Below are 50,948 nucleotides of genomic sequence, written 5' to 3' on the forward strand. Positions count from 1 at the left end.
AAAAATTTATTAATCGTTCAAATTAATTCTGACTTAGTTTGCTAGCTTTTTCTTTGCTTGCTTTTCCTTTATTACCTTGGTTCATTTTTAAACTCATTTAAAAAATTTCAAGGACCATCATATTGTTTAATTTTCAAAGACCGTTCCACTTTTGACGGTGGAGTTTTATTGTATCACAATAAATAAGAAAATGTCAACAAAATTTTTGGTTTTTCTCATAAATTGTTCACACAACTTTTAACATTATAACAACCATATATCATTTTGTCAACACTTTTTTAAATATTTTTTATTTATTTTTTTCTATTAAATTTTTAATTTCTTTTACTATATAATCTGTTATAACCTGAAGGTCTTTTTCCCCTTCAAAAAAACCTGGTTCAATAGGCTTTCCGTATACTAATTTATTTGTTTTAAAGAAATGAGGTTTTCCGACTAATGCACAAGGTACAACTCCGCAGCCTGTCTTTTTAATAAGAAGAGCCATACCATTTTTTGCCTCTCCCATTTCTCCTGTTTTTGAGCGTGTACCCTCAGGAAAAATAATTAATGACTTTTTGTTATTAAGAACTTCAATTCCCTTTTTCATTGCACCGATATCCCCTGAGCCTCTTTTAATAGGAATAACGTTTGCTCTTTTTAGTATCCACCCAATAATTGGAATATTAATTACTTCTTCTTTAGCAATAAAGTGGAATTCTGTTTTTCTGTTACATGCAAGAAAGAATGCATCGGTCATTCCTATATGATTTGCACAGAATATATATCCTGTTTCATCTGGAATATTTTCCTCGCCTACATATTTTACACGAAAGCAAACTTTAACAAATATCGTAAGTATTCCCCTTACAAATTTATACCAACTCACAACCCTATTCTCCTTTTAATTATGTACTTTCTTTAAACATATATTATAAATAAGTTCAACAGTTTCGTCCATGGTTAAATCACTGTTGTCAATTATAACTGCATCATGAGCAGGACAAAGAGGGTCGATTTCTCTTGTTGAATCATTTTTATCCCTGAACTTTATATCCTCTAAAATTTCTTCATACGGAACTTTTTTATCAAGTTCTAAATATCTTCTTTTTGCTCTTTCTTCACAAGATGCAGTTAAAAATATTTTAACATCTGCATCAGGAAAAACTCGGTTTCCTATATCTCTTCCGTCCATTACAACGCTTGTGGTCTCTCCCATTTTCTTTTGCATTAAAACCAGTTTATCCCTTACTTCCTTTATAACTGCAACTTTTGAAGCGTAAATAGAAACCTCTGGTGTTCTTATTTGTTTTGATACATCTTCATTATTAAGGAAAACAATCTGATTGTTATCTTCATATTTTAACTCAATGTTTATCTTATCACGCAAAGAAACAACTTCTTCGGGTTTAAGATTATTTTTTATACAGTAAAGACCAACACAGCGGTACATAGCACCTGTATCTACATATATAAATGAAAGTTTTTTTGCAACTGTTTTAGCAGTTGAACTTTTACCCACACCTGCCGGTCCGTCTATTGCAATTTTATAAGTTTTCATAACACACCTCTTTAACAATTCATTCCTGCAGTATAACCTGTTGAAAACGCTATCTGAAGATTAAACCCTCCGGTATACCCATGAACATCAATTATTTCTCCTGCAAAGAACAAGCCTTGAACTAATTTTGATTCCATTGTTTTAGGGTTGATTTCTTTAACATTTACCCCACCATCAGTAATAATGGCTTCATCTATACTTCCTTTGCATTTTACTTTAAATGTCAGGTTCTTTAAAAGATTTAAAAGATTTTTTCTTTCCTCTTTTGTTATTTGATTGATTTTTGTATCAGGATTTATTCCTGATAATTCTATTATTACCGGAATTATTTTTTTAGGAAGCAGTTCAAATAATCCGTTGGAGAAATTTTTATTGTTGTATTTTGAAAAATCAGCAAGTATTCTTTTTTCTAATTTTTCATAGTCAAGCGCAGGTTTTAGGTCAATAGATAATGTATAATCTTTTGAGTCTTCAACAAAGGATGACATAGACAAAATAACAGGGCCGCTTACACCGTTTGATGTAAATACCATTTCTCCAAAATCTGAATAGACAACTTTTCCGTTTTCGTCAGTAAGATTAACTGATATATTTTTTAAAGAAAGACCTTCCAACATTTTAGGATATCTGCTTTTTAAAACAACAGGAACCAATGCAGGTTTTAATTCGGTTATTGTATGGCCTAACGGTTTAACAAAATTATAACCGTCCCCTGTACTTCCTGTTAAAGGATATGACATTCCGCCTGTTGCAACAACAACGCTATTACAGTTAATAATTCTGTTATCTGAAAGTTTAACTTTTGTTACTTTATTATCTTCTACTATAATCTTTTCTGCTTTTACAAATATTTTTTCTGCCCCTTTGGTATATTGCTTTAAGGCTGATAAAATATCATTTGAACGGTCAGACACAGGGAATATTCTTTTTCCCCTTTCTTCCTTCAAAGGAACATTATACCCTTCAAAGAAATTCATAACATCAAGATTGGTAAAATTATAAAATGCGCTGTATAGAAAACGCGGGTTTCTTACAATAAAATCAAAAAATTCTCTAATATCTGCACCGTTGGTTACATTACATCTGCCTTTGCCTGTTATAAGCAATTTTTTACCTAAGATATTATTTTTTTCTACTATAATAACTTTTTTCCCGGACTTTAACGCTGTTCCTGCTGCCATAAGACCTGCAGGCCCGCCACCGATAACAACTACATCTGTCGTCATTTGTCATAAACCTCGTATTCATCCCATATATTTTCAAGTTTCTTAAATGTATCTGCTATTTCTTCAGGTTTACTCATAGCAATAGCCACAATAATTGCATTGATAAGACTAAGCGGAGCAACTAATGAATCTGCAAAAGATGCCATATCACTTCTTGCAATCAATGAATAATCTGCAACCTGAGTTAAAGGAGACATATGGCTGTCTGTAAGTGCGATAATTTTACTTCCGCATTTATTTGCATATTGAAGCGCATTTAAAGTTCTTCTTGAATACCTTGGAAAACTTATTCCAATTATAACATCGTCTTCAGAAATATTTATAATCTGTTCAAACATTTCACTTACACTGTTTGTATGTATAAGTTTAACATTATCAAACATAAGATTAAAATAAAAGCCTAAAAACCCTGCCAAAGAAGCAGAACTTCTTACACCTACTATATAAATTGTTTTAGCATTAAGAATTGCTTTAATGGCATTATCGAAAGTGCTTTTATCAATATTTGCAAGTGTTTTTTTCAGTTTATCTATATCAGAGTTTATAACGCTCTCGAGTATCCCCTCTTTATTAAAGGAAGAAGATGTTATCTCTATTCTCTGAATTGAAGTTAATTTTCCTGAAATAACTTCTTTTAATCTTTTTAAAAATTCAGGATAACCCTCAAAACCTATTTCGGTTGCGAAACGCACAACGGTAGAATCACTTACGCCGACTGTTTCGCCTAATTTTGCCGCTGTCATATATGCAACTTTATCACTGTTATTTAAAATATAATCGGCGATTTTTTTATGCCCTTTACTGAAAGTAGAATATCTTGCTTCTATTGTTTTTAATAAATCCTGCATAACTTTACCTCGTTATTAAATCAGAATATTTTTAATTTTTCTTCTTTTCTATTTTCTTTTTATTTCCGTCTTTATCTAAAACATAAACATTATCAAGAGTGTTAAGCATTCCTTGACGAAACTGTCTTATATATTCTTTTCTTAATTTATCCTGTTCTTCCTTTTCTAAATCTGTAAGACCCTCAGTTTTAGATTTTTTAGAAAGAAAATTTATTCTTTTAATTAGTTCATCAGTCATTTTAATTCTCCTGTATTTTTTCTAATTTTGCAAATGTTGCCATAAGATTTTTCTCTTCGCCCGAATCAAAAAGAATGGTAACTTTATAATCTGCCCCCAATTTAAGCATTTCTTTAATTGTTCCTTCGCCAAACTTCTTATGAATAACTCTGTCTCCTTTTTTATAATCAATTTCTACAGGTTTTACATAAGAATTTACATCATAACTTGCAACACTTCTTGTAAATGGCGAAACATTGGAAGACTGATAATTATTTTCCGCCATCCTTTTAGTTTCAACATTAAGAAGTTCTTTAGGTATTTCTCCTACAAACCTTGAAGGTCTTGAAAACATAGTGTTACCAAAAAGAGTTCTTCTTCCTGTTACTGTAATATAAAGTTCTTTTTTTGCACGGGTAATGGCAACATACATAAGGCGCCTTTCTTCTTCTAACTCATCCGTTGAGCCAAAAGAACGCGAAGACGGGAATATACCCTCTTCTACCCCTGCTATAAACACCAGATTAAATTCCAAGCCTTTTGCTGCGTGCATACTCATAAGCACTACTGCATCTTCTTGCGAGTCATAATTATCTATATCAGATAAAAGTGCCATATTTTCTAAGAAAGAAGACACCGATGGTTCTTCTTCATTTTCTTTAAACTCTTTTACCATAGATTTAAGTTCGCTTATGTTTTCAACCCTTGTTCTTGCTTCAATCGTACCTTCTTTTTCCAACATATCAAGATACCCTGAACCGTTTATAACAATATTAAGATAAGCCTCGATATCAGAAAGTTCTACCCTAAAGTCATAAATCAGTTTTACAAAGTCTCTTAATGTTTTATGATATCTTGAAAGTTCATCGTAAGTTTCTATTTTTTCGCACACTTCAAAAAGTGATATTCCTTCGTTTAACGCAATATCAGATATTCTTTCTATTGCAGTTTTACCGATACCCCTTTTTGGCTCGTTTATAACTCTTTTAAAACTTATATCGTCTTTAGAGTTAAAACCTATTCGCATATATGCAATAATATCTTTGATTTCTTTTCTATCAAAGAATCTTAAGCCACCGACAACTCTGTGAGGAATGGCATTTCTTAAGAAATATTCTTCAATAGCACGGGACTGTGCATTCATTCTATATAAAATGGCAACATCACTGTATCTATTGCCTTTTTTTACATAGTTTTCAATAACATCCCCAATTTTTGCCGCTTCATCTTTCTCGTCATAAGGATTTAAAAGATTGATTTTTTCGCCTTCCTGATTATCGGTCCACAATTTCTTGTTTTTTCTTTTAATATTATTGGCAATTACAGAATTTGCACTGTTTAATATATTTTTTGTAGAACGATAATTCTGCTCTAACTTTATAACTTCTGCATTATCAAACTGCTTTTCAAAGGATAGTATATTGGAAATATCCGCCCCTCTGAATTTATAAATACTCTGGTCATCATCCCCTACCACGCACACATTCTTGCTTACCTTACCCAAAAGAGAAATAAGCATATACTGAATTTTAGATGTGTCCTGATATTCGTCCACCACAATATATTTAAAACGATTCTGCCATTTTGATAATACTTCTTTTTGAGTTTTAAAAAGTCGCACTGTCTGAAAAATCAAATCATCAAAATCAAGGGCGTTAAACTTTTTAAGTTTTGCCTGATAAAGTTTATACACTCTTTGAACTTCATTTGAGATATTATCTTTTCCCTGATAATCTGATACTTCATCAGGCGAAATATATTTATCTTTAAAAGAAGAAATATAGGACATAAACACTTTATGAGAAATAACCTTTTCATCTATATGAAGTTCGTCCATACAGTCTTTAATAAGGGTTTTTGAGTCCATTGCATCATATATGGCAAAAGATTTATCATAGCCTAATTTATCTATATCCTGCCTTAAAATTTTAACACATGCAGAGTGAAAAGTGCATATCCACATTTTATCTGCAATATCCCCAACAAGATTTTTAATTCTATCTCTCATTTCCTGTGCCGCTTTGTTGGTAAAAGTTATGGCTAAGATGTTATAAGGGTCAACAGGGTTATAAGAAAGAAGATTATCTGTATAAAAATCTAAATTTTTATTTCTTAACCTTTCAAGTAATTCTTCGGTTAAGTTTTTAGGAAGATACTCTGTATTAAAACTGTTACCGTATTTTATCATATAACTTATACGGTTGGTTATGGTAGTTGTTTTACCACTTCCTGCACCTGCAAGTATAAGTATCGGCCCGTCAACCTTAAATGCAACATCTCGTTGAACAGGGTTTAAATGTTTATACTTTTTAGAAAGTATTTCTTTTTTTATGCGGGTAAATTCCTTTATCATTTTTATCCTCTATATATATTTAAAAAGTTTTGTATATTTTTTTGATATAACAGTTTCCACTTCGCAAGAGAGTAGTGATTCAATCTCATAAAGTGCAATATTTTCAGTTTCAAAATGTCCTGCATCAATAATTGCTATCCCACATTCCATACATTCAATGGCTATGTGGTGCTTAACCTCACTGGTAACAACAGCATCAGCGCCACATTCTATTGCTTCTTTATAAAAATCACTTCCACTGCCAGGTATAACAGCAACTTTACTGATTATTTTTTCTTCGTCGCCAATATATTTTAGGTTAGGAATATTAAGTTTAATTTTTACTTTATTTAAGAAATCTTCTAAACTGCAAGGAGCAATTTCTCCAATTCTGCCAAGAGAAAATTCAGCGTCTGATAAATTTTTTACATTAAAAAGGTCGAGAATTTTTGCGAGTGCATATGCAGTGCCGCATTTTGCTTTATCAAAATTTGTGTGATATGATAGTATGTTTATATTATTGTCTGTAATTTTTTTTATCTTTTTACCGAAGTTTAGAGAATAATCAATAGAAAAAAGTGGCGAGAATATAAAAGGATGATGTGTGATAATAAGGTTTGCACCTATACTTATAGCCTCATCTATTACATCCATTGTGCAATCAAGCGCTACTAAAACTTTAGAGATTTCACAGTCTAAATCTCCTACCATAAGGCCCACATTATCCCATTCTTCTTTTAAATTCGATGGAAATTCTCTTTCAAAAATATCATAAATTTTTCTAAGTTTACTCATAATATTTCTCCACATCCAAAAGAAAAGTTTTTAACCTATTCTTTTCTTCCTCTTTATCAGATTTAGCATTATTCAACTTATCTAAAACATTTAGTGCCTGTTTTCTTCTTAATTTTATGTAATAGTTATAAATATCGTCTTTATTATGATTATCTGGATGCCCTAAAATCAAGAAACTTTCATTGTCATAATTTTTTTCTTCTTTTCCAGGCGTTACAACTAAAATATTGTATATCTTCTCATTCTCTTTTGAGAGTATTTCTTTTACTATTTTAAACCCATTGTTTATAAGATATTTTCTTAAATAGTCCTGAGAATACATAGGCTGAAGAATAAATTTATTAACGCATTGCGCTTTTTCGTAACTTTCGTTTAAGATTTCAGAGATTAGTATTCCACCCATCCCTGCAATAATAACAGTATCTGCTTCGTCTTTTTGCATAGGGCATATTCCACTGCCTAATCTAAGTTCTATTTTTTCGCTAAGACCTGCAAGACGGATATTTTTCTTAGCATTGTCAAGCGGCCCTATATTTATATCTGCAGCAATTACCCTGTTTGCTCTTTTTTCCTTTATTAAAGATATGGGAACATAACCATGGTCAGTTCCCACATCAAAAACAGTATCTGATTTTTCTACAAGATTTTTTACAGTTTCCAATCTGTTAGTTAACATATTTACACTCCAAATAATCTTCTGGCATTATCAAAACTTAATTTTGCTATATTTTCTACTGTGTCTTCTCTTAAAGTTGCAATTTCTTCTACAATATATTTTAAATTGGAAGAATTGTTCCTTTCCCCTCTTTTTGGATGAGGAGCAAGATACGGACAATCGGTTTCTATTAAAAACCTGTCATCGGGAACATACTTTGCAACTTCCTTTACATATTTTGCGTTCTTAAATGTTACGGGCCCTGCAAATGAAATATAATAACCTTTATTTAATAATATCCTTGCAGTTTCCACACTACCTGAGAAACAATGAAAAACACCAACATTATCTTTTGAAAGCACAATATCAAGCGCGTCTTTAACTGCTTCTCTTTCGTGAATTATAACAGGCAGTTTAAGTTCTTTTGCCAAATCAAGATGATTTGCAAATTCTATCTTCTGCTTTTCTCTTTCTGAATTATCATAGTGATAATCAAGGCCTGTTTCGCCTATTGCCAGAATCTTTTTATGTTCGCAAAGTTTTCTTAATAAGTCATAGTCGCTGTTGGTTACAGAATCTGCATCATGCGGATGAACACCGACTGCACCAAGACAAAAATTATATTTATCACATAGTTGAGCGGTTTTATAAGACGAAGGTATATCATAAGAAACATTCATAATATATTCCACATTTTCTTCTTTATTAAGTGAAATAAGAAGTTCGTTTCTGTCTTCATCAAATCTTTCATCCATATAATGAGCATGTGAATCAAAAAAACTTAGCATATAGTCGCTCCTGAATTAACCAAGCCGTCAATTTCAACTATTTTTATACTGCCATTATCATCAGAAGATAAAATCATTCCTTCTGACATAATTCCTCTTAATTTAACAGGTTTTAGGTTTGCAATTATAACAACATTTTTACCTATTAAATCTTCGGGCTTATAATATTTTGCAATGCCTGAAACTATTGTTCTGGTAGTACCAGAAACATCGAGAGTAAATTTAAGAAGTTTATCTGCTTTTTCAACCTTTTCGCAGTTTATAACTTTTGCTACTCTTAAATCTAATTTTTCAAAATCTGAAAACTCAATTTCTTCCTTAAATTCAGGTGCTTTAACTGTGGATGCTTCAATTTCTGCTTCAATTTCTTTCAACTTTTCGCCCTCGTCAATTCTTGCGAATAAAGGTGAGCCTTCCCCTACTTTATGAGAGTTTTCTATATTACCGAATGTTTTAATACTTTCGTATGACACATCTTTAATATTTATCTGTGAAAGTATATTTAAAGATGTTTCAGGAAGAAATGAAGATAAAAGCACAGCAGAAATTCTTATTGTTTCTATAAGATTATAAAGACAGGCGTTAAGTTTATCCTTATCTTCTTCATTCTTTGCAAGAACCCATGGAGTTGTTTCATCTATATATTTATTACTTCTTCTTAAAAGATTGAATATTTCAGACAAAGCATCGCTTACTTTAAATTCGTTCATTTTATCAGTAACAATTTTAACTGTATTTAAAGCACATTCTTTTAAGTCTTTAGAATATTCATCTTCATATGATGATTTTTCGATAACTCCGCCAAAATATTTGTTAACCATTGCAACCGAACGGTTAACAAGGTTACCCAATGTGTTTGCAAGTTCAGAATTATATCTTGCTATAATATTATCATAACTTATTGTACCGTCCTGAGCGTATGGCATTTCAGATAGAAGATAAAATCTAACCCCGTCAACGCCAAAGTGACGAACAAGGTCATCAGCATACATAACATTTCCCTTAGATTTACTCATTTTATCATCGCCTGATAATAACCAAGGATGGCCGAAAATCTGCTTAGGAAGAGGAATATCAAGAGCCATAAGCATAATAGGCCAGTAAATAGTATGGAATCTTAAAATATCTTTTCCGATAACATGAACATCACATGGCCAGTTTTTATTAAATAATTCTGACGGATTTTCAGGGTCATAACCTAATGCTGTGATATAGTTTGACAATGCATCTATCCACACATATATAACATGCCCTTCGTCAAATGTAACAGGAACACCCCATGTAAAAGATGTACGGGATACACATAAATCCTGAAGACCTGCTTTTAAGAAATTATTTACCATTTCTTTTTTTCTTGATTCAGGCACAATAAAATCAGGATTATTTTCAATATATTCAATCAATCTGTCTGCATATTTGCTCATTTTAAAGAAATATGCTTCCTCTTTAGTAAGAGTTACTTCTCTTCCACAGTCAGGACATTTACCATCTACAAGTTGGGTTTTAGTAAAGAAAGATTCACAAGGTGTGCAATAATGCCCTTCGTATTCTCCCTTATAAATATCCCCTTTGTCATACAGTTTCTTAAAAATTTTCTGAACTGTTTTCTTATGCATAGGGTCAGTTGTTCTTATAAACTGGTTATAGGTAGTATTCATTAAATCCCAGATAACTTTTATATCCCCTGCAACTTTATCAACATATTCCTGAGGGTTTATACCCTGTTTTTCTGCCTCTAACTGAATTTTCTGACCGTGTTCATCTGTACCTGTCAGAAAATATACATCGTATCCTAAAAGTCTTTTAAATCTTGCAATAGCATCAGATAATACGATTTCATAAGTGTTTCCAATATGAGGTTTTCTTGATGCATATGCAATGGCAGTTGTTATATAGAATTTTTCTTTCATATTCTTCATTCCTTTATATATAATTTCACAAAAAACTTTTAATTTTTAGTGATGTTCTTATTTCCCTTTTATTTTTTCCCAATATTCTTTAGTTGCTCTTTCAACTTTATTATTACCATATTCATAATATTTTGCATTTTTGATATTATCCGGAAGATACTGTTGCAAAACATATGAATCAGTATAAGAATGAGGGTATTTATATTCTTTTCCTCTTCCTAATTTTGATGCTCCGCTGTAATGCGCATCTTTTAAATGGAGAGGAATATCTCCGCAGTCTTTATTCTTTAAATCAAATATAGCACTGTCTATTGCAGATATTGAAGAATTTGATTTAGGAGAAGTAGCAAGAAGAATTGTAGCCTGTGCAAGAGGTATTCTTGCTTCAGGTAAACCAAGCATAAGTGCAGAATTACATAGAGAATTAACAATACTTGCTGCCTGAGGATAAGCAAGGCCGATATCTTCACTCGCAATTACCAAAAGTCTTCTTATGGCAGATTTTATATCTCCGCCCTCTATAAGCCTTGCAAGATAATGTATTGCAGCGTCAGGGGCGCTTCCCCTTACAGACTTCTGAAATGCACTTAAGACATCATAATGATTATCATCCGATTTATCAGACCTTAACGATTTTTTAAATATGGCGTTTTCTACTTCTTCCAAAGTAATTTCACTTTCATCCATTTTAGAAAAATATAAAAGTTCAACCATATTGACAGCACTTCTTACATCTCCGCCACTTACTTCGCATATATGGTTTATGGCATCAGATGAAAAAGATACTTTTCTTTCTTCGTTAAGTATTTTTATTGCTCTTAATACTGCTTTTTTAACATCAGAAGTTGTTAACGGTTTAAATTCAAAAACTGATGAACGCGATAAAATAGCATTATAAACATAAAAATACGGATTTTCAGTTGTGGATGCTATCAGTGTTATACTTCCGTCTTCTATAAATGATAATAAAGATTGCTGTTGCTTTTTATTAAAATTCTGAATTTCGTCTAAATATAATAAAACGCCTCCCATAGAGTCAAAGCCTCCAAGGTCGTCAATTATATCTTTTATATCCGAAACGGATGCATTAGTTGCATTTAATTTATATAGTTTTTTATTTGAAATATTCGCAAGAATATTGGCAATAGTAGTTTTGCCTGTTCCGGGTGGCCCGTAGAAAATCATATTGGGAATATTTTTTGTTTCAATAATATTCCTTAATATTTTGCCTTCTCCAATCAAATGTTCCTGACCAAAAACTTCATTTATATCAAGCGGTCTTATTCTGTCTGCTAAAGGCTTAATTTTCTCCACCCCCTATTTTTTATTCTTCATCTTTAGTGTAGTCTTTTTCTGATAAAATTTCGTCAATAACTACTCCTTTATAGTCATTATCTTCAAGATGAAGGCATTTTTCACAGTTATCACAAATCTTGTTAGAATCCAAATCACAAATATTACATTCGTTGCAATCTATACAATCTCTGTCATATAAAACACATTTTTTCATACATTCACCTCATCCGATGTAAGAAGCCATTCAAGAGTAGGGTTTACACCAAACTGTTTTTTAAGTTCATAGTATTTGTTAAGTGCCTTTTCATTCTTGGAAGACACTTTTATTGCTTTTAACATTATATTTTTAGGAGTATCAAGCGGAGAAGTATATTCAATAACTGAAACCTTATATCCGTTTGCCTCCAAAAGAAGTGTTCTTAATGCATCGGTTAATATATCACAAAATCTGCGATTAAATATACCATGTTTTAAAATATCTGAAAATGGCTCATATTTAATCTGATTAGATAACTCTTTATGGCAACAAGGAACACATATTATTGCTTTTGATTTATGCTTTATACCCGAATAAATAGCATAATCGGTTGCAATATCGCATGCATGAAGAGAAATTACAAGGTCTATTTTTTTATTTAAATAAAATTCCCTTAAGTCTTCCTTTAAAAACTGCATATTGTTGTAATTAAGTTGCTCTTTTATTTTATTTGACGCTTTAATAACATCTTCGTTATAGTCAATACCATAAACAAAACATTTCTTTTTAAGAATTTCTGTTACATAGTAGTTTACAGCAAAAGAAAGATAACTTTTCCCACACGCACAGTCTAAAATATTAGAGTCTTTGGAAAAATCAATATCAGAAATAAGTTCAATAAAACGGTCAATCTGGTTATATTTTCTTACCATATCATTTTTGATTTTACCGTTATCCGCCATTATTCCTATAGCCTTAAGAAGAGGCTCAGAGCTTTCCCCTTTTATTATATATTCTCTTCCGCCAACAGTAGAATTTTTAACAACTATATCTTCACTTGATGTTTTCTTGTTGGTTGAATATACATTTTTATTATCTGCTACAATTTCCAATGTGGAAATTCTGTCAATATAATCTATAACTACACTGTCATACTTATCAAGTTCTTTTGATATAACATAAGGAATATCTTTTATTTTAATTTCTCTTTTTTCGCCAAGGTAATCAACAACAAGGCTATCTTCATAATAAATTTTTAAAAAGTATTCCTTAACACCTGATTTATATGTAACAAGTATGCTTTTAAATATATCATTATTTTCTTCAAGTTTTACACATAAACTTTGAAGAAATAAATTTACTTTGGCAATACTCTGACTTATCATTTTATGCCGATATCCTTTCTGTAATGAACATCAGTAAAAGTTATATTATCAACAGCATTATATGCATCGGCTATTGCAGTATCAAGGTCTTTTGATTTTGCTGTTATACCAAGCACTCTGCCACCCTGAGTATAGTATTTTCCGTCTTCTTTTTTAGTTCCTGCATGATAAACAAAAACATTATCTGACACAGTATCAAGACCGTAAATTTCATAGCCTGTCTGATATTTTTTAGGGTAACCGCCTGATGCTTCAACAACGCATACACAAGCATTATCTTCCCACTCAACATTTATCTTATCTAATGTGCCATCGCATACTGCACAGAATATATCCACAATATCTGTTTTAAGGCGAGGAAGAACAACCTGAGTTTCAGGGTCGCCAAATCTTGCGTTATATTCTATAACCTTTACTCCGTTTTTTGTTGACATAAGCCCGAAGAAAATTACTCCTTTATAGATAATTCCTTCGCTTCTTAATGCCTTTACAGTTGGAATAAAGATATTATTCATACATTCATCTTCAAGTTCTTTTGTATAAATTCTGCTTGGAGAGAATGTACCCATTCCACCTGTGTTAGGGCCTTTATCGTTATCATATGCTCTCTTGTGGTCCTGAGCAGAAACCATAGGAACAATAGTTTCTCCGTCGCAGAATGATAAAACGGATATTTCAGGGCCTGTTAAAAATTCTTCTATAACAACACGGTTGCCTGAATCGCCAAATATTTTATCAACCATAATTTCTTTTAAAGCATCTTGTGCCTCATCAAAATCATTGGCAATTATAACGCCTTTTCCAAGCGCTAAACCTTCTGCTTTAATAACTGCAGGATATGTATTTTCGCTTTTGATATAATTTAATGCTTTATCATAGTCTTCAAAGACTTCGTATTTTGCAGTAGGAATGTTATATTTTTTCATAAGTTCTTTTGAAAAAACTTTACTTCCTTCTATCTGCGCTCCCTCTTTAACAGGACCGAAAACTTTAAGACCTGCATTTATAAATGCATCAGATATTCCGTATACCAACGGATCGTCAGGGCCGATAACTGTAAGGTCAATATTATTTGATTTTGCGAATTCGATAAGTTTATCAAATTCCATTACCTTTATCGGTACACATTCTGCTATATCTGAAATGCCACCGTTACCTGGTGCGCAATATATTTTAGATACTTTTTTACTTTCACTTATTTTTTTAACAATGGCATGTTCTCTTCCGCCACTTCCCACAACTAATATATTCATAAAAGTTTTCCTCTCAAATTTAATTTTAATGGTGGAACAGTCTTATACCGTTAAACGCCATTGCTATACCATATTTATTACAGGTTTCTATAACATTATCATCACGGATAGAACCACCCGGTTGAGCAATATATTTAACTCCGCTCTTATGTGCTCTTTCAATATTATCGCCAAACGGGAAGAAAGCGTCAGAACCTAATGCAACATTATCAAGAGTTTTTAACCATTCTTTCTTTTCTTCTCTTGTTAAAGGCTCAGGTTTTTTAGTAAAGAAGTTTTCCCATATTCCGTCTTCCAAAACATCCATATAATCGTCAGAAACATATACATCTATTGTATTATCTCTGTCAGCTCGTCTTATATCTTCTTTAAAAGGAAGATTAAGAACTTTTTCGTGCTGTCTTAGATACCATACATCTGCCTTATTACCTGCAAGACGTGTACAGTGAATTCTTGATTGCTGACCTGCTCCGATACCGATAGCCTGTCCGTCTTTAACATAACATACAGAGTTTGACTGAGTATATTTAAGTGTTATAAGCGCTATAAGCAAATCAATCTTTGCATTTTCAGGAATTTCCTTGTTATCAGTTACAATTTGTGAGAGAGCATCCATATTGATTTCAATATTGTTTCTTCCCTGTTCAAAGGTTATTCCAAAACAGTCTTTATGTTCTATTACTTCTGGAACATAGTTAATATCCATTTCGATTATATTATATGTTCCTTTTCTTTTTGATTTTAAAATTTCTAATGCTTCAGGCTCATAACCAGGAGCAATAACACCGTCTGAAACTTCTCTGTGGATAAGTTTTGCAGTCGGCACATCACAAATTTCAGAAAGCGCGATAAAATCACCGTATGATGACATTCTGTCAGCACCTCTTGCTGCAGCATATGCAGTAGCAAGTGGAGAAAGTTCCAAATCATCAACAAAATATATTTTCTTTAAAGTATCAGACATTTCTCTGTAAACTGCAGCACCTGCAGGGCTTACATGTTTAAAAGATGCAGCAGCAGGAAGATTAGTTGCTTTCTTTAATTCTTTTACAAGCTGAAAACTGTTAAAAGCATCAAGAAAATTTATATATCCTGGTTTTCCGTTTAATACTTTAAGTGGTAATTCACCGTTTTTTGCAAATATTTTTGCAGGTTTCTGGTTTGGATTACAACCATATTTTAATTCTATTTCTTTCATCTTAATCACCTTTATACATTTTTATTGATAATTCTTGTGTCAGATTTTCCTGTTTCTAAGTTGATGTATCTTACAAATAAAGAAACTTTATTATCAGGGTTTAATGCTTCCCATACATTTTTTGTAAATGTATCAATATCGCCTTTTAATTCTACTTTTTCAGGCTCTCCCTCAAAAGATGGAATAGGATTACCGTCGCATTTATATGTATGAATAAAATGACCGATTCCTGGTTTAGTGTTATAATATTCGTAAAAATATCTGTGGTCGCCGTCGCCATCGCCGTCAGCACTTTTTAGAATTGACAATTTATAAAAATCGCCTTCAACGATACCTGAAATTCTTGGTGTGAAGTTTGGAGCATCAGGCTCATATCTTCTTGTTCTTAACGCTTCTTCAAAAGTTTTACCGTCTTTTATAAAATCATAAACTGTATCAGTCTGGTCTCCGTTTGTAACTATTGTTTTAGAATCTATTACTCTTACAGGAGAATAAATGATAAGGCTTGGGTCAACCAATTTCTTTTCGTCAAATGCCTTGGTTTTAATGCCCTCTCCGTCTTCTAAAAATATTCTGTTACGACTGTTTTCGCTTCTTCCCATTATAAAATACGCTATAACCATAGAGCAACCGCAATCACATTTTCCGATTACTATACCTCTTCCAGGATAGGTATTATTTTTTAATTCATCATATAAATTAAGTAGTTTCATTATAACCCTCCGTTACAAATTAATTTTACAGCCTGAGGAAGTATTTTCCACTCTGCTTCTTCCATAACTCTTCTCTGAAGAATTTCAGGAGTGTCCCCCTCTTTTATATCTACTGCCTTTTGCAGAATAATTTTTCCTCCGTCTGTTATCTCGTTAACATAATGAACTGTTGCACCTGTTACTTTAACACCGTAATTAAGTGCTTCTTCATGAACTTTAAGCCCATAAAAACCATCGCCGCAAAAAGACGGAATTAAAGACGGATGAACATTTATTATTCTGTCTGAATATTCTTTTAAAATATCGCCCTTTAAAATATACAAAAATCCTGCAAGAACGATAAGGTCTACTTTGTTTTCTCTAAGATGTAAAAGCAGTTCATCACAGAAGTTATCATTGCCTTTACTTATTATAACTTTATTAGGAATATTGTGATTTTTCGCACGTTCTATTGCGTATACTCCCTCTTTATTTGAAACAACAGTAACTATTTTACCGTTAATTTCGCCCTTTTCCATTTCATCGATAATAGCCTGAAGATTACTTCCGGAGCCGGAAACTAAAACTGCAATATTTAGCATATTTCCACTTCCCTTGTGCCACTTATAACTTCACCGATTATGTATGCATTTTCGCCCATCTTGTTAAGAATGTCAACTGCTTTTTCGGCATCATTTTTATCAACTGCCATAACAAGACCTATTCCCATATTAAATGTGTTAAACATATCTTTTTGGGAAACTTCTCCAAGTTTTGCCATAAGTTTAAATATAGGAAGCACTTCAAAAGAGTCTTTTATAACCTTTGCAGACTGACCTTCATTTAACATTCTTGGAATATTTTCGTAAAAACCTCCACCTGTAATATGAGAGATACCTTTAATTTTAACTTGTTCGTTAAGACCTAAGATAGTCTTAACATAAATCTTTGTAGGTGTGATAAGTTCTTCTCCAAGAGTTTTACCAAGTTCGTCATAATATTTATTAAGTTTATCTTTTGCTAAAGAATCTTCACAGTTTAGGTCAAATATTTTTCTTACAAGAGAATAACCGTTTGAGTGAACACCACTTGATGCAACACCAATCAAAGTATCCCCAACACTGATGCTTTTACCGTCTATAATATTTTCTTTGTCAACTATACCAACGCAGAAACCTGCAAGGTCATATTCATCAACAGAATAAAAACCTGGCATTTCTGCAGTTTCGCCACCGATAAGCGCACAGCCTGACATAACACATCCGTCAGCAACACCTGAAACGATATCTGCAACCTTTTCAGGAACATTTTTACCAACTGCAAGATAATCAAGGAAAAACAATGGTTTAGCGCCTGAACATGCAATATCATTTGCACACATTGCAACACAATCCTGACCAATTGTGTTATGCTTGTCTGTTAAAAAAGCAATTTTAAGTTTAGTACCAACACCGTCTGTGCCTGATACCAAAACAGGATTTTTATAATTTGTGCCAATCTCAAAAAGACCGCCAAATCCGCCAATATCTGTCATAACACCATCAATAAATGTTTTCTTAACGTGTTTTTTCATTAAATTAACTGCTTCATATCCGGCTGTAACGTCAACACCGGCTGCTTTATATGCATTACTCATAATCTGTATCTCCTTTTAAATCTTATTTGTTTATATAGAGTTTTTTAATGTAGTGAGGACTAAAATCACTTTTGCTTGAAACTTCGCTTATATCTATTGGATATTCTCCGGTAAAACATGCTGTACAGAATCCGCATTTTGAACCTATTGGTGTTTTAAGAAGATTTTCCAGTGTTAAATAATCAAGTGAATCTGAGCCTATAAGTTCATTTATTTCATCAACTGTTCTGTCAACTGCAACAAGGTCGCTCTGTGAACCAACATCAGTTCCGAAATAACAAGGATATAAAAATGCAGGTGAACTTATTCTCATATGAACTTCTTTTGCCCCTGCTTCCCTTAACAGAGAAACAACTCTTTTTGAAGTTGTGCCCCTAACGATAGAGTCATCAATTAAAATAACTCTTTTACCATTCACAACACTCTTTAGGGCATTAAGTTTAATTCTAACTGCATTTTCTCTCATTTCCTGAGTAGGCTGAATGAATGTTCTTGCAATATATCTGTTTTTCATAAGCCCTACTTCATAAGGAATGCCTGATTCCTGCGAATAGCCTATTGCCGCAGATATTCCTGAATCGGGTGCAGCAATAACAACATCTGCTTCAACAGGTTTCTGACGGGCTAAATATCTACCTGCTTCTTTTCTTGCATCATATACACTCGCACCGTCAATTATACTGTCAGGTCTTGCAAAGTATACATGCTCAAATATACAAAGTTTTGAATCGCATTTTTGTTTAGGTAAAATTGATTTTATACCGTCTTTTGTGATAACAACAATTTCGCCTGGTTCAACATCTCTTACAAATTCTGCATTTATCGCATCAAAAGCAACAGATTCAGATGCTAAAACATATGAATTTTTATATTTACCGATACATAAAGGTTTCATACCTTTAGGGTCTCTTACGCCGATAAGTTTTGACGGAGACATAACTATAAATGCATATGCACCTATAATTTTTTTAAGCATATTTTCAATCGCATCTTCTACTGAATGGGTAAACAACCTTTCTTTTGCAATAAGATATGCAAGAATTTCAGTATCACTTGTTCCCTGGAAAAGTGCACCTGATTGTTCTAATTCTTCTCTTAAACTTTTTGCATTGGTAAGTGTTCCGTTGTGGGCAAGAGTTAATGTTCCTTTTACATATTTGGTAACAAGAGGCTGAGCGTTTTCTCTTGAATTACTCTCAGCAGTTGCCGCACGGACATGGCCAACTGCAATCTGCCCTGTTAAGTGGTTAAGCACCACATCGTCAAAAACTTCAGGAACAGTACCTAAATTTTTATGATATACAATCGTTCCGTTATCATTAACTGCTATACCACAAGCATCCTGACCTCTGTGCTGAATAGCAAACAGACCAAAATTTGTAAGACGGGCTACATCAAGATTTTCCTCATTGGAAAATATACCGAATACACCACATTCTTCTTTTATTTTTTCAAAATCTTTAATATCCAAAGTGTTCATTTAATTACTCCTCTAAAAACTAACATTCTGCTTTGATTTTTTGTTGAAGTCTTTCATCTTTTTTTATAACTTCATTTTTCATATCTTCTTTAAATTTTTTCATATTATCTTTAAGATAAGGATATTTTAAAGAAAGAATCTGAACAGCAAGTATTGCAGCATTTTTGGAATTATCTATACCAACAGTTGCAACCGGGATACCTGCAGGCATCTGAACAATAGAATAAAGAGCATCCATACCGTCTAATGCTTTCCCTTTAACAGGAATTCCTATAACAGGAACCGTTGTAAACGCAGCAAGAACGCCCGGAAGATGAGCCGCCATACCGGCTGCCGCTATAATTACTTCTATTCCGTTATCTTCTGCATTCTTTGCAAAGTCTTTGGCAAGGTCAGGAGTTCTGTGTGCACTCATAACATTACACATAACTTCAACACCGTTTTCCTTTAAAAAACTTATTGCAGGTTTTAATACTTCATAATCTGAATCACTGCCCATAATAAGAGCAACTTTTGGATTTTTGTTCATAATTCTTCCCTCGCTTGTTTATTATAAAAAATATTAACGCATTATAATTCATTTAATGATAACATATTATATAATAAAATTCAATAGAAACGGATAATAAAATTATAGAAAAACAGTGGAAAATATAATTAAAATGTAACATTTTTAACAAAAAAATAAAATAATGAAATATACCGCTAAAAAAGCGTACTGAATTTTCAGTACGCTTTTTTCTTGCTTTTTATATACATAATGAATATGAGTTGTTTTAGTCGATATGCAAACTTCGTTTGCTCGATATTTTTACTTCGTAAAATCGATATGTTTTCTCTATGCTCAAACTCGATATAATATAAATCTCGTTGCGTCAGCAACATATCGAGTGCGATAGCATATATCGAGTCATTTATGACACATCGAAAATCTCGCAAGAGATTTATATCGATGAAAAAAAAACAGTTTTCAAACGAAAACTGTCTTTTTTTCTGGTGCCGGAAACCGGAATCGAACCGGTACGGGAGTCGCCTCCCACAGGATTTTAAGTCCTGGGCGTCTGCCAGTTCCGCCACTCCGGCAAATGCAATCAGAATTGATTACTAAAAGATAATAACATAATAAAAAGAATTTGTCAATATATTTTTTAAAGTTTTTTTTAATTCATATCAGGGTTGATAAAAACTGTTTCATTAGATTTTAAAAGACCCAAGTCATCTCTTGCGATAGTTTCATACGAATCAGCAGTGTCAAGATTTGCATCTTCTTTTTTAAGCTCTTCGTTTTTCTTTGTTTCTTCATCTATAAGGCCAATATACTTTTCTTTTTCACTCTTGATATTCATCCCGTCAACTGCTGCCTGATAATGCATAATGCCAACATAAATGGTAGCAAGAATCATAAGAAAAACCGAAAATCTTTTAACATTAATTTTCATTCTATATCTTCCCTTTTCTTTTAATAACATTCTTTATGCCAAAGACTGTTTTAGCATAAGTGTTTTTAATACATCCCAAGGGCTTTTCAACCACTTTTTTTACAAGCCGAAAAAAACCTGATAATATTATAACAAATAATTTTACAGGATACAATAGAATTTTTAAAATTTCTCTTAAAATTATTAAAATTTTTTCAAGGATTTTATAAACTATTCTGTTTACTGAACAAAAGTATATAACTATACCCAATATAAAACCGCAAATATGGTAAAATCTAAAATTAAGTGCGCAAATCTGATAGAAGGAAAAGAATACAAAAATTGCAGAAGTCATAACAAAAATAACATCTATAAAATCTCTTGTAATCTTATTTTTAAAAACTATATTCTTTAAGCATTTAAAAAAATCAAAAAACATTCCAAGAATAAATCCAGAAAAAGCGGAATACAAAAAAGAAATAGTCTGGTCTAAAACTGTTATTTCCATATTTTTTTACCTGAACATTCTTGAAAAAACTGAGTGTTTTGTTCTTTCATCAGTAAGATATTCCAAAGAATAAAAGTCTCCTGTTGCAGATATTTCCTCCATATCAAGATTAAGTTTTTCAATTTTTATGTTATTCCCTTTTATTGATAATGTTCCAAGATCAGTTATAAGAACTACTGAATTATCATCAAAACTTTCCACTTCTTTGACACCTGTTATCTCAAGCCTTTTTCTTCCTTCCAATAATATATTTTGATTTCTTGATTCTTCAGCCATAAAAAAAGCACCTCCCGAAACTAATATATTCCGGTTGGTGCCTATTTATTACAGTATTACCTCAAACATTGAGGAAGCCTCTTCCTTTTTTACATGTTCGCTAAGATTAGTTACTCTTATTTTAACTTCACGGTCGCCGAAACGAATAGAAAGTTCATCGCCTATTTTAACATCATATGACGGTTTAACTACTTTTGTGTTAACACTGATTCTGCCTTGTTCACAAGCCTCATTGGCAACGCTTCTTCTCTTTATAAGTCTTGAAATTTTTAAATATTTATCTATTCTCATATAAGCCCCGCCTTTAATTTTGCCGCAGTAAGTGTATTTTGCATAAGCATTGCTATTGTCATAGGCCCTACTCCGCCTGGAACAGGGGTTATAAATGATGCAACTTCTGACACACCGTCAAAATCTACATCACCGCATAATTTACCGTCAGGAAGTCTGTTCATACCAACATCTATTACAACAGCGCCTTCTTTTACCATATCTTTTGTAACCATTTTAGCAACACCGACTGCTGCTACAACTATATCGGCTCTTTTAACAACTTCAGCTAAATCTTTTGTTTTAGAGTGGCAGATTGTAACAGTTGCGTTTTTATGAAGCATAAGCATTGCCTGTGGTTTACCTACTATATTGCTTCTTCCGATTATAACACATTCTTTACCAGAAATATCAATGCCTGTTTCTTTAATAAGTTCCATAACACCTGCAGGTGTACAAGGAAGAAAATTAAAATCTCCTATCATAATTTTACCCACATTTACAGGATGAAATGCATCAACATCTTTTTCAGGGATAATTGTATTTATAATAAGTTTTTCGTCAAGATGTTTTGGTAAAGGAAGCTGAACCAATATACCGTTTATTTTATCATCGTAATTAAGTTTACTGATAAGTTCTAAAAGTTCTTCCTCTGTTGTTTCTTCTTTTAGCGCATATTCAACTGAGTACATACCAAGTTCTTCACACGCCTTCTTTTTAGAGTTGACATAAACTCTTGATGCAGGGTTATTACCAACAATAACAACTGCAAGACCTGGAACTATACCTTTATTTTTTAGTTCTTCCACTTCTTTTTTTATTTTTTCCTTTATGTTTTGTGAGACTTGTTTTCCGTTTATTATTTGTGCGTTCATTTTCCGTTTTTCCTTTCGTTTCCTTAGTTTTATTCTTAGTTATCCTTGGTTTTATAAGACATTTTTTATCAAAGCCTATAAGGTCTTTTCTTCCTGCAATAATGAGCGCTTCTTTAACTGTTTCGTAGTTTTCTTTTTTTCTATATTGTAAAAGGGCTCTTTGCATATTTTTTTCTTTATATGTTTTAGGAACAAACACCTTTTCCATATTAATAGGGTTTAACCCTGTGTAATACATACAGGTAGAGATTGTTCCAGGTGTAGGATAAAAGTCCTGAACCTGTTCAGGCTGATAATTTATATCCCTTAAATATTCTGAAAGTTCAATAGCATCAGAAAGTGTACTTCCGGGATGAGATGACATAAGATAAGGAACAATATACTGCTCTTTCCCTGCCTGTTTTGAATATTTAAAAAACTTTTCTCTGAAATTATTAAAAACCTTTATTTCAGGTTTACCCATTAAAGACAATACCCTTTTTGAGCAATGTTCAGGGGCAACTTTTAACTGACCTGAAACATGGTCTTTTACTAATTCTTTAAAAAACTCATTGTTTTTATCATAAACAAGATAGTCAAAGCGGATACCCGAACGGATAAACACTTTCTTTACCCCGTCAATTTCTTTTATTTTACGAAGAAGATTTAAGTATTCTGTGTGTGAAACCTTTAAATTTTTACAAGGTGTAGGGGCAAGACATTGTCTTTCTTTACATGCTCCCCATTTATCCTGCTTATCACACGAAGGATATCTGAAGTTGGCAGTAGGCCCTCCCACATCGTGAATATATCCTTTAAAGTCTTCGTCATATACCATTTTCTTAACTTCGCTTAATATTGATTTTTCACTTCTTGACGAAACTACTCTTCCCTGATGAAAGGCAAGAGAACAGAAATTACATCCGCCAAAACATCCACGCTCGGATATAATTGAAAACTTAACTTCGTCAATAGCAGGAACTCCCCCATATTTATCATATAAAGGATGCCATTTTCTCTGATAGTTATACGAATATACTTTATCAAGTTCCTGCCTTGTTAAAACTTTTTGAGGAGGGTTCTGAACAAGATAAATATTATCATTTTGTTTTTCTATTAGAATTTTACCAATACATGGGTTATGCTCTTCGTACTGAATTTTAACAGACTTAGCATATTTTGTTTTACTCTCGCTAACTTCCTCATATGACGGAAGCATTATATAATCTTTAATATTTTCAATATCTTTTGTAAGATAACATGTTCCTTTTATATCGGTAAGTGTTTTTATATCCTCGCCGTTACCAAGCCTTGTAACAATTTCCTTAATGGCTCTCTCGCCCATACCGTAGCATAAAAGGTCTGCCTGGGAATCGCATAAGACAGATCTTTTAACCTTATCCTGCCAGTAGTCATAGTGGGCAAATCTTCTTAATGAGGCTTCTATTCCGCCTATTATAACAGGCACATTTTTATATATACTTCTTATTTTGTTTGCATAAACAATAGTAGGCCTGTCAGGTCGAAGTCCTGCTTTCCCACCTGGAGAATAAGAATCTGTACTTCTTTTTTTCTTATTTACAGTATAGTGATTAACCATCGAGTCAATATTACCACCTGAAATAAGAAAGGCAAATTTAGGTTTGCCGAATATCTTAAAAGCGTTATCATCTTTCCAGTCAGGCTGAGAAATAATTCCTATCTTAAACCCACAGTCTTCTACTACTCTTCCTATTATAGCATTAGCAAAAGAAGGGTGGTCAACATAAGCATCGGCTGAAATTAAACCAAAATCAACCTCTTCCCATCCTCTTTGGTGCATTTCTTCAGTTGTAATTGGTAGAAATAAATTTTTATTACTCATAACAGAATTATTCTACTATTTTTTTATTAAAAAATCAATAGCATATAAAAATATCAATATTTTTTTAAAATTATAGAAAATAATTCTTTAAAAATTAAAATGAATATGATATAATAATTAAAATTAAGTAATTACATAATGAAAGGGATGATTTTATGGGCTATTGTAAATACAAAAGAGTTCTTTTAAAATTAAGCGGAGAGGCGCTTTCTAACAAAGAAGGGTTTGGTCTTAATTTTACAAAGATTAAAGAAGTGTGCGAACAGGTTAAAATTTTAACACAAATGGGCATCGAAACTGCTATCGTTGTAGGTGGCGGAAACTTCTGGAGAGGCAGAAGCGGAGATAATATGGACAGAACCCGTGCAGACCATATGGGAATGTTAGCCACAACTATCAATGCTCTTGCTATTTTAGATACTTTAGAATCAGTTGGTGTTCCTGCAAGAGTTCAGACAGGTATTGAAATGAAACAGATTGCAGAACCGTATATAAGAAATAAAGCAATAAGACATCTTGAAAAAGGAAGAGTTGTCGTGTTCGGTTGCGGAACAGGAAATCCTTTCTTCTCTACTGATACTGCAGCATCTTTAAGAGCAGCAGAAATTGAAGCAGAAGTTATTCTTCTTGCAAAAAATGTTGACGGTGTTTATTCTGCAGACCCTAACATTGATAAAAATGCAGTAAAATATGATTCTATTAAGTACATAGATGTTCTTAATAAAGGATTAAAGGTTATGGACTCTACAGCCATTTCATTATGTATGGATAATAAAATTCCTATCGAAGTTTTTGGTCTTGATATTCCTGAAAATATAATCAAGGTTGTTAAAGGCGAAAAAATCGGAACTTATGTTGGCGAATAATATTAAGAAAGGACTTAACAAGATATGAAAGAAACAATTAATAATACAGAATTAAGAATGCAAAAATCAATCGATGCACTTAATCACGAATATGCATCAATTCGTGCAGGAAGAGCAAACGCTTCAATTTTAGATAAAATCAAAGTTGAATACTACGGTACTCCTACACCAATTAACCAACTTGGAAATATATCAGTTCCTGAAGCAAAAACTCTTCTTATTCAACCATGGGATGCTTCAGTTTTAAAAGAAATAGAAAAAGAAATTCAGAAATCCGATATTGGCATTAACCCTACAAATGACGGAAAAGTTATAAGACTTAACTTCCCTCCTCTTACAGAAGAAAGAAGAAAAGCACTTGTTAAAGATGTCAGCAAAATTGCTGAAAACGCAAAAGTTTCAATAAGAAATATCAGAAGAGACGGTATAGATAAAATCAAAGCTCTTAAAAAAGATAATCAGATTACTGAAGATGATGTTAAAGAAGCAGAAGAAAAAATTCAGAAAATTACTGATAAATATATAAAGAATGTTGATGAAATCGCAAAAGAAAAAGAAAAAGAAATATTAACAGTATAATACTTAAAACCCATAATACCAACGGTATTATGGGTTTTAAATTTAACATATTCTGTTTTTATTATCTCCTGATAAATATGACTTTGCATTTTTAATCATAATGTCAAAGCATCTTTCTCTTGCTTCTTTTGCTCCCCATGCCATATGAGGTGTAAGGCATACATTATCCAAATCTTTTATTTTCATATACGGGCTTTCTTCATCAAAAGGCTCTTTTGAATATACATCTGTACCAAAACCTGAAATCTCATTGTTTTTAACAGCATCACAAATAGCCGCTTCATCAATAACTGCACCTCTTGCAGTATTAACAAGAATGGCAGTTTTCTTCATTTTTTTGATTCTTTCTTTATTTATAAGATTTCGTGTTTCTTCTGATAAAGGCGTATGAACTGTGATTATATCGCTTCTTTCAATAAGAGTATCAATGTCAACACATTCTGCTTCATCACAAGGCGTTCTTTTATTAACTATTAATTTACAGCCTAATGCTTTTGCAACTTCTCCTACTCTTTTTCCTATTGCACCATAGCCTATAATTCCCCATGTTTTATTATAAAGTTCATTATATACAGGGGTTAAAATATTGGCAGAATTATTTTTTATATATGTTCCGTCTTTTGTATAACGATTGTAAATACTTAAGTGATTTACCAAGCTTAAAACCATAGACACGGTTACCTGTGAGACACTGTAAACAGAATAACCAGGAACGTTACATACTGCTATTCCTCTTTCCTTACAGTATTTAATATCTATATTGTCATACCCTGTTGCCGCTTCGCATATAAGTTTTAAGTTCTTTGCGTCTTCTAAATTTGATTTGTCAAGTTTAGCCTTGTTAACAAATAATATATCGCAGTCTTTTATTCTTTCTTTAACTAATTCCTGAGGTGTAGAATCATAACAAATAACCTCACCCAATTCTTTTGCACAGGATATATCAAGGTCATCGCCTAATGTCAATCTGTCAATTATAACTACTTTCATTTCTTTCTCCTTTAATCAAGAACAATAAGTGCAATAAACTGAAGTGTTTTATCACCTGTATTTTTAAGAGCGTGTCCTTCGCCTGACGGTGTTAGCGTTACTGCACCTGACGAAACTTCAATCTCTTTGCCATTATCACTATAAATACCCTTACCTGAAATTATGTAATATGTTTCACTCTCTCCCTCGTGAATATGAAAACCTATCTCTTCTCCGGGGTTTAACTCAACTAATGAAAACATTTTAACTTTCTCATTTTTAATATCAAAATCAGTAAAGTGGGTTAAATACATTCTTTCTTTGCCATCATAGTTTAGCCTTGTTTCTTTTTTTAGCTGCTCTTTAAACTTATACATAAAATTTACCTCCTTATAATTATTTAAAACTTTTAATCCATGTTACTAAAGAATTATGATATACATTATCTAAAACATCCTGTCTCATTCTTTCTGTAACAGGTCCGTTTTGTTCCATTCTTTTAATTATTGCATTTTGCAGTTCGCTAACCGTCATTTCTTCATATGATTTATTACTTTTAATTTCTGTTTCTTTTACAGTTTTTATTTCTTCTTTCTTTTGTTTAAATGTTTTATCATTCTGTGATGTACTTTTCATATTAATTTTAATAGGTTTAACCTTTTTATCAAAAGAAACCTCAGGAAGCCATATTTCGCCCGAATTTGCCTTTACATTTACAGTAATATATCCGTCTTCTTCATATGTCTTTTCGCCAAAAAGAGCGCCTGTATATTCTTTATAATCTTTAGCAGGAAGTTTCATCATAAAATCATTATCACTGTTATTAACAGTTATTATCGCATATTCATTATTATACTCTCTTATAAATGCATACTGATTAGTTGTTAAAAACAGTTCTTTATATTCCCCGTAAGACAATGCTTTTGTATTTTTCCTTATATTGCCCAATCGTGTAATAAGGTCAACAAAATTATTTTTTAAAGTTAAATTAACATATTCTTCATATGGAAGATACGGTCTTAAAGAATCATCAGACCCATACTGTTTTTTCCCTTCAATACCGAATTCCGAACCGTAATATACAGACGGAATACCAGGAAGTGTATAAAGAAGAATGTGAACAGGTATAAAATGGCTTTTATTATTTAGTTTGGTATAAATACGCTCAACATCATGGTTATCAGTAAAATTATACAACTTAAGCCCGTCGGACTTGTTTCCTCCCATCTCATACAAACGCTTAACCGTATGAGCAATTTCAAAATAGTTATGGTCATTATGAGCAGAATAAAGTGCTTTATGCAAATGATAATTGGTTACAGAATGAAGTGTATCTGAGTTTACCCAACGGATATAATCTCCGTGTATAACTTCTCCCATAAGCCAGAAATCAGGTTTTACTTCATTTGCTGCCTGACGAATCATAGTCATATAACTAAAATCAAGCACATCTGCCGCATCAAGGCGAATTCCGTCAATGTCAAATTCTTCTACCCAGAAACGAATTATATTATATATATAGTCTTTTACTTCAGCGTTTTTCTGATTTAATTTTACAAGCAAATCATAACCGCCCCAGTTATCATAAGAAAACCCGTCATTGTATTCATTATTTCCATAAAAATTAACATTGCAATACCAATCTTTATATTTTGATAATTCTCTGTTTTCCCTGATGTCTTTAAAAGCAAAAAAATCTCGCCCTGTATGATTGAATACTCCGTCTAAAACCACTCGTATCCCCTGTTTATGACATTCCTTAACAAAGTTAGTCAAGTCTTCATTTGTGCCAAGCCTTGTATCTAACTTCTTATAATCAGTAGTTTCATATCCATGACCCACTGATTCAAATAATGGGCCGATATATAGTGCATTAAAACCCATTTCTTTTATTTTTTTAACAAAAGGAATAAGGGTGTTTAATCTATGCTCAGGTTGCCCATAATGATTTTGTTTTGGCGCTCCTGTCATCCCAAGCGGATATATGTGATAAAATACTGCTTCATCATACCATGCCATACGCTGCCTCCCTATTTTATGATTTTAATTTATCAGATTTATTCTATCATAAAAAAAGAAAAATGACAAATAAATTGTCATTTTTCTTTATAAGTATTTAATATAAATTAGTCGTCTATTTCGTTATTTGTGGCTCTTTCATAGATTGCCAATACTTCCTGAGAAGGAACTTTATCAAATAATGTTACAATAATTGCAACAAAAGCACCAATTATAAACCCAGGAATGATTTCATATACGCCTGTAACAGCAGTTAATGATTTACCTGCACAAACAGGAAGCCATAGCCATAACATATCTACTATAGCACCTGCAATAATACCTGAAACTGCGCCTTTATATGTAAATCTCTTCCAGAATAAAGATAGTAAAACTGCAGGGCCGAATGCCGCACCGAAGATACCCCATGCATTAGATACAAGGTTCATAATAGCCTGAGCAGCTTCACCTTCGCTACTTGCAATAAAATATGCAACAAATGCGATAAGTAAAACTATAAGACGGCTTACCCATAACATTTCCTTATTTGAAGCATTCTTTCTTATAATAGGTTTATATAAATCACTTGAGAATGAAGATGCAGCAACAAGCAGCTGAGAATCTGCAGTAGACATTGAAGCCGCAATGATAGCCGCAAGAAGAAGACCTGCTATAAATGCAGGGAAAACATCTCGTGCAAGTTCTACAAATATAAGCGACTGATTACCGTTTTTAAGCAGTACTTCTGATAAGTCAGTACCGTTAGAATATACAAACATTCTTCCAAGATATGCAATTATAATTGTTGCAGCAAGAGATAAAACAACCCATATAATTGCAACTGTTGCGCTTTTCTTTACCATAGATGGTTTTTCAATAGCCATAAATCTTACGATAATATGAGGCATACCAAAATATCCAAGACCCCATCCTAAGCCTGATAAAATATCCTGCCAACTTGCGTTAAAGAAATTAGCAACAAATACAAACTCTTCCCCATTTGGGCCTTGGTAAACAGTTGATAATGCTGTTGGGTCAAGGTCTTTAACAATAGAAACAACTGTTGGAACAATTAAAAGCGCGGCTAACATAAGTAAGCCCTGGAAAAAGTCTGTCCAGCATACTGCATTAAACCCACCAAGGAATGTGTATACCAAAACTATTACTGCAAAAATAATCATTGCAATACTTTTATCAAGAGATGGAACCAATGTTGTAAAAACATCTGCCCCTGCAACAAATGCAGATGCAACGTAAATTGTAAAACATACAAGGAAAACCACAGCACAAATAACACTTAACAAGTGGCTTTTTGATACAAAACGGTTAGATAAATACTGAGGGAATGTGATAGCATCTCCTGCAGCTTTTGAAAATTTACGAAGTCTTTTTGCAACTAATATCCAGTTAGCAGCAGTACCGATAGCAAGACCAATTCCTATCCATGCCTGACCGAAACCAAATGCAAGAATGCTGCCAGGTAACCCCATAAGAAGCCATGCACTCATATCTGATGCCTGAGCACTCATAGCAGTAACCCAAGGACCCATCTGACGACCACCAAGGAAATAATCTTTTTCTGTAGTATTCTTTGATTTAATAAAAAAGAATAGCCCAATACCAATCATTGCAATAAAATACAGTAGAAATGCTACTATATCCATATTGTTAAAAATTTGTGTAAACATTATAAATACCCCTTCCCTAAAATAATCTTATGATTATTCAGTAGTTTACCAATATTTATTTTAAACCTTTAATTTCTTTCTTGAAATAATCTGAACAACAAGAACGAATGCCACCAAGCATAAACCAACTGTATCAGTTACTCCTCCCGGATAAATTAGAAGAAGACCTCCAATAAGGCTTAAAATTCTTTCTGCCCAACTCATATTGTGAATAAAGTATCCCTGAAGGGCCGCAGCCACTGCGTACATACCAATTAAAGATGTAATACTTATTAAAACAACTTCAAACACTGTTGTATCAACAAATAACATTGCAGGATTTAGTGCAAACACATACGGTACTATAAATGCACCTATTGCAAGTTTTGTTGCAGTTAAAGCAGTTTTCATAGGGTTTGCCTGTGCAATAGCCGCCCCAGCATATGCTGCAAGAGCAACAGGAGGTGTTAAATCGGCAACTATTCCAAAATAGAATACAAAGAAATGTGCCGCAATCTGAGGAACTCCCATTCTTACAAGAATTGGCGCACAAGTTGCAGCCATAATACAATAGTTAGCAGTAGTAGGAACTCCCATACCAAGAACTATACAACAAAGCATTGTAAGGAACAGTGCAATAATAACCTGATTTCCTGCAAGAGCAACGATACCGTTTATCATAATATTTGCAAGACCTGTCATAGTAATTGTACCTGCTATAATGCCTGCAACACTACAAGCAGCAGCAACTGCAATCATTCCCTGACCACCGGCTGCAAGTGCTTCCCATATTTTTTTTAAGGTTATTCTGTCATCTTTGTTCAACGCCCCTACAATAATGGCAACAACAATCGCTATTGCTGCAGCATACTGAATAGAACGCGTGCTTGTGGTTACAAGATATACTAAAACTATAAGCGGAAGCAACAAATATGTTTTCTTAAGAAGCGGAAGAAATCTTGGTCGTTCGTCTTTAGTTAAGCCTCTTAAGCCCTCTTTCTTTGCTTCAAGATGAACTGCTATAAATACTCCGGCAAAATATAAAATAGCCGGTAAAATTGCGCATACAACTATTGTACTGTATGGTACACCAATATAGTCTGCCATAAGGAACGCTGCAGCACCCATAATAGGTGGCATTATTTGTCCACCTGTTGAAGCAGACGCTTCTGCTGCTGCTGCAAATTCAGGTTTATATCCTGTTCTTTTCATAAGTGGAATTGTAACTGACCCTGAGCCTACTGTGTTTGCAACTGATGAGCCTGAAACCATACCCTCCATTGCACTAACAACAACAGCAACCTTTGCAGGACCACCTGAAAATCCACCTACAACAGCATTACTTATCTTAATAAAGAAATCTGCTATTCCTGTTCTTTCCAAAAACGCACCAAAAATTATAAACACAACGATAAATTTAGAACAAACATTAACCGGTGTGGATATAATACCTTCTTTTCCATAGAAAAGACTGCGTACAACATAATTTATTTTACCCCATACAGAAGGGTTACGAACACCCCAGATGAGTGCATATACAATAAAGCATCCTGCAACGATAATAATAGGAATACCAACACTTCTTCTGCAAAGTTCACCCACAGAAATAATTGCTATTATACCTATAACTATCTGATACCATTCAAATTTTGCACCCTGCTGAATTATATCTCTGGCATTGAACATATAATATAAAAATGCTCCTACGCCAAGAACCATAAGCAAAATGTCATACCAAGGCATATGATTAACTTTTTGTGTTCCCTTTCTCATAGGATAAACAAGGTAGCCTATAAAAAGAATGAAAGCAACAAAAGAAGTTAAACGAACTTCCTCAAGCAAGTTTGCAAACAAAGTTACATACATACAAAAAAGAGAAAAGGCAGCAAGTAAACAATTAACAACAATTTTTGGTTTGCCTTCCCATATTCTTGTATTAGATTCACGGTCATATTTTTTCATTACCGCATCTATATCCATATGCTCGCTTACGGTATTATCATGTTTTTTGTTAAAAAACAATTTATTCACCTCGCATAAAAAATAGCTGCGATGAATTCAACATCGCAGCTATAATCTTATTTCAAATTATTCAACTGCTACTGTAACACCTTTTTCTGCAAAGTATCTGGCAGCACCTGGATGGAATGGAACTGTCATACCACTTGTTGCATTTTCGATACTTAATTCAGCACCTTTTGCATTTTCATTAGTAATCGCTTCGATGTTATCAAATACAGATTTTGTAAGGTTATATACATCGTCTTCAGACGCATCTTTAGAAACTATTAAAGTTGCTTTAACTGTAACTGTTGTAACATCCTGTTCCTGACCTTTATATGTACCAGCAGGAATTTTATGTTCTGTATAGAACGGACAATCTGCGATAAGTTTTTTAGCGATATCTCCATCGATAGGAACTAAGTATGCTTCACTTGATGTGCAAAGTTCTGTAATAGCCGGTGTTGGAGGACCTGCAACGATAAATGCAGCATCAATTTTACCGTCTTTTAAAGCATCTGCACTGTCAGCAAATGACTGATACTGAGCTTTGATATCATTTTCAGTGATACCTGCTGCAGTTAACACGTCAATAGCGTTAAAGTAAACACCGGAACCTGGAGCACCGATTGATACGCTCTTACCTTTAAGGTCTGCAACGCTTTTTATTGATTTATCCATTGTAATAAGCTGAACTGCTTCTGCATATAAACCTGCAACAGTTCTGAAAGATTCAATTTTACCTTCATTTTCAAAAGAACGTGTACCTGCCCATGCATAACTCATAACGTCAGACTGAACAGTACCAAGTTGATAATCTCCAGCATCTATACCCTGAATATTGGCTTTTGAACCGTCGGTAGAAACAACATTAACTGTAACTCCGCCTTTGTTAGCCATATACTGAGAAAGAACTCCGCCGTAACCATAATATGTACCGGCAGTTCCACCTGTACCCATTGTAAATATTGTTGATGACTGACTACCACATGCGATTAGAGAAACAACCATAGCAGCCATTAGCATTACTAAAAGAATCTTTTTCATAAAATATTCCTCCATTTTCTTAATTTTAGAATAATTATACAATATTTATCGCGTTTTGTAAAGACTTTTCTTTTTTAGTTGGGAAATTATAATAGCAGCAAAGATCAGAATACAGCCTATATATCCGTTAGCACTCATTCTTTCCCCTAAAATCAATGCTCCCCCTATAACGCTGAAACACGATTCCATACTCATTATAATCGCAGCATGAGACGGTTTAGCATCTTTTTGTGCTACTGTCTGAAGAGTATATGCCACTCCAACCGATAAAATACCACCGTATAAGATAGGAATTAAAGCATTTATAACAACTTCAGTTGATACAGTTTCTTTGCATATAAACGAGGATATTATGCATAAAATACCACAAACGCTAAACTGCATAACTGAAAGTAACAACGAGTTTATCCTTTTAACAAAGTGGTCTATCAAAAGCACATGCCCTGCCCAGAAAAAAGCACAGATAAAAATTAAAAAGTCGCCGTATTCTAATGTGAATGAACCTGACATACATAAAAGATAAAGACCGATAAGTGCAATAAAAACTCCAAGCCATGTGTTAAAAGATGTCTTATGTTTTAAAAATATGCCTATAACAGGAATAATAACCATATAAAGACTTGTTATAAACCCTGCTTTTCCTGCATCTGTATAAATAATGCCTATCTGCTGAAGACTTGCTGCCAGAAAGAGAAATATTCCAACTGTAATTCCACCTTTTAGCATATATTTAAAATCTTTAGTAACCTTTGGTTTAATTATAAGAATAAGAGGAATTAGAGATACTGCTCCAAGTAAAAATCTTACTCCGTTATATAAGTATGGTCCTATGTACTTAACGCTTTCTTTTTGTGCAACAAATGCAACTCCCCATATAGCCGCAGTTAAAAGAAGCAATAAATTTGCTTTCATTCTTTTACTGTTCATCTTTTTTAAGTTCCTTTCCGAAATCTGCAAGAGGATTTCTGTCCACTGCTTCTTTTATTTTATCGTCTGATACATGTGTGTATATCTGTGTAGTGCTTAACTGTTCATGCCCCAAAATTTCCTGCAAGGCTCTTACATCTACTTTTCCGTATTTATACATTAAAGTTGCCGCAGTATGTCTTAATTTATGAGTGGAATATTTCATAGGGTCAAGCCCTGCCTGTGCAATATATTTTTTAACTAAAAACTGCACAGTCTTAAAATATATCCTGTTATTCTGCCCACTTATAAAAAGTGCTTTTTCATCCTTTAAATTAAGTTTTGGTCTTACTGCAATATAGTCTTCAATGGCAGATTTACAAGCATCGTTTAAATAAATCGTTCTTTCCTTATTCCCCTTACCTTTAACTACAAGACTGTCTTTTTTAATGTCGGTTATATTTATTCCTACAAGTTCGGATAAACGAAGTCCGCAATTTAAGAACAAGGTAAGAATTGCAAAGTCTCTTTCTTTATGTCTTCCGTCAATAGTGCTTAAAAGCCTTTTGCTTTCATCAAGTTCAAGATAACGAGGAAGAGATTTTACAGTTTTTGGTGCATCAAGTGCATCAGTAGGGTTAACATCTATAAGTTTTACTTTTACCTGAAGATATTTAAAGAATGACTTTATTGAAGATACTCTTCTGGAACGGGTACGCGCTCCGTTCTTTTTTTCACTGCTTATATACATAAGATAATTATATATATCGTTTAGTTCTATTGTCTTTATAAAGTCAATATCTATTTCCTTTTCATAACCCTTTATTTCTTTTATGTAATTAAAAAAACCCTTTAAATCATAATAATATTCCTTAACTGTATTAGGACTTCTTCCCTCGATAGTTAACTTCTGGGTTAAAAAATTCTTTAAAATCAAAGGTGCGTCATCATACATATAATATTTCACATACCTTTCCTTTAATTTTTTAAACACTTAAAACCCTTTAAAAATCTCTTTTTAAAGGGTTTAAGAAATTTTTATCTATTTTACTATTTCGTCAATTAAGTCAAGTTCTTCTTTTGAGAAAGTTGTATTCTCTTTCATCTTTATATTTTCTAAAATCTGAGTATCCTTTGATGCTCCAATTAGAACACTTGTGATTCCTTCTTTGGAATAAACCCATGAAAGAGCCATTTGAGCAAGTGTCTGCCCTCTTTCATTTGCCAGATTATTTAGTTTCTTGATTTTTTCAATAATACTTTCTGAAATTGAGTTTTCATTTAAAAATCTTCCGTCAGTTCTTACTCTGCTGTCATCTGGTATTCCTTTTAAATATCTTTCGGTAAGCAAACCTTGAGCAAGTGGACTAAAAATTATCATTCCCTTTTTCTCTTTTATTGCCATATCATAAAGTCCGTTTTCTTCTATTTTTCTGTCAAGAATAGAATATCTGTTCTGGTTTATTATAAACGGACAGTGAAGTTCCTTTAATATATCTGCTGCCTCTTTCATTGTTTCGCCATCGTAATTTGAAAGACCAACATAAAGAGCCTTACCGCTTTTTACAATCTGAGCCAATGCCCACATTGTTTCATAAAGAGGAGTTTCTTTATCCATTCTGTGATGATAGAATATATCAACATATTCAAGATTCATTCTTTTTAAACTCTGGTCTAAACTTGCACATAGATATTTCTTACTTCCAAATTCTCCGTATGGGCCGGGCCACATATAATACCCTGCCTTTGTACTAATAATCATTTCATCACGGTAACTTTTCATATGTTCGTTTAAAATTTTACCAAAGTTTCTTTCTGCACTTCCTGCTTCAGGACCGTAATTATTAGCAAGGTCAAAATGGGTTATACCATTATCAAAAGCAGTAAAACACATTTTGCACATATTCTCATAATTGCCTGTATCCCCAAAGTTATGCCATAAGCCTAAAGACACTGCAGGAAGTTTTAGTCCGCTTTCACCACATCTATTGTAGTCCATTATATCGTATCTTTTCTCATTTGCAACATAATTCATAAAATCAACTCCTTGTTTTTTTATAATCTAATCTGTAAAGTGCAATTATTATAGAAATCATTACAAGCACACTGCCTAAAGCAGAGCCATATGCCGAATTTGCAAAATTATATACCAGCCAGAAAGGTGCTGAAATCAAAGAAAGAATTCTTATATTCCTTTCTCTTATAAGAAATAATGCTGTTATTTCAAAGAAAATGCCAAAAAGTGCAAACAGGCTATATATATTTTCATAAAGTAAAATTCCTGCAATAATTAAGATAGTATAAATAGCAAATACAAAACACTTAAAATATTTTATAAAATTTTCTTTTTCTTTATTCTTTGCAACAAAGGATGAGATTAAACCTATAAAATCTAAAACTGCACCCTCAAAAGCACCTAAAAAAATATATTGCAGTATGTATAAAACTCTTGAACTTAAATTTATAAGAATTATATTTCTTCTCGTTTTGAACTGAAAACTAAGAAGAAAGGCTATAACTGCCATTATTCCTAAAACTTGTGCTGTTATCATATATTTACTCCTAATGTTTTAATAAATGAATATTATTTTATCATCTTTTATTATAACAGAATTTAGTGCAATTGTCGACTAAAATTAACATATAATATTTAATTTTTAGATATAATCTCAAACTAAAGATTTAAAAAGTTTATAACAAAAGGTCTCTTGCGTTATTAAAACGCAAGAGACCTTTATAAATATAGTTTGTAGTAATTATATTATTTTACAAAATAGCGATAAATAAATGTTACAATCTGTGCACGTGTACAAGCATCATTAGGTCCAAAACTTGTAACTGACAATCCGTTAGTTACACTTTCGTTTACTGCCCATGCAACAGCACTATTGTAATATGAATCTGTATCAACATCTTCAAATGGAATATCTGACTCTGTCATAGGATTACTTGCAAATCTCCATAAGAATGTTACAGACTGAGCACGGTTTACAATTCCTTCAGGATCAAAAGATGTTGCAGATATACCTGATGTAATTCCGTTTTCTATTGCCCAGATTACTGCATCATAATAGTAAGAATTTGCATCTATGTCAGCAAATAAAACTTCAGTGGCAGTTGCCTTTGGACTTCCTGCTGCACGCCATAGGAATGTTACCATCTGCGCACGTGTACATTCATCATTTGGGGTGAATGAACTTTCACTTGTGCCACTTGTAATATTCTTTTCTGTTGCCCATTTTACTGCATCATAGAAGTAATCTGACTTCTTAACATCACCAAAATTACCTAGTGTATCTTCATCATTATTATCTTCGCCTTCTTCATCAATTTTGACAAATTCAGCATCAATTGTAATTTCTGATTTTGGCATTATAAATGTATATTCATCACCTTTTAAAGTAAGAGATATCTCATTACCATTTTTATCAAGAACAACTAACTTGGATAGTTTATATCCCTCGTCAGGAGTTACATTGATAACTACTGTTGAATTAGGTTTTGCATTTTTTACATTAGTGTTAATTTTACCACTATCAGTTTTTGCTAATGAAACTTTATGAGTAGAAACTATACTTCCGCCTCCGCTTGAACGACGGACAGGTGTAGCTGTAACTTCATTTGATTCAGTTTGTCCGATGCTATTTATAGCAACAACTTTAATTGCATACTGAACACCATTTTCAAGTTCAGTTATTTTATAACTTGTCTGTTCTGGAGTGATAACAGCAACTTCAACTTCGTCTACTTTGATTACGTAATTAATAATTTCCGAACCATTTGCGCTTACATCAAATGAAACTGTTAAGCTTTTATCTCCGGCAGAAACTATTGGATCTTTTATAAACGAAGGTGCTTCAGCAGGAATTGAAATAGTGTTTGAAACAACTAATCCTGTATAAGTATCGCCAATCGCAACTAACTGAACTGATATATCGCAACCTTTGTCAGCATTTGTAACAGTGTATGTTGTACCTGTTGCACCAAAAATTTCAGTACCATTGCGTAACCATACGATATTATAATGTTCGGATTCAGGTGCGTTTTCAATTTCCAAAGTAATTTCTGTTGTTCCTGAAAGTGTAACAGTACCGGTCAATATACTTTTTCCAACAGTAAACACATTACTTTCTACTGAACCAGAATAGTTTCCTCCGTATGTTACTACAACTGTGATATTTGCGCCTATATCGTAAGATGTAACAGTATATGAAGAAGTAGTTGCTCCCTCTATATCATTGCCATTTCTCTTCCACTGATATGTGAACACTTCGCCAATTGGCTGTTGAGTAACTGTCAACACAGTATTTTCCAATATTTCAGGTTCACTTGTTGTAACTATAACACTACCTGTGCAAGGAGCAGGATTTATCACATATGTCTTTACAAAAGAATCTGAATAGTTACCCTTACCTGAAATGGTAACTGATGAAGTTCCTGCATTAATATTATTATCATATGTAATATCATAATCTGTATCTGTAGCAAGAACTATGTTACCCCAAGCAACACTAACCACAGGTTTGATTTCTTCTCCTGAGTATGTGTATTCATCAAGAATACCTGAAACAATAAATTCATTTTCTACTAAAGGTTTTGGTGTAATTGCAAATGTTTTTTCGACTACACCTGCATAGTTTCCTTTAGCTGTAACTGTTATTGCAGCTGTTCCTACATTAACATTATTGCTGTATGCTACATCATAATCTGTTGTTGAAGAAAGTGTTTGTGATGTAACTACAGGTTTTATTTCACTACCTGTAAACACTTTATCTTCACTGTCAAATTCAAAGTAGCTTTCAACTATATTCTTAGGAGAAATTACAAATGAAATTGCAAGTTCTTGAGAAGGTTCATAATTAGCATCTCCCATTTTAGATGCAGTAAGTGTAACTTCACCTATTTTAAGGATTTCTGCTTTCCAGATGTTGTTGTCAACAACATTAAGCTTAACAACACTGTTATCTGAGCTTACAAGTTTGTATAAACCTGTACCATTACCTCCACCAACTACAATATTAATATCATCGCCATATACTGCTGAGATATTTTCGTTTGAACCATTAATTGTAATTGCACTCTGAAGTTGTTTTGTAATTTTTGCATTATTAAAGTTATATGTTTCAGGAATTGAGTAATTATCCTTATCTTCACCGCTAAGTATAAATCCGTTGATTGATACTGTATAGTCATCATCTACATCTTTTGCACTATACTCTGAAGCTGTTGCAGAAGTCATGTCAATATAAACACTGTCATCACCCACAACTCCATCAACACCTAATGCACCACTAATTACACCCGGATCAGTTGTACCATCATATACTTTTGCAACTGAAACATCACCATCAGATAGATTTAAAACTTTTTTAGCTATAGTAAGAATTGCAGTAGTTTCTCCGATATGTCCAGGAATTTGTGGATTTAGGCTATCAGGTGTATTATCTTCATAATGTGCCTTTATACCATACTTACCAGCATTAACTGGTTTTACATCAGAAGTAGGATACTCTGTTCCTTCAATACCTGTATATGTATAAGTCCATGTATATCCACTTGATGGCTGATTTGAATAACTGCCTGCAACTGTATATGCATCTCCATATACAGTATTCACATCATTAAGAGTAATTTCTACTGTAGATTTGTTTTTAAATTCAAAGTTTATTACAACATCTGTATCGTTAAAGTTATTTGTTGAAACTGCAACAACTACTGAATCAGTAACATCTGCTGCCTGTGGGGTTGGAACGACAACTTTAAGAATATCTCCATCAATACCAACTCCATTTTTCTTAACATAAGTGCCTTCTTCCTTAACTGAATATGTAACGGCACCGGCGTCGGAAGGAATATCATTGATAATTGTGCTAAGATTGAAAGAATATTCTTTCTGACCTTGAACTACATTTAATGAAAGTAATGTCTGCGCATCAGATGGCATAAGCACTGGAGAATCAGCTTTGGTTATTTTTCCGTTTGCCACAACAGTTTGTGATTTCAAAGTGTAGTTCTTTACTGAATCTTTAAGTGCAACTGTAACATTAACATTTGCGTTTTCTGATGCATTTTTATCTTCATATACTGCACTTACAATATCATAGTCAACGCCTTTTTGTAGTGTATCGCTACCCTTTAAGCCATCGAAAGAAACACTAACAACTGAAGCATCGTTTGTTTGTGCATTATATTTCTTATCTGCAACTACTGCTGATTTTAATTCAATTTCTGCAGGTGTAATATTCCAGTATCCGTATGCAACTCCTGTGTAGTTTCCTGTTCCTTCCACTGCAATTATATACGCATCATCGCTTACATCTTTTGCAGAAACAGTTGAATTCTGAATATCTTCCAATATAATATATCCATCTTCTGATACTCCATAAACATTTGTTACTTCAGGTGTAACAAGACTGCCTGTATATGGTACGGTTATTGGATTAGATGAATCTGTCTCTACTGCATCCCCTGCCCCAAATTTTAGAGAAACTTTTGCTCCTTCAATAGATTTAGGGTTTATAATAACAATAAAATCATTTTGAGCTTTATTATCCTTATCTTCGTATGCAACAGATACAGTATAAGTTCCCGCATCTAAAATTATATTATTTTGTTCTCCGTTTATTTTAATGGTTTGTGCTTCGCCAAGAGGAGAACCTGCCATAGTTGACGCAGCAAACATATTAGCAGAAAGAGTATAGCCTTCCTCGTTATATGTGCCAACAAATGTTTCTCCATCTTTACTCAAACCGTTTGGTAGGTTTTTCCAAGAAATTATACCGGCATCTTTCCCTGTAACATTAACCACAACTGAGCCTTTATAATCTTTGTAATTATCCATATCAGTTGCTTTATAATAAAGGGTTACTCTTTGTCCTTCACCAGTATATTCTGCGGTAATCTGACTAGTTAATGATGCAGGTTGTTCGCATAAAGCATCTGTATACCAGGAAATTTTCGCAGATACATTTTCGTTGTTTATCCCTGTAACATTTTCCTGAGAAGGAAGTTCGGCATATGTTGTTGTGTATTTTTTTGTCATTTCATTAATTCCGTTTACAATCTCAGCTTTATTGATTATCCACGAAATCTGTATATCATTTGTACTGCCATTTTCCCAGACAGTATTATCCTTATCTTTTAACGATGCAGTTGCAGTATATGTTTTTGCATCCTTACCGCTTGTTTCACCTGTTATTAAAACATAATCATCATCAGGAACTTCAGAATATTCAAAGGTCTGAACTTCTCCTGTATATGTGATAACATCACTTGAAGCAACTGGCTTTGTAATTTCTAATGGTTCAACTGTAATCTCCTGAGTTGTTGTTTTATTACCGTATGCAACTGTCCAGCTTGTATCTACAACTGTAAGATATGTATCTGTATCAATAACACATTGAGCTGTTACATCTTCCGTTGCTCCGCTTTCGTATGTCGCAGTTACCACCATACCTGTTTTATCAAACTTCTCAAACGCTATGTAGTTAACTTTTGTCGGTGGAGTTGTAACAGTAATATAGTCTATACTGTCAAGAACTGTTACATTGAAAACGCAAGTACAGTCATTATATTTTGCAGTTAATATGTTTTTGCCAACTTGAAGTCCCATTTCAGGAATGAAAATTTCAAAATCTTCCCACTCACTGTCTCCCTGTGTATAAGAAACACTTTCGCCAGAATCATTTATATATACGAAAGACTGAACCATCTCTTTAATATCTTCAACAGAACTATCTGTATAAATATTTCCTGATACTTCGCCAACTGAGATTGCAGGAGCCTGAACAACTGTAAATTGTCCTGCTTTTCCTCCGTTAACATTTCCGTCAATTACATATGTATTTTCTTTACCTGATATGCCTGTTGTTTCTACTAAACATATATTTCTTAAATCAGTTTCTGTAAGATCTGTTTTTGCAGTTAGAAATAATTTAAACAATGTTCCAGATGTAACAACCTGACCTTTTTTTATAATACCACCATTTGCAAGGCCCTGTACAAGTGCAACGCCATCGCCATAAGTTGTAGTAAGCTGCGACGGAGTATTAAGCACACCTTCATAACTTCCTTCATCTCCGTAAGAGAATTCAACTTTATCAGGGTCATAACCTATCAAAAGATTATATCCTTGCATACTGTCATCTGCAACTGAAGGGTTGCCTATGTAATTTACATATAAACAGAAATTTTCATTTGCAGCAACTTCAGTTATCTTTTCAGTTTCTTCCTCGTTGTAATATTCAAATGTAAAATATAGTGTTTTGCCGTTATCACCATCTGCAACATTAGCTGCGAAACCAGTTGTCATTCCCATTAACATTGAAACAGATAAAATCAACGCAAGCACTTTTTTCATAATCTGGCTCATTTTGTTCCTCCTTGTTTATTTAAAAGAATTTATCTTTCCTGTACCATACTGTAAAATTAACAATGCATCTTTAACACCACAAACACCATCACCATCAACATCTGCGGCAACTCTTTGCGCTTCAGTAGCAGGATACTTGCCCACACCTATCTGTAAAACAATCAACGCATCCTTAACACCAAAGTTGCCATCATTATCTATGTCTCCCAATGTATATGCAGGCATTTCTACATCAGCAGCATAATTAAGGGGTATTTTAACAAGATCAGCTCCCTGCATACTTGTTGATATATAAAGTGAGAGGTCAGTTGTATCAGTTGGTAATATAGGATAAACATTAAAGTTTATATTAGAACCTTCTGCTTCAACCTGGTCTATGTAATAGATATCAGTATCTACTGTAGGTAAACCACTGCCCTCAACCATTATTACTCCGTAATATTCGCCTTCAACTGCTGCTTTATATGTTACTTCAAGTCTGTCTGAATTCATATACCACTTTTCGTCATCTTCATCAGCATCAAGATTCTTTAATGTAACACTAACCTCAGTATCTCCTTTAAATGGCTTTATTTCAACATCATCATTCGTTCCAATGTCGTAAAAGCCATCTGCTTTAATTGTGTCAGCTGCCATTACCGAAACACAAGGAATGGCAATAACCAATAAAGCAAGGACCATAATACAAATTAATTTTTTCATTCTTTTCTCCCCTTTTTGTCAATTTAATTTATGTCAAGTTGGTTAATTAATATTTTCGCCAACTGTGCACGGGTTGCAAACTCTTTTGGGCTCAATGTTTCCGGGCTGGTTCCTGATATCAGTTTATTGTATATTCCCCAATAAACCGAACTTTTTGCCCATTCAGATATATCGGTACTGTCTTTAAATGTACTGTTGTATATAGGATAGAACTGAATTTCATTGCCAATTCCATCACCCGAATATCCATGCAATATCTTCATTGCTGCCTCACGGGTAATTGCTTCTTCGGGTTCAAAAGTTGTATCTGATGTTCCTTTTATATACCCGTTTGAAAACCCCCATTTGATTGCAGATATAAATTCCGGAATCTGTCCATCTGTATCCAAAAACGGAAGTTCAACATCAACTACAGGTCTTTCACACATTCTCCAGAGCACTGTAACAAACTGTGCACGAGTAACTTTTTCATCAGGATTAAAGCAACCATTTGTATCACCTATAAACAAACCGAGTTTTGCTGCTTCAATAATATAAGATTCAGCATAATGTCCACTGATGTCAGGAAATGTATGTTCTGAGACAGTTTCTTTATCAATACTGTCTTCTTTATCATTTTTTTCAGGTTCTGTTTCCTGTTCTGCATCATCATATTCACCACCCGAAGACGGTTGTTCAGAAACAGAGGTGTCTTCAGAAGGCTCTTCATTAACTGCATCATCAGGCTTTACAATTATTTCATCCATTATATCCGGTTCATTATCGGGGTTTGTTGGCAAATCGGTATTTTGATAATCACCTGCAATAACAAATTGTATATCTTTATTATTCTCATCAGCAAAAACTATATCTTTTAGTTTAAATTCAAATGTTTCAATATTTTCTTTTGCTGTAAATAGATAATGTGCTACAGGTCCATCTCCATTAAATGTTTTCAAAGAGGCAGCCGCAACAATCGCTCCACCGTCTCCTTCGGGGTTGGTTGCTGAAATGGCACCAGACAGACGTTCATCTATTATAACATCATCACATATCATAACATCGCTGTTATATGCCAACATAAACTGAACAGCACAAAATCCTGGATTATTAGAAATCTCTACCGATACTTCAAATTTTTCTCCTGCTTTTGGTAAATTATGCGGCACAGATAATTCAAATATCGCTGAGTCAGTCCCCGCACCAACAGGAATTACTGCTGATATTACAAAAAATATCAACAGACACATAATAAGATGTTTTTTCACTAATCATCCCCCACAATATTTTCAATTTATAATTTGATATATTTTACCATATAAATCCTTATATTGTCAAATGTTTTTATACCACAAATCACAAAAGTTTCATTTAAATTTTGTTTTTCTTTGCCGCAAATGCACCATACCCAAAACTGGTTACACTATCAGGAATAATTATACTTTTAAGACTTTCACAGAGATAAAAAATGCAAGATGATTGTTCTGTGTTTTCATCTACTTATTTATAACAATACTTTCTGTCCTATAACCGTATTCAGTATATGAGCTATCACTTGTCAGACGAATTTTAACAGTATTTCCAGGAATTGTAATTGTTTGTCCTGCAAGTTCCCTTCCGCTATATCTACCAATTTGATTGTCATTAGAATCATAAATGTAAATATAATCATAACTACTTTCGGTTTCGGTATCATCTGAGAAAGTTACATCAATGCTGACACACTCACCATCGTACACATAGGTCTTTGTTTCATCCATGTCATTTGCATATGGATGTTCTGATTCCAAAACATCTTCAACCAAAACAGCTTCCACAATCTCTGTTTCAACAAATTTTGATAACGGTTTTAATGAAGAATTACCATCCCAATAGAAAACTTTAACATTGTAATCTTTATACCTTTCATCAACATCAAATATTTCTATAGTGTTTTCTATCTCATCAATTTCTACAGGCTTATCTTTTATATCCACAAGCCTTCCCTCATCGTAGATAGCTAAGTATAGCGTACCCGCTTGGTCGATATAATTAAATTTGATTTTTACTGTTACTTTGTTGTTATGATACCAACAGTTTACAGATTTAATATTTGAGAGATTTCCGTCATAGCCAAATGTAATATTTGCATCTAACAAACAATTATTATCAGAACCTATTAAAATATCTTCCCATTCGCTTTCACTGCCACTGTAATATACATCTGTTAGACTATAACAGTAATCAAACGCATCATCTCCAATACTGGTTACGCTATCAGGGATAGTTATAGTTGTAAGACTTTCACAGCCATAAAACGCATAATCTCCAATACTGGTTACACTATCAGGGATAGTTATATTTGTAAGACTTGTACAGGAATCAAACGTAGCATTCCCAATACTGGTTACACTATCTGGGATAGTTATATTTGTAAGACTTTCACAGCCATAAAACGCATAATCTCCAATACTGGTTACGCTATCAGGGATAGTTATAGTTGTAAGACTTTCACAGTAAAGAAACGCATAATCTCCAATACTGGTTACACTATCAGGTATAATAACTTCTGTTAAGTTTTCGTTATCTGCTAACGCAGTGGTTGAAATAATTTTAACAGTATTCGGGATCGAATAACTATCACCTGTTTTCCCAGCAGGATATTTAACAAGTCTTGTTTTATTTTTATCAAACAGAACATTATCAACCACACAAAAATGTTCATTTTCCTCAGAAACATTAATAGTTTTTAGAGAAGATAAATAACCCAATGCCCATTCGGATATACTCTCAATGCTGCTCGGCAAGGTTAATGCTGTTATATAAACACCATTCCATTCACACTCTTCAAAAGCATAATCTTCAATTCCAGCAACTGAATATTCGGCTAATGTTGCAGGAATCTCAAGTTCGGTATCTGTTCCATTATAGCTTAATATTACCGCTTTACCATTAGATAGTGCATATGTGTAGTCACCTTCTGTAAAACGCTCTCTTTCTGCATAGAAATAATCCCAATCTCCTTCGCCAACTTCAGTTTTTTCTGTAGTGTTGTTTACAAAAGAAACATGTATATCATGTTCTTTATCATCTGCTTCAAAAGGAATAGAAAAATGTTTTTCAACCGTTCCAGCAGGTATCACTATCTCAAGAGTTTTTTCAATTTCACCATCATAATTTAATATATCTATAATGGCTACACAATTTATATATACATAATCAAATTCAATAGTTCCTTCTACAGCAGAACCCGTAAAGTAAACATCACCAAATCCGCCAAAGACAACATCTTCACTATAGTCAAACACTTTTTCTGCGTTTATTAAAGCATCGTTGTTTTCGCCGATAGTGATTGCATTCCATTGTTCTTGTGTGCCTATGTAATTAACAGTTTCAAGATAGTCGCAACCATAAAAAGCGTTTTCTTCTATCTCTACAATTGTATCAGGAATAAGGATAGTTTCAAATTCGGCATACTCAAAGGCTGAATTTGAAATTTTTGTTATAGTATACCCATCAAGTGAAACTGGAATCCATACCTCATAATCATCATATTCATATCCAACAATTTCAGCAGTAGTGTCATCTATAGGGAAATAGTAGAACCCATTTGAGTAATTTGGTTGAAGTTCTGCATAAAACTCTGTAGAAACGCTTGTACCTTTTGAGTTTTTGTCAGCTTCATTGTCATAGAACGACACTTTTATAATATGGTTTTTATTATCTCCTATGAAGGGAATCTCAAATTCCAAGGAATTTGAACCAACAGTTATTCCCTCAACAATGACTTTGTTTAAAGAAAGTTCCTCATTGTCTGTATAATCAAATATTTCAATATAAGCAATACCGACTTCGGCAACTGTTTTGAATTCTAACCTTCCATAGATTGTATTGTTTTCATATTCATCAATTACAATATTCTGGCAGATTATACTTCCATTTACATAGTAAACAATTTTGGAATAGTATTCAGCATCATTGCCTTTAGAAACCTCGTCCCAATCTTTTTGACCTCCAACATAGTTGATTTTAACACTATTTGTTTCGCCAAACACATCTACGCCAATGTTGGCTACAGTAACAGGAATTGTGATTTCAGTTAAACTCTTAGACTCAGCAAAAGCTTCATCGCCAATACTTGTTAAATTTCCAGGAAGTTCAATGCTCTCTAAATCTTCACAGCCATAGAAGGATTTGTCCTCTATTTCAGTAACACTATCCGGCAACACAATTCCTTCTATATTGGTCTGAGTAAATATTACGCTTGTAAGATAATCAAACACAGACAAATCAAGCTCACCCGAGACATTGAGATACTTAATTTCTATACCTGTAACATGATATTCTTCGTCAATAAGCTCCCATGTTATGCCATCCCATTCTCCCGGTACAGCTTCATTCCAATCTAGTAATTGTGCATTTTCATTTGATTTCAAGAAGGAAACAAGAGTTTCTATTTCCTCACTATCAAAGTTTTCTGCAGAAGCATTTATTTTCTGATTGACAACATTTAGTACAGATAGCTCCATATCTTCTAATGAATCAATGGTATTGGCATTTAAATAATTGCCAGAACAACTTAACTCAATCAAGTTGTCGCAACCTGAAATCTGAATACTTATAAGGTTTGAATTATCGCAAGATGCATATGTCAAGCTTTCGCAGTCAAATATTGACAAAGTCCCGATATTGTTATTATTTAAAGATAAAGTTTCTAATTTTACTAATTCCGACAGATTGATTCCCGTATTGATTTCACAGTCAGAAAAGTCAATATCCGTCACATAATATGTATCACCAAATCTTTGCCAAGTAACACCATAATATGTGCTTGGGTCATCAATATTCCAGCCAAGTTTATCTAAGTTATCTCCGCTTTGCGCTATCTCTTTTAAGATAGCTATATCGCTTTCGCAAAACTCAAGTTCAGACAATAATTTTTGCGGATAAGCGCTAATAACAGCATCATTTTGTTCAAAACCTTTAAGCTCCTTGTAAAAATCAGAACCCTCTGAAATATTCAAATAGTTATTTGATATGTAAATTGTGTTTGACGCCGTATTGTTTGTTAAATCAAGCGTATAAATGCTATTATTTTGTAAATTCAGGTTTTCAAGTGCTGTACAAGAACTCAAATCAATGTTTGAAATCTCATTGTATGACAAATCTAAATTCGTTAAATTTGTGCAATCCGACAAAGTAACATTTGTTAATTGATTAAATGGAGCCTTAAAGCTAGTTAAAGCCTCAAAATTGGACAAATCTATTTCTCCCGTCAGTTGCTTATATGAAAAATCAATTTCGGAAATATTGTTTCCATTCCATTTGATACCTGTCCATGTTGAGATATCATCAATATCATAGCCGAGAAGAGATGAATTTTCACCGTTTTGCAAGAATGTTTTTATTGCGTTTACCTCTACCTCATCAGGCTCAGATGGAACGGTGTCTAAAGACATCAGTCTCAACCCATAAAGAGCCGGGAATATTTCTGAATCATATAATCCAAGTTCAATTGCCTTTTTATATGTAGAGGCACTATGAGCCTTATGAAAATACGGATTAAGCACATTACCATCTAAAAAGTATGCAGTATATGGAAAATACAGCTTGCTAAAATAACTTTCCTCTGCCATTCTTGCTCCATATATACCCATTTTTACTTTAGAACTATCTTTGTATATGGCAACAGGCGCAAGATAATCTCTGAAGAATTTATGAAGATTCATACTTCTCACAGCAACCAAATCTGTGGGGTCATAATAATAAATTGTACTTTCGTATGCATCCTCTGCTGTTGGAGCAACAAATCCTTCTGTATATTTGATAATCTCATTCAACATCGCCTGATTGAATGGTGTTTGCCACTCTTTTAATTCCGTGTTGCTGTTTATTGCATTTCTGAAATACCAATTAGTGTTGTAAAGATTTTCAGCACAAACATTATAGGTTATACCATGCTTGCCATATCCCCAACTTTCCAGCGGAACCTGGGGCACAAAGTCATCTGTAAAACAGAAATTATAGATATTGGTTGATGCTTTGGGTTCCAGCGTGGTATTAGGTGTTGCGTATGTATAAGCATAAACATCAGCAAAATTGTCATAATGATCATTATAATACTGGGCAACAAGGTTAGCAACCGCTGCTCCTCTGCTGTGACCTGTAATAAACAAGATATCTTGTGTACCAGTCATATGGGAATTCATATAATCATCAAGGCGTGAAATGACATCTTCAGCAGCAAGGGCAAAGCTATACTCATCTTTTTGAGATGCATCATATTCCAAACCGGTAAAATCCATGTTACCCTTCCATTCAACGCCATGGGTACCGCGTATTGTAACACATACAAGGTTTTTTGTTACTCCGTTTTGTTGAACAAACTTTCTGCCTATTACAAAGCTTGTATTATGTTCATTATCATCCCCATCGGTGCCCTCTCCCCAGTTCCAATGGCTGAAATCATCAAAGCCATAGTCCTTTTCCATTTTCTCCATCAGTTTTTTGTAACCGCTATATGCCTTGTTTGACAAATCAATACCCATCAGGTTTAATTCTTCATTATAGGTGTTCTCGTCATAAGACCAATCATTAAAGACAACAGTTGCATTCTTGATTGGCTCGTTTCCTGTTGCAATGCTGACTTTTTTCCATTTGCTTTGCGATGCACTGTAGCTGATTTTCTGCAGTGCTGTGCATCCCGAAAAAGCGTAGGACTGAATTAGTTCTAAGCTTTTTGGTAGAGATATTCTTTCAAGTTCATTGCAGTTCTGGAATGCATATTCATCAATTTCAACAACACCATTAGGTACTGTTATGTTATTTAATGATATACATTCTGCAAACATATACGGAGATATTGTTTTAATATTGTTTGGAATATTCACAACCTTTAAATTCATACAGTTACTAAATGCACCACTTCCTATGTGATTAACCGTTTCTGGAATTACAACTTTATAAAGCTGCGAACAGTCTGCGAATGCATAGTTACCAATCTGATTTACCTTTTCCGGCAGATATTCTGAAACCAAACCATCACAACCATAAAATGCATAGTCGCCTATTTTTGTAATATTTTTTCCATATTGAATTTCAACAAGATTTTCGCAATCAGCGAATGCATAATCACCAATGCTTGTTACATTATCACCGATAATAACCCTTTCTATTTCATTTTTGTATGTATACCAAACTGGTCGACTGGTTTCAGAATAATTAGGCATGTTGCCATAGTAATTGATTGTTAGTGTTTTAGTCTGCTGATTATATTCAGGAACGAGAAGCCCGGAAGAATTACAATGTATCGTTGCATCTAACAAACAATTATTATCAGAACCTATTAAAATATCTTCCCATTCGCTTTCACTGCCACTGTAATATACATCTGTTAGACTATGACAGTAATCAAACGCAGCACTTCCAATACTGGTTACGCTATCAGGGATAGTTATATTTGTAAG

At 33.3% G+C, this 50,948-nt stretch carries 42 protein-coding genes and 1 tRNA gene; 2 read left to right on the forward strand and 41 right to left on the reverse strand.

Annotation, left to right across the window (positions count from 1 at the left end; all coding sequences use genetic code 11):
* Positions 1-289: 289 nt before the first annotated feature.
* From IKZ35_01700 to IKZ35_01830, 27 genes are all read right to left on the reverse strand, one after another.
* Positions 290-868, reverse strand: coding sequence for a 1-acyl-sn-glycerol-3-phosphate acyltransferase (locus tag IKZ35_01700; protein MBR4892678.1), 579 nt, complete (start codon positions 866-868; stop codon positions 290-292).
* A gap of 15 nt (positions 869-883) precedes the next feature.
* Complete coding sequence (locus IKZ35_01705; protein MBR4892679.1) at positions 884-1,540, reverse strand: (d)CMP kinase; 657 nt, start codon at positions 1,538-1,540, stop codon at positions 884-886.
* 11 nt (positions 1,541-1,551) lie between these two features.
* A complete protein-coding gene (locus IKZ35_01710; protein MBR4892680.1) occupies positions 1,552-2,766 on the reverse strand; it encodes an NAD(P)/FAD-dependent oxidoreductase in 1,215 nt (404 codons plus the stop codon).
* Positions 2,763-3,614 (reverse strand): MurR/RpiR family transcriptional regulator, encoded by an 852-nt coding sequence (locus tag IKZ35_01715; protein MBR4892681.1) that lies wholly within the window; start codon positions 3,612-3,614, stop codon positions 2,763-2,765. Before IKZ35_01715 ends, IKZ35_01710 begins: the two co-directional genes overlap by 4 nt.
* Before the next feature lie 31 nt (positions 3,615-3,645).
* Positions 3,646-3,852, reverse strand: coding sequence for a DUF896 domain-containing protein (locus IKZ35_01720; protein ID MBR4892682.1), 207 nt, complete (start codon positions 3,850-3,852; stop codon positions 3,646-3,648).
* A gap of 1 nt (position 3,853) precedes the next feature.
* Positions 3,854-6,184, reverse strand: a complete 2,331-nt coding sequence (locus IKZ35_01725; protein MBR4892683.1) for a UvrD-helicase domain-containing protein — start codon at positions 6,182-6,184, stop codon at positions 3,854-3,856.
* A 9-nt stretch (positions 6,185-6,193) separates the two neighbouring features.
* Positions 6,194-6,958 carry a Nif3-like dinuclear metal center hexameric protein gene (locus tag IKZ35_01730; protein ID MBR4892684.1) on the reverse strand — a complete coding sequence of 255 codons (765 nt, stop codon included), beginning with the start codon at positions 6,956-6,958 and terminating at the stop codon, positions 6,194-6,196.
* A complete protein-coding gene (locus IKZ35_01735) occupies positions 6,951-7,634 on the reverse strand; it encodes an SAM-dependent methyltransferase (GenBank protein ID MBR4892685.1) in 684 nt (227 codons plus the stop codon). The genes IKZ35_01730 and IKZ35_01735 overlap by 8 nt, the downstream gene beginning before the upstream one ends.
* A gap of 2 nt (positions 7,635-7,636) precedes the next feature.
* Entirely contained in the window at positions 7,637-8,401 is a 765-nt protein-coding gene (locus tag IKZ35_01740) for a TatD family hydrolase (protein MBR4892686.1), read from the reverse strand.
* A complete protein-coding gene (metG, locus tag IKZ35_01745; GenBank protein MBR4892687.1) occupies positions 8,395-10,311 on the reverse strand; it encodes a methionine--tRNA ligase in 1,917 nt (638 codons plus the stop codon). The genes IKZ35_01740 and metG overlap by 7 nt, the downstream gene beginning before the upstream one ends.
* A gap of 57 nt (positions 10,312-10,368) precedes the next feature.
* Positions 10,369-11,616, reverse strand: a complete 1,248-nt coding sequence (locus tag IKZ35_01750) for a replication-associated recombination protein A (protein ID MBR4892688.1) — start codon at positions 11,614-11,616, stop codon at positions 10,369-10,371.
* Between the two features lie 19 nt (positions 11,617-11,635).
* Positions 11,636-11,821 (reverse strand): hypothetical protein, encoded by a 186-nt coding sequence (locus tag IKZ35_01755; protein MBR4892689.1) that lies wholly within the window; start codon positions 11,819-11,821, stop codon positions 11,636-11,638.
* Positions 11,818-12,969, reverse strand: a complete 1,152-nt coding sequence (locus IKZ35_01760; GenBank protein ID MBR4892690.1) for an SAM-dependent methyltransferase — start codon at positions 12,967-12,969, stop codon at positions 11,818-11,820. Before IKZ35_01760 ends, IKZ35_01755 begins: the two co-directional genes overlap by 4 nt.
* Positions 12,966-14,222, reverse strand: coding sequence for a phosphoribosylamine--glycine ligase (gene purD / locus IKZ35_01765; protein ID MBR4892691.1), 1,257 nt, complete (start codon positions 14,220-14,222; stop codon positions 12,966-12,968). Before purD ends, IKZ35_01760 begins: the two co-directional genes overlap by 4 nt.
* Before the next feature lie 25 nt (positions 14,223-14,247).
* A complete protein-coding gene (locus IKZ35_01770; GenBank protein ID MBR4892692.1) occupies positions 14,248-15,420 on the reverse strand; it encodes a phosphoribosylaminoimidazolecarboxamide formyltransferase in 1,173 nt (390 codons plus the stop codon).
* A gap of 11 nt (positions 15,421-15,431) precedes the next feature.
* A complete protein-coding gene (locus IKZ35_01775; GenBank protein MBR4892693.1) occupies positions 15,432-16,133 on the reverse strand; it encodes an IMP cyclohydrolase in 702 nt (233 codons plus the stop codon).
* Complete coding sequence (locus tag IKZ35_01780; protein ID MBR4892694.1) at positions 16,133-16,714, reverse strand: phosphoribosylglycinamide formyltransferase; 582 nt, start codon at positions 16,712-16,714, stop codon at positions 16,133-16,135. The genes IKZ35_01775 and IKZ35_01780 overlap by 1 nt, the downstream gene beginning before the upstream one ends.
* Entirely contained in the window at positions 16,708-17,748 is a 1,041-nt protein-coding gene (locus tag IKZ35_01785) for a phosphoribosylformylglycinamidine cyclo-ligase (GenBank protein ID MBR4892695.1), read from the reverse strand. Before IKZ35_01785 ends, IKZ35_01780 begins: the two co-directional genes overlap by 7 nt.
* Before the next feature lie 22 nt (positions 17,749-17,770).
* Positions 17,771-19,228: an amidophosphoribosyltransferase gene (locus IKZ35_01790; protein MBR4892696.1), complete on the reverse strand. Its 1,458-nt coding sequence runs from the start codon at positions 19,226-19,228 to the stop codon at positions 17,771-17,773.
* Positions 19,229-19,247: 19 nt separating this feature from the next.
* Positions 19,248-19,757, reverse strand: coding sequence for a 5-(carboxyamino)imidazole ribonucleotide mutase (gene purE, locus IKZ35_01795; GenBank protein MBR4892697.1), 510 nt, complete (start codon positions 19,755-19,757; stop codon positions 19,248-19,250).
* A gap of 465 nt (positions 19,758-20,222) precedes the next feature.
* Positions 20,223-20,311 (reverse strand) — tRNA-Leu (locus tag IKZ35_01800).
* 77 nt (positions 20,312-20,388) lie between these two features.
* The gene (locus tag IKZ35_01805; GenBank protein ID MBR4892698.1) at positions 20,389-20,667 is read right to left on the reverse strand and encodes a septum formation initiator family protein; all 279 of its coding nucleotides are present in this window, start codon (positions 20,665-20,667) and stop codon (positions 20,389-20,391) included.
* Between the two features lies 1 nt (position 20,668).
* On the reverse strand, positions 20,669-21,154 hold the full coding sequence (locus tag IKZ35_01810; protein ID MBR4892699.1) for a spore cortex biosynthesis protein YabQ: 486 nt from the start codon (positions 21,152-21,154) through the stop codon (positions 20,669-20,671).
* 6 nt (positions 21,155-21,160) lie between these two features.
* Positions 21,161-21,430 (reverse strand): sporulation protein YabP, encoded by a 270-nt coding sequence (gene yabP / locus IKZ35_01815; protein ID MBR4892700.1) that lies wholly within the window; start codon positions 21,428-21,430, stop codon positions 21,161-21,163.
* 48 nt (positions 21,431-21,478) lie between these two features.
* The gene (locus IKZ35_01820; GenBank protein MBR4892701.1) at positions 21,479-21,721 is read right to left on the reverse strand and encodes an RNA-binding S4 domain-containing protein; all 243 of its coding nucleotides are present in this window, start codon (positions 21,719-21,721) and stop codon (positions 21,479-21,481) included.
* Entirely contained in the window at positions 21,718-22,575 is an 858-nt protein-coding gene (gene folD / locus IKZ35_01825; GenBank protein ID MBR4892702.1) for a bifunctional methylenetetrahydrofolate dehydrogenase/methenyltetrahydrofolate cyclohydrolase FolD, read from the reverse strand. Before folD ends, IKZ35_01820 begins: the two co-directional genes overlap by 4 nt.
* Positions 22,490-24,418 carry a YgiQ family radical SAM protein gene (locus IKZ35_01830; GenBank protein ID MBR4892703.1) on the reverse strand — a complete coding sequence of 643 codons (1,929 nt, stop codon included), beginning with the start codon at positions 24,416-24,418 and terminating at the stop codon, positions 22,490-22,492. The genes folD and IKZ35_01830 overlap by 86 nt, the downstream gene beginning before the upstream one ends.
* 155 nt (positions 24,419-24,573) lie before the next feature.
* Here IKZ35_01830 and IKZ35_01835 point away from each other — a divergent pair, with 155 nt between their 5' ends.
* Together IKZ35_01835 and frr are read left to right on the forward strand one after the other, a co-directional pair.
* The gene (locus IKZ35_01835; GenBank protein ID MBR4892704.1) at positions 24,574-25,284 is read left to right on the forward strand and encodes a UMP kinase; all 711 of its coding nucleotides are present in this window, start codon (positions 24,574-24,576) and stop codon (positions 25,282-25,284) included.
* 24 nt (positions 25,285-25,308) lie between these two features.
* Complete coding sequence (gene frr / locus IKZ35_01840; GenBank protein ID MBR4892705.1) at positions 25,309-25,863, forward strand: ribosome recycling factor; 555 nt, start codon at positions 25,309-25,311, stop codon at positions 25,861-25,863.
* 42 nt (positions 25,864-25,905) lie between these two features.
* On the opposite strand, the gene IKZ35_01845 is transcribed toward frr, so the two are convergent.
* The 14 genes from IKZ35_01845 to IKZ35_01910 all read right to left on the reverse strand — a co-directional run.
* Positions 25,906-26,853 carry a hydroxyacid dehydrogenase gene (locus IKZ35_01845; GenBank protein MBR4892706.1) on the reverse strand — a complete coding sequence of 316 codons (948 nt, stop codon included), beginning with the start codon at positions 26,851-26,853 and terminating at the stop codon, positions 25,906-25,908.
* An 11-nt stretch (positions 26,854-26,864) separates the two neighbouring features.
* Positions 26,865-27,209, reverse strand: a complete 345-nt coding sequence (locus tag IKZ35_01850) for a cupin domain-containing protein (protein MBR4892707.1) — start codon at positions 27,207-27,209, stop codon at positions 26,865-26,867.
* Between the two features lie 19 nt (positions 27,210-27,228).
* Positions 27,229-28,851 (reverse strand): alpha-amylase, encoded by a 1,623-nt coding sequence (locus IKZ35_01855; protein ID MBR4892708.1) that lies wholly within the window; start codon positions 28,849-28,851, stop codon positions 27,229-27,231.
* A gap of 107 nt (positions 28,852-28,958) precedes the next feature.
* Positions 28,959-30,518 (reverse strand): sodium/proline symporter, encoded by a 1,560-nt coding sequence (locus IKZ35_01860; GenBank protein MBR4892709.1) that lies wholly within the window; start codon positions 30,516-30,518, stop codon positions 28,959-28,961.
* A 60-nt stretch (positions 30,519-30,578) separates the two neighbouring features.
* Entirely contained in the window at positions 30,579-32,477 is a 1,899-nt protein-coding gene (locus IKZ35_01865; protein ID MBR4892710.1) for a TRAP transporter fused permease subunit, read from the reverse strand.
* Between the two features lie 108 nt (positions 32,478-32,585).
* Complete coding sequence (locus tag IKZ35_01870) at positions 32,586-33,545, reverse strand: TAXI family TRAP transporter solute-binding subunit (protein ID MBR4892711.1); 960 nt, start codon at positions 33,543-33,545, stop codon at positions 32,586-32,588.
* A gap of 45 nt (positions 33,546-33,590) precedes the next feature.
* Positions 33,591-34,472: a DMT family transporter gene (locus IKZ35_01875; GenBank protein MBR4892712.1), complete on the reverse strand. Its 882-nt coding sequence runs from the start codon at positions 34,470-34,472 to the stop codon at positions 33,591-33,593.
* A complete protein-coding gene (locus IKZ35_01880) occupies positions 34,462-35,406 on the reverse strand; it encodes a tyrosine recombinase XerC (protein MBR4892713.1) in 945 nt (314 codons plus the stop codon). Before IKZ35_01880 ends, IKZ35_01875 begins: the two co-directional genes overlap by 11 nt.
* A gap of 87 nt (positions 35,407-35,493) precedes the next feature.
* Positions 35,494-36,486: an aldo/keto reductase gene (locus tag IKZ35_01885; protein ID MBR4892714.1), complete on the reverse strand. Its 993-nt coding sequence runs from the start codon at positions 36,484-36,486 to the stop codon at positions 35,494-35,496.
* Between the two features lie 4 nt (positions 36,487-36,490).
* Positions 36,491-37,003 carry a YgjV family protein gene (locus IKZ35_01890; GenBank protein ID MBR4892715.1) on the reverse strand — a complete coding sequence of 171 codons (513 nt, stop codon included), beginning with the start codon at positions 37,001-37,003 and terminating at the stop codon, positions 36,491-36,493.
* 209 nt (positions 37,004-37,212) lie between these two features.
* A complete protein-coding gene (locus tag IKZ35_01895; GenBank protein MBR4892716.1) occupies positions 37,213-42,822 on the reverse strand; it encodes an S-layer homology domain-containing protein in 5,610 nt (1,869 codons plus the stop codon).
* A gap of 15 nt (positions 42,823-42,837) precedes the next feature.
* On the reverse strand, positions 42,838-43,524 hold the full coding sequence (locus IKZ35_01900) for a dockerin type I repeat-containing protein (protein ID MBR4892717.1): 687 nt from the start codon (positions 43,522-43,524) through the stop codon (positions 42,838-42,840).
* Between the two features lie 23 nt (positions 43,525-43,547).
* Positions 43,548-44,771, reverse strand: coding sequence for an S-layer homology domain-containing protein (locus IKZ35_01905; GenBank protein MBR4892718.1), 1,224 nt, complete (start codon positions 44,769-44,771; stop codon positions 43,548-43,550).
* Between the two features lie 228 nt (positions 44,772-44,999).
* Positions 45,000-50,948: leucine-rich repeat protein (locus IKZ35_01910; protein ID MBR4892719.1), on the reverse strand; the 5,949-nt coding region annotated here is incomplete at its 5' end.

Source organism: Clostridia bacterium, assembly GCA_017554615.1.
In the GTDB taxonomy this organism is placed as follows: domain Bacteria; phylum Bacillota; class Clostridia; order UMGS1840; family HGM11507; genus SIG450.

Bases quoted from the DNA above. Each gene is read 5' to 3' on its own strand.
- IKZ35_01705 (MBR4892679.1), bottom strand. From the start codon at position 1,540: ATGAAAACTTATAAAATTGCAATAGACGGACCGGCAGGTGTGGGTAAA.
- IKZ35_01710 (MBR4892680.1), bottom strand. From the start codon at position 2,766: ATGACGACAGATGTAGTTGTTATCGGTGGCGGGCCTGCAGGTCTTATG.
- IKZ35_01715 (MBR4892681.1), bottom strand. From the start codon at position 3,614: ATGCAGGATTTATTAAAAACAATAGAAGCAAGATATTCTACTTTCAGT.
- IKZ35_01720 (MBR4892682.1), bottom strand. From the start codon at position 3,852: ATGACTGATGAACTAATTAAAAGAATAAATTTTCTTTCTAAAAAATCT.
- IKZ35_01725 (MBR4892683.1), bottom strand. From the start codon at position 6,184: ATGATAAAGGAATTTACCCGCATAAAAAAAGAAATACTTTCTAAAAAG.
- IKZ35_01730 (MBR4892684.1), bottom strand. From the start codon at position 6,958: ATGAGTAAACTTAGAAAAATTTATGATATTTTTGAAAGAGAATTTCCA.
- IKZ35_01735 (MBR4892685.1), bottom strand. From the start codon at position 7,634: ATGTTAACTAACAGATTGGAAACTGTAAAAAATCTTGTAGAAAAATCA.
- IKZ35_01740 (MBR4892686.1), bottom strand. From the start codon at position 8,401: ATGCTAAGTTTTTTTGATTCACATGCTCATTATATGGATGAAAGATTT.
- metG (MBR4892687.1), bottom strand. From the start codon at position 10,311: ATGAAAGAAAAATTCTATATAACAACTGCCATTGCATATGCATCAAGA.
- IKZ35_01755 (MBR4892689.1), bottom strand. From the start codon at position 11,821: ATGAAAAAATGTGTTTTATATGACAGAGATTGTATAGATTGCAACGAA.
- IKZ35_01760 (MBR4892690.1), bottom strand. From the start codon at position 12,969: ATGATAAGTCAGAGTATTGCCAAAGTAAATTTATTTCTTCAAAGTTTA.
- purD (MBR4892691.1), bottom strand. From the start codon at position 14,222: ATGAATATATTAGTTGTGGGAAGTGGCGGAAGAGAACATGCCATTGTT.
- IKZ35_01770 (MBR4892692.1), bottom strand. From the start codon at position 15,420: ATGAAAGAAATAGAATTAAAATATGGTTGTAATCCAAACCAGAAACCT.
- IKZ35_01775 (MBR4892693.1), bottom strand. From the start codon at position 16,133: ATGAAACTACTTAATTTATATGATGAATTAAAAAATAATACCTATCCT.
- IKZ35_01780 (MBR4892694.1), bottom strand. From the start codon at position 16,714: ATGCTAAATATTGCAGTTTTAGTTTCCGGCTCCGGAAGTAATCTTCAG.
- IKZ35_01785 (MBR4892695.1), bottom strand. From the start codon at position 17,748: ATGAGTAATGCATATAAAGCAGCCGGTGTTGACGTTACAGCCGGATAT.
- IKZ35_01790 (MBR4892696.1), bottom strand. From the start codon at position 19,228: ATGAACACTTTGGATATTAAAGATTTTGAAAAAATAAAAGAAGAATGT.
- purE (MBR4892697.1), bottom strand. From the start codon at position 19,757: ATGAACAAAAATCCAAAAGTTGCTCTTATTATGGGCAGTGATTCAGAT.
- IKZ35_01805 (MBR4892698.1), bottom strand. From the start codon at position 20,667: ATGAAAATTAATGTTAAAAGATTTTCGGTTTTTCTTATGATTCTTGCT.
- IKZ35_01810 (MBR4892699.1), bottom strand. From the start codon at position 21,154: ATGGAAATAACAGTTTTAGACCAGACTATTTCTTTTTTGTATTCCGCT.
- yabP (MBR4892700.1), bottom strand. From the start codon at position 21,430: ATGGCTGAAGAATCAAGAAATCAAAATATATTATTGGAAGGAAGAAAA.
- IKZ35_01820 (MBR4892701.1), bottom strand. From the start codon at position 21,721: ATGAGAATAGATAAATATTTAAAAATTTCAAGACTTATAAAGAGAAGA.
- folD (MBR4892702.1), bottom strand. From the start codon at position 22,575: ATGAACGCACAAATAATAAACGGAAAACAAGTCTCACAAAACATAAAG.
- IKZ35_01830 (MBR4892703.1), bottom strand. From the start codon at position 24,418: ATGAGTAATAAAAATTTATTTCTACCAATTACAACTGAAGAAATGCAC.
- IKZ35_01835 (MBR4892704.1), top strand. From the start codon at position 24,574: ATGGGCTATTGTAAATACAAAAGAGTTCTTTTAAAATTAAGCGGAGAG.
- frr (MBR4892705.1), top strand. From the start codon at position 25,309: ATGAAAGAAACAATTAATAATACAGAATTAAGAATGCAAAAATCAATC.
- IKZ35_01845 (MBR4892706.1), bottom strand. From the start codon at position 26,853: ATGAAAGTAGTTATAATTGACAGATTGACATTAGGCGATGACCTTGAT.
- IKZ35_01850 (MBR4892707.1), bottom strand. From the start codon at position 27,209: ATGTATAAGTTTAAAGAGCAGCTAAAAAAAGAAACAAGGCTAAACTAT.
- IKZ35_01855 (MBR4892708.1), bottom strand. From the start codon at position 28,851: ATGGCATGGTATGATGAAGCAGTATTTTATCACATATATCCGCTTGGG.
- IKZ35_01860 (MBR4892709.1), bottom strand. From the start codon at position 30,518: ATGTTTACACAAATTTTTAACAATATGGATATAGTAGCATTTCTACTG.
- IKZ35_01865 (MBR4892710.1), bottom strand. From the start codon at position 32,477: ATGGATATAGATGCGGTAATGAAAAAATATGACCGTGAATCTAATACA.
- IKZ35_01870 (MBR4892711.1), bottom strand. From the start codon at position 33,545: ATGAAAAAGATTCTTTTAGTAATGCTAATGGCTGCTATGGTTGTTTCT.
- IKZ35_01875 (MBR4892712.1), bottom strand. From the start codon at position 34,472: ATGAACAGTAAAAGAATGAAAGCAAATTTATTGCTTCTTTTAACTGCG.
- IKZ35_01880 (MBR4892713.1), bottom strand. From the start codon at position 35,406: ATGTATGATGACGCACCTTTGATTTTAAAGAATTTTTTAACCCAGAAG.
- IKZ35_01885 (MBR4892714.1), bottom strand. From the start codon at position 36,486: ATGAATTATGTTGCAAATGAGAAAAGATACGATATAATGGACTACAAT.
- IKZ35_01890 (MBR4892715.1), bottom strand. From the start codon at position 37,003: ATGATAACAGCACAAGTTTTAGGAATAATGGCAGTTATAGCCTTTCTT.
- IKZ35_01895 (MBR4892716.1), bottom strand. From the start codon at position 42,822: ATGAGCCAGATTATGAAAAAAGTGCTTGCGTTGATTTTATCTGTTTCA.
- IKZ35_01900 (MBR4892717.1), bottom strand. From the start codon at position 43,524: ATGAAAAAATTAATTTGTATTATGGTCCTTGCTTTATTGGTTATTGCC.